This window comes from Paraburkholderia sp. (genome assembly GCF_035948235.1).
Classification (GTDB): domain Bacteria; phylum Pseudomonadota; class Gammaproteobacteria; order Burkholderiales; family Burkholderiaceae; genus Paraburkholderia.
Map to the genome: position 1 here is coordinate 1 of NZ_DASZJJ010000220.1, position 57,040 is coordinate 57,040.

Annotated in this window: 52 protein-coding genes (1 of these 52 cut by a window edge); 24 read left to right on the forward strand and 28 right to left on the reverse strand. The window is 63.5% G+C overall.

From position 1 onward, the window contains the following. From VG320_RS18830 to VG320_RS18860, 7 genes are all read right to left on the reverse strand, one after another. On the reverse strand, positions 1-810 hold an 810-nt coding region (locus VG320_RS18830), incomplete at its 3' end, for a porin (RefSeq protein WP_327201597.1). Positions 811-888: 78 nt separating this feature from the next. Further along, the gene (locus VG320_RS18835; RefSeq protein ID WP_327201598.1) at positions 889-2,184 is read right to left on the reverse strand and encodes an MFS transporter; all 1,296 of its coding nucleotides are present in this window, start codon (positions 2,182-2,184) and stop codon (positions 889-891) included. Between the two features lie 126 nt (positions 2,185-2,310). Beyond that, a complete protein-coding gene (locus VG320_RS18840) occupies positions 2,311-3,162 on the reverse strand; it encodes a fumarylacetoacetate hydrolase family protein (protein WP_327201599.1) in 852 nt (283 codons plus the stop codon). A gap of 101 nt (positions 3,163-3,263) precedes the next feature. Then, entirely contained in the window at positions 3,264-4,889 is a 1,626-nt protein-coding gene (locus VG320_RS18845) for an FAD-dependent monooxygenase (RefSeq protein ID WP_327201600.1), read from the reverse strand. A gap of 45 nt (positions 4,890-4,934) precedes the next feature. Then, positions 4,935-5,318 carry a cupin domain-containing protein gene (locus tag VG320_RS18850; RefSeq protein WP_327201601.1) on the reverse strand — a complete coding sequence of 128 codons (384 nt, stop codon included), beginning with the start codon at positions 5,316-5,318 and terminating at the stop codon, positions 4,935-4,937. A gap of 23 nt (positions 5,319-5,341) precedes the next feature. Beyond that, complete coding sequence (locus VG320_RS18855) at positions 5,342-5,788, reverse strand: nuclear transport factor 2 family protein (RefSeq protein ID WP_327201602.1); 447 nt, start codon at positions 5,786-5,788, stop codon at positions 5,342-5,344. 47 nt (positions 5,789-5,835) lie between these two features. Then, positions 5,836-6,780, reverse strand: a complete 945-nt coding sequence (locus VG320_RS18860) for a 3-carboxyethylcatechol 2,3-dioxygenase (RefSeq protein ID WP_327201603.1) — start codon at positions 6,778-6,780, stop codon at positions 5,836-5,838. A 146-nt stretch (positions 6,781-6,926) separates the two neighbouring features. Here VG320_RS18860 and VG320_RS18865 point away from each other — a divergent pair, with 146 nt between their 5' ends. Then, complete coding sequence (locus tag VG320_RS18865; RefSeq protein WP_327201604.1) at positions 6,927-7,613, forward strand: GntR family transcriptional regulator; 687 nt, start codon at positions 6,927-6,929, stop codon at positions 7,611-7,613. A 47-nt stretch (positions 7,614-7,660) separates the two neighbouring features. Here the strand turns inward: VG320_RS18865 and VG320_RS18870 are convergent, their stop codons facing one another. From VG320_RS18870 to VG320_RS18905, 8 genes are all read right to left on the reverse strand, one after another. After that, a complete protein-coding gene (locus VG320_RS18870) occupies positions 7,661-8,569 on the reverse strand; it encodes a SphA family protein (RefSeq protein ID WP_327201605.1) in 909 nt (302 codons plus the stop codon). Between the two features lie 72 nt (positions 8,570-8,641). Beyond that, positions 8,642-9,028 (reverse strand): nuclear transport factor 2 family protein, encoded by a 387-nt coding sequence (locus VG320_RS18875; protein WP_327201606.1) that lies wholly within the window; start codon positions 9,026-9,028, stop codon positions 8,642-8,644. Positions 9,029-9,043: 15 nt separating this feature from the next. Continuing rightward, positions 9,044-9,907: a fumarylacetoacetate hydrolase family protein gene (locus VG320_RS18880; RefSeq protein ID WP_327201607.1), complete on the reverse strand. Its 864-nt coding sequence runs from the start codon at positions 9,905-9,907 to the stop codon at positions 9,044-9,046. 13 nt (positions 9,908-9,920) lie between these two features. Continuing rightward, entirely contained in the window at positions 9,921-10,493 is a 573-nt protein-coding gene (locus tag VG320_RS18885; protein WP_327201608.1) for a VOC family protein, read from the reverse strand. Positions 10,494-10,532: 39 nt separating this feature from the next. Continuing rightward, a complete protein-coding gene (gene aceF, locus VG320_RS18890) occupies positions 10,533-11,795 on the reverse strand; it encodes a dihydrolipoyllysine-residue acetyltransferase (protein WP_327201609.1) in 1,263 nt (420 codons plus the stop codon). 31 nt (positions 11,796-11,826) lie between these two features. Next, a complete protein-coding gene (mdeB, locus tag VG320_RS18895) occupies positions 11,827-14,499 on the reverse strand; it encodes an alpha-ketoglutarate dehydrogenase (protein WP_327201610.1) in 2,673 nt (890 codons plus the stop codon). Between the two features lie 74 nt (positions 14,500-14,573). Then, a complete protein-coding gene (locus VG320_RS18900) occupies positions 14,574-15,116 on the reverse strand; it encodes a flavin reductase family protein (protein WP_327201611.1) in 543 nt (180 codons plus the stop codon). A 2-nt stretch (positions 15,117-15,118) separates the two neighbouring features. Next, on the reverse strand, positions 15,119-16,372 hold the full coding sequence (locus VG320_RS18905) for an acyl-CoA dehydrogenase family protein (RefSeq protein ID WP_327201612.1): 1,254 nt from the start codon (positions 16,370-16,372) through the stop codon (positions 15,119-15,121). Between the two features lie 350 nt (positions 16,373-16,722). On the opposite strand from VG320_RS18905, the gene VG320_RS18910 reads away from it, so the two are divergent. Further along, positions 16,723-17,460: a helix-turn-helix domain-containing protein gene (locus VG320_RS18910; protein WP_327201613.1), complete on the forward strand. Its 738-nt coding sequence runs from the start codon at positions 16,723-16,725 to the stop codon at positions 17,458-17,460. Positions 17,461-17,492: 32 nt separating this feature from the next. Here the strand turns inward: VG320_RS18910 and VG320_RS18915 are convergent, their stop codons facing one another. From VG320_RS18915 to VG320_RS18925, 3 genes are all read right to left on the reverse strand, one after another. Next, positions 17,493-17,963 carry an Lrp/AsnC family transcriptional regulator gene (locus VG320_RS18915; RefSeq protein ID WP_327201647.1) on the reverse strand — a complete coding sequence of 157 codons (471 nt, stop codon included), beginning with the start codon at positions 17,961-17,963 and terminating at the stop codon, positions 17,493-17,495. Between the two features lie 694 nt (positions 17,964-18,657). Continuing rightward, positions 18,658-19,380 carry a class I SAM-dependent methyltransferase gene (locus tag VG320_RS18920; RefSeq protein ID WP_327201614.1) on the reverse strand — a complete coding sequence of 241 codons (723 nt, stop codon included), beginning with the start codon at positions 19,378-19,380 and terminating at the stop codon, positions 18,658-18,660. A 142-nt stretch (positions 19,381-19,522) separates the two neighbouring features. Then, a complete protein-coding gene (locus tag VG320_RS18925) occupies positions 19,523-20,278 on the reverse strand; it encodes a DeoR/GlpR family DNA-binding transcription regulator (RefSeq protein ID WP_327201615.1) in 756 nt (251 codons plus the stop codon). A 119-nt stretch (positions 20,279-20,397) separates the two neighbouring features. Here VG320_RS18925 and VG320_RS18930 point away from each other — a divergent pair, with 119 nt between their 5' ends. The 3 genes from VG320_RS18930 to VG320_RS18940 all read left to right on the forward strand — a co-directional run bounded on the left by VG320_RS18930 (position 20,398) and on the right by VG320_RS18940 (position 23,342). Continuing rightward, the gene (locus VG320_RS18930) at positions 20,398-20,997 is read left to right on the forward strand and encodes an NUDIX domain-containing protein (protein ID WP_327201616.1); all 600 of its coding nucleotides are present in this window, start codon (positions 20,398-20,400) and stop codon (positions 20,995-20,997) included. Positions 20,998-21,043: 46 nt separating this feature from the next. Further along, a complete protein-coding gene (locus VG320_RS18935; protein ID WP_327201617.1) occupies positions 21,044-21,340 on the forward strand; it encodes a YciI family protein in 297 nt (98 codons plus the stop codon). Positions 21,341-21,560: 220 nt separating this feature from the next. Then, a complete protein-coding gene (locus VG320_RS18940; RefSeq protein ID WP_327201618.1) occupies positions 21,561-23,342 on the forward strand; it encodes a putative bifunctional diguanylate cyclase/phosphodiesterase in 1,782 nt (593 codons plus the stop codon). Positions 23,343-23,397: 55 nt separating this feature from the next. On the opposite strand, the gene VG320_RS18945 is transcribed toward VG320_RS18940, so the two are convergent. Continuing rightward, positions 23,398-24,186: an FRG domain-containing protein gene (locus VG320_RS18945; protein ID WP_327201620.1), complete on the reverse strand. Its 789-nt coding sequence runs from the start codon at positions 24,184-24,186 to the stop codon at positions 23,398-23,400. A gap of 218 nt (positions 24,187-24,404) precedes the next feature. Here VG320_RS18945 and VG320_RS18950 point away from each other — a divergent pair, with 218 nt between their 5' ends. After that, positions 24,405-24,968, forward strand: coding sequence for a phosphotransferase-like protein (locus tag VG320_RS18950; RefSeq protein ID WP_327201621.1), 564 nt, complete (start codon positions 24,405-24,407; stop codon positions 24,966-24,968). A 242-nt stretch (positions 24,969-25,210) separates the two neighbouring features. Then, positions 25,211-26,974 (forward strand): methyl-accepting chemotaxis protein, encoded by a 1,764-nt coding sequence (locus VG320_RS18955; protein WP_327201622.1) that lies wholly within the window; start codon positions 25,211-25,213, stop codon positions 26,972-26,974. A gap of 71 nt (positions 26,975-27,045) precedes the next feature. On the opposite strand, the gene VG320_RS18960 is transcribed toward VG320_RS18955, so the two are convergent. Then, positions 27,046-28,008, reverse strand: a complete 963-nt coding sequence (locus VG320_RS18960; RefSeq protein WP_327201623.1) for a response regulator — start codon at positions 28,006-28,008, stop codon at positions 27,046-27,048. Between the two features lie 399 nt (positions 28,009-28,407). Between VG320_RS18960 and VG320_RS18965 the strand changes: the two genes are divergently transcribed. Then, positions 28,408-28,908, forward strand: coding sequence for an acyl-CoA thioesterase (locus tag VG320_RS18965; RefSeq protein WP_327201648.1), 501 nt, complete (start codon positions 28,408-28,410; stop codon positions 28,906-28,908). A 155-nt stretch (positions 28,909-29,063) separates the two neighbouring features. On the opposite strand, the gene VG320_RS18970 is transcribed toward VG320_RS18965, so the two are convergent. Both VG320_RS18970 and VG320_RS18975 read right to left on the reverse strand, forming a co-directional pair. Next, positions 29,064-30,521, reverse strand: coding sequence for a sensor histidine kinase (locus VG320_RS18970; protein ID WP_327201624.1), 1,458 nt, complete (start codon positions 30,519-30,521; stop codon positions 29,064-29,066). A gap of 388 nt (positions 30,522-30,909) precedes the next feature. Further along, the gene (locus VG320_RS18975; RefSeq protein ID WP_327201625.1) at positions 30,910-31,899 is read right to left on the reverse strand and encodes a GlxA family transcriptional regulator; all 990 of its coding nucleotides are present in this window, start codon (positions 31,897-31,899) and stop codon (positions 30,910-30,912) included. 159 nt (positions 31,900-32,058) lie between these two features. On the opposite strand from VG320_RS18975, the gene VG320_RS18980 reads away from it, so the two are divergent. After that, positions 32,059-32,709, forward strand: coding sequence for an HD domain-containing protein (locus VG320_RS18980; RefSeq protein WP_327201626.1), 651 nt, complete (start codon positions 32,059-32,061; stop codon positions 32,707-32,709). 96 nt (positions 32,710-32,805) lie between these two features. On the opposite strand, the gene VG320_RS18985 is transcribed toward VG320_RS18980, so the two are convergent. Further along, positions 32,806-34,032 carry an MFS transporter gene (locus tag VG320_RS18985; RefSeq protein WP_327201627.1) on the reverse strand — a complete coding sequence of 409 codons (1,227 nt, stop codon included), beginning with the start codon at positions 34,030-34,032 and terminating at the stop codon, positions 32,806-32,808. A gap of 108 nt (positions 34,033-34,140) precedes the next feature. Between VG320_RS18985 and VG320_RS18990 the strand changes: the two genes are divergently transcribed. The 3 genes from VG320_RS18990 (at position 34,141) to VG320_RS19000 (ending at position 38,637) form a co-directional block, all read left to right on the forward strand. Further along, positions 34,141-35,022, forward strand: a complete 882-nt coding sequence (locus VG320_RS18990; protein WP_327201628.1) for a LysR family transcriptional regulator — start codon at positions 34,141-34,143, stop codon at positions 35,020-35,022. A gap of 118 nt (positions 35,023-35,140) precedes the next feature. Then, positions 35,141-36,931, forward strand: a complete 1,791-nt coding sequence (locus VG320_RS18995; RefSeq protein WP_327201629.1) for a diguanylate cyclase — start codon at positions 35,141-35,143, stop codon at positions 36,929-36,931. Between the two features lie 137 nt (positions 36,932-37,068). Beyond that, on the forward strand, positions 37,069-38,637 hold the full coding sequence (locus VG320_RS19000) for an EAL domain-containing protein (RefSeq protein WP_327201630.1): 1,569 nt from the start codon (positions 37,069-37,071) through the stop codon (positions 38,635-38,637). Positions 38,638-38,646: 9 nt separating this feature from the next. Here the strand turns inward: VG320_RS19000 and VG320_RS19005 are convergent, their stop codons facing one another. Both VG320_RS19005 and VG320_RS19010 read right to left on the reverse strand, forming a co-directional pair. Further along, positions 38,647-39,288 (reverse strand): GNAT family N-acetyltransferase, encoded by a 642-nt coding sequence (locus VG320_RS19005; protein ID WP_327201631.1) that lies wholly within the window; start codon positions 39,286-39,288, stop codon positions 38,647-38,649. A gap of 110 nt (positions 39,289-39,398) precedes the next feature. Next, positions 39,399-40,046: a GntR family transcriptional regulator gene (locus VG320_RS19010; RefSeq protein ID WP_327201632.1), complete on the reverse strand. Its 648-nt coding sequence runs from the start codon at positions 40,044-40,046 to the stop codon at positions 39,399-39,401. Between the two features lie 103 nt (positions 40,047-40,149). Between VG320_RS19010 and VG320_RS19015 the strand changes: the two genes are divergently transcribed. The 3 genes from VG320_RS19015 (at position 40,150) to VG320_RS19025 (ending at position 43,345) form a co-directional block, all read left to right on the forward strand. Continuing rightward, complete coding sequence (locus VG320_RS19015) at positions 40,150-40,629, forward strand: OsmC family protein (protein ID WP_327201633.1); 480 nt, start codon at positions 40,150-40,152, stop codon at positions 40,627-40,629. A 302-nt stretch (positions 40,630-40,931) separates the two neighbouring features. Beyond that, complete coding sequence (locus VG320_RS19020) at positions 40,932-41,909, forward strand: ferritin-like domain-containing protein (protein WP_327201634.1); 978 nt, start codon at positions 40,932-40,934, stop codon at positions 41,907-41,909. Between the two features lie 128 nt (positions 41,910-42,037). Next, on the forward strand, positions 42,038-43,345 hold the full coding sequence (locus VG320_RS19025; protein WP_414696073.1) for an Nramp family divalent metal transporter: 1,308 nt from the start codon (positions 42,038-42,040) through the stop codon (positions 43,343-43,345). A gap of 33 nt (positions 43,346-43,378) precedes the next feature. Here VG320_RS19025 and VG320_RS19030 read toward each other — a convergent pair whose 3' ends face one another. Continuing rightward, positions 43,379-44,284, reverse strand: coding sequence for a LysR family transcriptional regulator (locus tag VG320_RS19030; protein ID WP_327201635.1), 906 nt, complete (start codon positions 44,282-44,284; stop codon positions 43,379-43,381). 99 nt (positions 44,285-44,383) lie between these two features. On the opposite strand from VG320_RS19030, the gene VG320_RS19035 reads away from it, so the two are divergent. Then, positions 44,384-45,400: an NAD-dependent epimerase/dehydratase family protein gene (locus VG320_RS19035; protein ID WP_327201636.1), complete on the forward strand. Its 1,017-nt coding sequence runs from the start codon at positions 44,384-44,386 to the stop codon at positions 45,398-45,400. A gap of 129 nt (positions 45,401-45,529) precedes the next feature. Next, entirely contained in the window at positions 45,530-46,726 is a 1,197-nt protein-coding gene (fabV, locus tag VG320_RS19040; protein WP_327201637.1) for an enoyl-ACP reductase FabV, read from the forward strand. A gap of 53 nt (positions 46,727-46,779) precedes the next feature. On the opposite strand, the gene VG320_RS19045 is transcribed toward fabV, so the two are convergent. Then, on the reverse strand, positions 46,780-47,508 hold the full coding sequence (locus VG320_RS19045) for a class I SAM-dependent methyltransferase (RefSeq protein ID WP_327201650.1): 729 nt from the start codon (positions 47,506-47,508) through the stop codon (positions 46,780-46,782). Between the two features lie 36 nt (positions 47,509-47,544). After that, a complete protein-coding gene (locus tag VG320_RS19050; protein ID WP_327201638.1) occupies positions 47,545-49,287 on the reverse strand; it encodes an IlvD/Edd family dehydratase in 1,743 nt (580 codons plus the stop codon). A 272-nt stretch (positions 49,288-49,559) separates the two neighbouring features. Here VG320_RS19050 and VG320_RS19055 point away from each other — a divergent pair, with 272 nt between their 5' ends. The 7 genes from VG320_RS19055 to VG320_RS19085 all read left to right on the forward strand — a co-directional run. After that, complete coding sequence (locus tag VG320_RS19055) at positions 49,560-50,537, forward strand: ABC transporter substrate-binding protein (protein WP_414696074.1); 978 nt, start codon at positions 49,560-49,562, stop codon at positions 50,535-50,537. A 127-nt stretch (positions 50,538-50,664) separates the two neighbouring features. Beyond that, complete coding sequence (locus VG320_RS19060) at positions 50,665-52,185, forward strand: sugar ABC transporter ATP-binding protein (RefSeq protein ID WP_327201639.1); 1,521 nt, start codon at positions 50,665-50,667, stop codon at positions 52,183-52,185. Continuing rightward, on the forward strand, positions 52,182-53,240 hold the full coding sequence (locus tag VG320_RS19065) for an ABC transporter permease (protein WP_327201640.1): 1,059 nt from the start codon (positions 52,182-52,184) through the stop codon (positions 53,238-53,240). Before VG320_RS19060 ends, VG320_RS19065 begins: the two co-directional genes overlap by 4 nt. 46 nt (positions 53,241-53,286) lie before the next feature. Continuing rightward, positions 53,287-54,420 (forward strand): galactofuranose ABC transporter, permease protein YjfF, encoded by a 1,134-nt coding sequence (yjfF, locus tag VG320_RS19070; RefSeq protein ID WP_327201641.1) that lies wholly within the window; start codon positions 53,287-53,289, stop codon positions 54,418-54,420. A gap of 206 nt (positions 54,421-54,626) precedes the next feature. After that, positions 54,627-55,748, forward strand: a complete 1,122-nt coding sequence (locus VG320_RS19075; protein WP_327201642.1) for a sugar ABC transporter substrate-binding protein — start codon at positions 54,627-54,629, stop codon at positions 55,746-55,748. Continuing rightward, positions 55,748-56,755 (forward strand): ABC transporter permease, encoded by a 1,008-nt coding sequence (locus VG320_RS19080; RefSeq protein WP_327201643.1) that lies wholly within the window; start codon positions 55,748-55,750, stop codon positions 56,753-56,755. The genes VG320_RS19075 and VG320_RS19080 overlap by 1 nt, the downstream gene beginning before the upstream one ends. Beyond that, positions 56,755-57,040, forward strand: the 5' portion of a protein-coding gene (locus tag VG320_RS19085) for an ATP-binding cassette domain-containing protein (RefSeq protein ID WP_327201644.1). Its footprint extends 527 nt past the window's final position; only the first 286 of its 813 coding nucleotides appear in the window; its start codon is at positions 56,755-56,757; its stop codon lies off the right edge, out of view. Before VG320_RS19080 ends, VG320_RS19085 begins: the two co-directional genes overlap by 1 nt.

Here is a 57,040-nt window from a genome sequence, read left to right on the forward strand (position 1 = left end):
GTAGCGCACCGCATCGAACACGGCGCTCGCGCGCAACGTGCCCGTAATGTCGTAGCGCCCGCCCACGCCGAGATTGCGCTGCCGTGACACACCCGCCTTCTGGCTCAGCGGACTGCTGCGAAACAGAAAGAACGGCGCGCCCGCGTAATCGTCGCTAACCGCACCTGCTGCGTTGACCGTGCCAGGCGTATCCAGTTGCATGTACGCCACGCTGATTTGCACCGGCCCGTTCGCATAACGCGCGCCCGCACCGAATGCACGATTCACGGCGAACTCCCCCGCCGCGTTGCTGAACGCGTACATCCCCGAGAAACGCACACCGGCCAGAATCGGCGAGGTGTATTTAACGGAATTGTTGTAACGCCAGCTACCCATCAGATTGTCTGCATCGCCCGGCGTGGCGAGCAGGCCGCCAATCGAACTGTTCGGCGAATACGGCAGCAGATAATCCCAGAACGTGTCGTACTGGCGGCCAGCCGTGAGTGTGCCGTAGCGCCCGCTCGACAAGCCGACGAACGCCTGCCGCCCGAACATGCGGCCGCCCTGGCCGAACTTGCCATTGGTGATGTCGAAGCCGTTTTCAAGTTGTGCGAGCGCGTGCGTACCACCGCCAAGATCCTCGTCGACCTTGAAGCCAAGGCGATTGTTCTGGTTCGAACCGCTCAGCAGTTTGACACTATGCGCTCCGCCTTCGTTGCTGGCCCAGGTCACGCCTTCCGAGATCAGCCCATATAAGGTGACGCTGCTTTGCGCCATGGCAGGCGTCGCAATCAGTATCGACATAGTCACGGCCATCTTTTTTATTTTCATCGACGAGTCTCCATAATTTGTAATTTGCACTGCTATTTAATTTAAAAATTTCAATGCACCCTTGATCTTCAAAACACGCTAGCGCTTTCTGACTACCGGCAACGCGAGACTCGCGACAAACGACAGAGCGCACACCGCCATGACATACCAGGCAGGGCCAGCGAGCGAATCCGTTTCGCGTATGAGCAGCGTCGCGACCAGCGGACCAAAACCGCTGAACAGCACGACGGCCAGGTTATAGGCGAGCGCAATACCCGTGTAGCGCACCTGAACAGGAAACTGATCGGCGAGAATGGACGGCCAGGTGCCGCTCGATAACGCGAACACCACAGCCACGATCGCGAACAGCGTCACCAGGCCAGTCGAATGATGGACAAGCGCCTGATAAAACGGCCAGGCCAATACGATCAACAACAGCGCGGAAAGTTGCAGTAGCACACGGCGCGTAATCCTGTCTGCGAGCCAGCCCGACAGCAGCACGGCGGGTACGCTCACACCCAGCAGCACGTTCTGCGCAAGGGCGACTTCGCGCGGCGCATAGTGCAGTTGCTGGATCAGATAGACAGGCATATGGCCGTAGAGAATGCCGGTCACGGCCGCCATGACGGCGATCGTCAGCGCGCCGGCAAACACGGCGCGTGCATGATGACGCAACGTCTCGACGAGAGGCTGGCGCACCACGCCCTGCTGCATCTCCTTGAACTCCGGTGATTCGTCGAGGTTGCGCCGCATCCAGAACGAGGCGACGCCGCACAACCCACCGAACAGGAATGCGATACGCCAGCCATACGTTCCCGCATCGTGCGGCGACAGCGTGTTCTGGATGCAGAAGTTCACGAAGGTCGCGAGCAGCACACCCACATTGATCGCACAGATGATCGCCGCGCCCGCGATTCCCGCACGATGCGGCGCGGCCTCCACGGCATAGGTGATCGCACCGGGCATTTCGCCACCGACGCAGAAGCCTTGCAACATGCGCAGCAGCACCAGCAACGCAGGAGCGAAGATGCCCCAGCGGTCGTAACCGGGCAGCAGCCCGAGCGCGATAGTCGCAAGCGTGACGACGAAGATGGAGACGAGAAACACGGGCCGCCTGCCGTAGCGATCGCCCCAACCGCTCAGCACAATGCCGCCAAGCGGACGGATCACGTAACCGATGGCGAATACCGAAAGCGAGAGCAGTGTGCTCAGAAAAGCGGATTGGGTCGGGAAAAACTGCGCCGCGAGATTGTGCGCAAAGAGGCCGTAGACGATGAAGTCGTAGTACTCGAGCGAGCCGCCCAGGCTCGCGATCAGAATCATTTTCCACTGCGCGAACGACAGGCCCGAACGGGCACGGCTGGCGCTCGCCGGCGCGTGAAGCGACTGTTCCATGGATGTCTCCGTCATGTCTCCCCGTTGTGCCGGGAAGGCGCCGGCTGCGTGGCCGGCGCTTCGTTATGTAGCTTGATGGATGCTGCTAGCTTCGCGATCTGCGAAAGCGGGAAAGCACGGTAGTGCTCAGGCCTCGTCGGCGATCGGATTGCGCAGCGTTCCAATGCGCTCGATTTCGATCTCGCAGATGTCGCCGGGCTTCATCCACACCGGAGGATTGCGCTTCGCGCCCACGCCGCCAGGCGTGCCGGTCACGATCACGTCGCCCGCGCGCAACGGCGCAATAGTCGAGAGATACGCGATCTGGCGAGCGATGCTATGGATCATCATCGAGGTGGTCGCGCGCTGCAATTCGACACCGTTCAGGCGCGTCGTAAGCGTGAGGTCGCTATCGAACGGGATTTCATCCGCAGTGACGAGCCAAGGGCCAAACGCGCCCGTCTGCGCGAAATTCTTGCCCGGCGCCCATTGGCTCGTATGACGCTGCCAGTCGCGCACGCTGCCGTCGTTGTAGCAGGCGTAGCCCGCGATATGCGCGGCGACATCAGCCTGAGCGATGCGGCGGCCCGGCTTGCCGATCACGACGGCGATTTCCGCTTCGTAGTCGAACTGCGTGGATTCAGGCGGGCGCAGCATCGGCTCGCCGTGACCCACCTGCGAATCCGCCACGCGCAGGAAGAACATGGGCTGCTCGGGCACCTCGCGCTGCGTTTCGATGACGTGTTCGTGATAGTTCAGCCCGCAGCACCAGATCTTGCCGGGGTTCGGGATCACCGGCAGAAAGCGGATATCGGCGAGACGATGATCGGGCGTGCGCTTTTCGGCGATGCGGCGCGCGGCGTCCACGCCGTCCTGTTCCAGCAGGTCGCGCAGATCCGCATAGCGGTTTTCCAGCGCCACGCGCAGATCGATCACGCCTTCGCCAACCACGGCGCCGAACGTCGGCTGGCCCGACACTTCATAACTGATGAGTTTCATGAGTTTCCTTCGATTTGAACGGAGCTTCCGGCTCGCGATGGCCGAGTGCGCCCCTGCGGACCGCAGCCGCATTAAAAAAGAGTGAGAAAGCCTGTGTTTTGCTAGATGCTGGCGGGCGCAGGATTTTCGTGTGATTCGGCGCCTGGCACGCTGCGCCCGCCAGCGGCGAGACGTTGGCGCAAACGTGGCATCAGCGTGTCCAGTGCGCCTAGGGCCGTGTCGAGCGAGGCCGTCGGCGCGACCAGCGCGACATAGCGATCCGGACGCACGACGAGCGACAGGCCGCTGCCGGCCAGATCGGCGAAAAAGCCGTCGATGTCGCGCACGGTCTGGCGCTCGTGCATGGCGCGGCGGATTTCAATCGTCCCGTCGGCACTGAACGCCAGCACGGCCCAGTCGTCGCCAAGCAGCCGGTCGAGCGGCATTTCGCCCGGCCCGCCCGCGCTAACCACCTGCACACGCGGTTGCGGCAACGCTCGCCCCGCGAACCGCGCCGCTGAGGCGGGCAGATCGGCGCCGGGCGCCACTACGCAGCCCGCCGTGAAATGCGGTTGCTTGAGGAAGCGCATCTCCACAAGCCAGCGGCGAATCGACGGTACGAGGCGCAGCGCGCTCACGCTCCAGTCGCGCAGCACCGTCCCCAGCGCGTGCGTGCTCATCACCACCTTGCCAATGCGCACCGAAAGCCGCACCATTTCCGCCGCGTGGCCCTTGCGTTCAAGCTCGTAGCTGTCGATCAGCGTGTCGCCGGCTTCCCCCTTCACGTGCGCCGCGATCTTCCACGCCAGGTTCGCCGCATCGCGCACACCGGCATTGAGGCCCTGCCCGGCAAACGGCGGCATCATGTGCGCCGCGTCGCCCGCCAGCAGCACGCGCCCTACGCGAAACGTCGCGGCAATCCGTTGATGCGCGATATAAACGGCCGAGCGGCGTATGTCGCCCGGTTGGATCGTCTGGAACGGGCTGATCAGCTTCGCGATGAACGCGGGCTGGATCACGGCGTCGGGATCGTCGTCGGGCTTGAGCATGAACTCGTAGCGGCACCGCCCTTTCACGCCCGGCACCACCACGCCGGGGCGCACGCCGTCGCAATGAAACTCCGAAAACGGCTCGGGCGTGCCCTGACGGTTGAGCGTGTCGACCACGATCCATTTCTGCACCTGGGTCGAGCCTTCCAGTTTGATGCCGAGTTGCGTGCGCACTCCGCTGCGCCCGCCATCGCAGGCCACGAGCCATTTCGCCGCGATGCGCCGTGCGCCGTCACGGCCCTTGAGCAGCACCTCGACGCCGTCGTCGCGCTGGGTCAGCGTGTCGGCCTCAGTGTCAAAGCACAGCGTGATGTTCGCGTTGGCCCGTGCGGCGTCCAGCAACAGCCTCGCAAGCACCGGCTGATCGAACTGCGATTTGCCTGGATAACCGAGCATCGAGCGGCGCGGCTTGACCTCCGCCAGCAACTGTTCCTTGCGGCCGAAATAGCGTGCGCCCGTGTTCATCAGCATCTCAGGCTTGAGCGCGTCAAGAATGCCGATGTCGTCCATCACGCGCAGCGACTCGTCGGTGATGCTGATCGCACGCGGCTCGTCCGAAATATCGCCGCTGCGCTCGACCAGCAGCACGCGCACATCGCGCTGCGCGAGCAGGTTAGCGATCGTCAGGCCCACCGGCCCCGCGCCTACCACCACCACGTCGGCGGGATCGCCTCTATCGGCTTGTTGCGCCGCGTTCATGTTGTCTCCTTTCTTTTTGCCTGGTTGTGCCAATCAATGCCTGCTTCAAGGCACGAACTGCTGATGTGCGCACAGCGGCAGATAATCGCTGCGCACCGGCGCGAACACATCGACGTTCAGCGCGCGCTCCGTGCCAAGCGGCTCGGCGCAATGCGGCGCGTTGGCGGGGATGTAGAGCACCGAAGGCGCAACCAGATCGAAGACTTCGTCGTCGACCCAGAAGCGCATGCTTCCCGCCAGCACATAGCTAACCTGATCGAATGCGTGCGCGTGCGGCCCCGCCGTCTTGAAGCCCGGTTCGAACCAGTTGACCGTGTGCATCGCCTCCTGCGAACGGATGCCCGTGCGCGCGAAGCCCTCTCGTACGGTTTCAAGCGGCATCTCGTCGAGCCGGAACGCTTTCGCGACGTTGGGTGTTGCGGTTGTCATGGACTTGCTCCTGATAATGGCGCTCAGCGTGCGGCGCGAAACGCGCGGCGAATCTCGCGGCGCGCAATCAGCCACTGGCCATCCTGCTGCACATAGGTGTCGAGATAGTCGCCGACCATCAGCGGCGTGGTGTCGGCGGCAAGGCCGTGAGCAGCGTCTGGCCGCTCTTCGCGATAGACGCTCGCATAGAGCGTCCCGTGCAACTTGCCATCGCGCCATTCGAGCCGGTGATTGGTTTCCACGTGGCGCGAAAGGCGCGGCAGCTTCACTCGCGCCGCGCCCCACGCGCGGATCGCCTCGCGGCCGATCAGGTCAGCGGGCGGCAAGCCGAGCAGCGCGCCCTCCTCCGCATAAAGCTCATGGAGCGTGTCGGCGCCGCCGTGGTCGAGGCGCCAGGCGTGCTCATTCGTGAGCGCCTGAATCGCCAGACGCAGTTCTGGCGTCACAAGGTTCGTATCGATGCGGGACATGGGTTTCTCTATCGTTCGGAGTGGATCGGCACGAATACGGGAGGTGGTCAGGTCCGGAGCACGGCGCCAGCGGTGGCAAAGCCCGTCATCCATTCCTTGACCGGCCAGTACTGGCGATGGAACAGCTCGTAAGGACCGCAGGCGCCCAGCGCCGCGAAGGCCGCCAGCCATGCGCGGATCTCATGCGCGGAGTGGCCGCCGCTCTGCTCGACCCAGTCGTTCTTCCAGCCGTCCATCTCGGCCAGCCGCCCCGAGGCAAGCAGGTCGAGCGCGAGCCGATCGAAATCGGGATTGATTGCGCGATGACTCGCGTCGCCATGCGCGTGCGCGCGGCCTGCGTCGACCACGCGGCGCTGACGCGCCTCGCGCGCCTCCGGGCTCAGGAAGCGACCGCCGCCCAGCAAACGCTCGCGCACTTCGTCCGACGCTTCGGCGAGACGCGGCACCGGGGGATCGTGCGACAGACCACCCGAGCCGATCAGCAGAACACGCCGGTTCCAGCGCGCGATCTCGCGGCCGATGGCTTCGCCAAGCAGCCTCACCCGCTGCATCGGCCCCAGCGGCAATCCGACCGCGTTGATGAACACGGGCACGACCGGCACGCGCGTCAAATCGCCGAACAGGAATTCGAGCGGCTGCGCCACACCGTGATCGACGTAGAGGCGTTCTGACTGAGCCACGTCGATGCCGGCATCGAGCACGGCGGCCGTCAGTTGCCGTGCCGCGGCTCCGTCTACGTTCAGGGCACCGGGCGTCGTACCCCAGTCACCGACCGATTGCGCGGCAGCGCCAATGCAGAACGCCGGCATCATGTCGTAGAAGACGCCATTGAAATGATCGGGCCCAAACACGATCACGAGTTCCGGATCGAAACGCGCGGCGAAATTGCGTAACGACGCGATCGACTGGCGTACTTCGTCGATGACCGCCTTGTCCGGATCCAGCACGCCATAGAGCGGTGAATGGGAAAGGCAGCAAAGGGCAACTGTCACGCGGGTGTCTCCTGATTTGGCCTGCGCCGGAAGCGTTACCGTCTGGAGATGCACGGCACGCTGCGGCTGGATGACCGGATACTATCCAGGATAGAATGCACTCGTCAACAAAGAATATATTATTTCTCAGTGATATAATTTTTCCCATGAATACGAGCGCCCAGGAATCCGCCGCCCAGCCGGCCGTGCTGCAACGCATCCGCCACGCCATCCTCAATGGCGAATGGCCGCCCGAGCATCGCCTTGCACCGGCGGCGCTCGCAACCCGCTTCGACACCAGCACCACCGTGATCCGTGAGGCACTCACACGGCTGACCGGCGAGCATCTGGTCGAGGCGCACACCAATCGCGGCTTCTTCATCCCTCGCCTGAACCTGCGCGAATTCAGCGACCTGACGCAATTGCGCTGCGCGACGGAAACGCTCGCTTTGCGCCTCTCGATCGAGCGTGGCGACCTGCTTTGGGAAGAATCGCTGCTGGCGGCGCATCACCGCATGCTGCGCACGCCACGCCAGTCGGACAGCAGCAAGGTCCAGTTCAATGAGGAATGGCGCGTGGCGCATTGGGCCTTCCACCAGGCGCTGCTGGCGGGATGCGGCTGCGATTCGATGCTGCGCATCGCGGCGATGCTCGCTCAATCGACCGATCTGTACCGTCGCTGGGCCGCTGCGGCGGTGATTGACGCGAAGCGCGACGTCGAGTGCGAGCACCGCGAATTGCTCGAAGCCGCGCTCGCACGCGACGCCGGGCGCGCCACCGAGCTGCTGCGCCATCATCTGGAAGAAACCGCGCGAATCGTCACCGCGAGTGGACTCGCGCTAGAGGGGAACTGAACCTCAATCAGCGTGAGTTCGGGGAACAGACCTGATCAAGTCCGCAATCAGATCGGGAATGCGAACTCGACCCACAGGCGATCGCCTTCGGGGCGGTTACGGACGGCGAACTCGTGCTGATATTTGAAGACGATGGCACTTCCAGGGCCGAAGTCGTAGCGCAGTTGCGGGCCGATTCCGAAGGCCTGGCCGCGCAAACCGTCGCCGGCAGCCGGCTGCCCGTTGACTGTATCGTCGGTAAACTGCTTCAGGACGTAGCCCTGCACGCCGACCTGCAATTGCTTCGTAACCGAATATCCAATCAGATAGTCGAGACTGGCGACATCGCCTGAATGGTAGTGGGTTGCGTGGTTCGGCGAATGAAACTCCGCCTGCGCCGTTGCCGATATCTCCCACTCTGGAGCGGGAAACCATGTCACATCGACATTCGGCTGGAACGCATAATAATTCACGCCGATATTGGCCACGCGATTGACTGCATATGCGCCCGTAGGGAGACTGACGTCCGGTGACGCGAACGCAAAGAACGTATGCGATGCATTCGAATAACCCAGAATAAACGGCTGGGCGATGATGTCGCCAAGCGCTGTGCGCGTGCCGGACGCTCCCGGTACGTCGAGATGAAGATGGGCGAACGGCACGACAAGACCGCTCGACAGCGTAAATGGCCCGAAGCTCCGGCCCCACGTGTGGACAACGCGTGGCGCATCCACCAGCACTTCGCTGTGAAAACCGGGAACCGAACTGTGACCGTCCGGACCGGCGAACTTGTTGGAGAAATAGTATTCGGTGTAGTTGTAGAACTGCGTCGCGCCCGGCGGGGGCATGACGCCATCGAGCACGGTGTTGACACCTATCGGGTAAGTGGTCAGGCCATTTTCCGTCGCGCTCGCGGTTTGAATCGCCATCACGCAAAGCATCCCCGCGAATAACGCTGTTCTCAATTGCTTCATCATCTCGTCTCCAGACCTGTTTATCGTTGTACTAACTAATACGATGCGGGATCGTTTCGATCCCGCCGTGCTGCTTTACAGATTGGTCGCCTGGAAGCTCACCTGCCGCCACGAACCGGCGTGGTTGCGCCAAACCTGTGTGGTCATGATGTGCATGTCCACGCGCAGTCCCGTTGCCGTCATCTCGATCGACTGGCGCAACGGCCCTGTTGCAATCGCCACACTGTCATAGACGCGCACATCGAGCCGTTCGCGCTGCGCCGCAAGAAAGCGGATCTGGCCACGCACCATGTCGATATAGGCTGACTTGCTGTCGGCAGTGCCGTTGGCATGAACGTGGACGACGTCGTCGGAGACGAGACGCTCCAGCGTGTCGAGATTCGCCTCGACCAGCGCACGGCATCGAGCCGCTTCCAGTGCCACGATCTCGGCACGAATCTGCTGCTCTTTTTCAATATTCATTTGCCTGGCTCTCCTTCATACAGATTCGGCCTGCACCACATTTTCAATCGCCCCGATACCGTCGATCTCCACTTTCACCCTGTCACCGGCACGCAACCAGCGCGGCGGTTTCATGCCGATTCCCACCCCGCCTGGCGTTCCTGTGAGGATCACGTCGCCCGGCTCCAGCGTCATCGCCTTCGACAAATGCTCCACCTGCGCGTAGCAATCGAAGATCAGTTGCGAGGTGCTGGAATCCTGGCGCGATTCACCATTCACGAAGCAGCGGATGCCGAGCGCGTGCGGATCGGCAATCGCGTCGGCCGTCACGATCCACGGCCCGAACGGCGCATGGGTATCGAAGGACTTGCCGATCGTGAACTGCGAGGTATTGAGTTGCCAGTCGCGTACGCTGACGTCGTTTGCCGCGCAATAGCCGAAGATCACCTCATGCGCGCGTTCGCGCGGCACGTGGCGGCAGCGCCGTCCGATCACGAAGGCGAGTTCCGCTTCGTAATCCAGTTGTGTGGACACGCGCGGCAGTTCGATGGGGGCGAACGGCCCCGCCGCCGACGTTGGCATCTTCGCGAACCACAGTTGCGCGGTCGGGCGCGCCATGCCGGACTCTTCGACGTGATCGGCATAGTTGAGGCCAATACCCAGGATCTTGCCCGGCCGCGGAACCGGCGCGAGCAACGTAACAGCGTGAAAATCGATGTCCGCGGGCTGGGTAGCATCGAGCGCCGCCATGCGCTCGCGCCAGAACGGCCATGCCTCGATCAGCGCGATCGTGTCGCGCGGCGCATCGGGCAGGTGACGGCCGATATCGATAACGCCGCCGTCTACCGCCAGGCCGGCAGCCGGCGCATGGTCGCCGGTGCGAAATGTGACGAGTTTCATTTGTGCTCCTCGCTCACATGACTGTCGATTTGCCGGTGGCAGCCGTGCCCACCGCGCTCAGCTCTGCATCGCTCGCGCCTGCCTGCCACATCCGGAAGAGTTCGTCCGGATCGAATTCCACCCCGAGATTGTTGTTCGCGAACGCATCCGAATGAAAATAAGCCGCCGGGTCATCGCCGTTATCGGCCTGCAGTTCGACATCGTTGCCTTCGGGGTCGCGATAGTAGAGCGATGTGGTAGGCCCGTGATTGATGCACCAGAACGGCCGGATATCGAGCGGCTTCAGGCGCGCGTAGGTCGACAGCAGATCGCCGATGCTGTCGTAGCTGTAGGCGACGTGATGCACACCAGCCGTCTCAGCCACCTTCGCCGGTATATCGGGCATGTTGAAGAACGCGAGCCGGTGATGCTCGTCGTCGTACGTGATAAAGGTCAGCACGTCGTCTTCGAATACGAGGTGCGCCTGGAAGAGTTTTATATACCAGGCAACGGTTTCTGCACGGCGCGCGCAACGATAGACCAGGTGTGCCATGCGTGCGGGTACGATGCGCGCGGCGCTGTGTGCCGGGTTCGTCTGTGTGTTCATGTCTGTCTCCTGTTTTTACTGTGCTTCGATAAAGCCGCTTCAGAGCAGGACGCGGCGGAAGTCGGCCATGAGCGTGGTGAGATACGCGAGGAAGCGCCCGGCTTCAGCGCCGTCCACCGCCCGATGATCCCAGGACAGCGACATGGGCAAGATCAGGCGCGGGTCGAATGCATTGCCGTTCCACACCGGCTGCGTTTTCGCACGGCCAACGCCGAGGATCGCCACTTCGGGCGCATTGATGATCGGCGTAAAGTGCGAACCGCCAATGCCGCCCAGCGAGGAGATCGACATCGATCCGCCCTGCATCTGCGCGGGCGCAAGCTTGCCTTCGCGGGCGAGAGCCGCAAGCTCCGACATTTCGCCTGCGATTTCGGCAATGCCTTTGCGATCCGCGTCGCGAATGACCGGCACAACGAGTCCGTTTGGTGTGTCGGCGGCAAACCCAATGTGGAAGTAGTGCTTCTGCACGACTTCCTGGCCGTCCAGACTGACGTTGAATTGCGGGAATCGCCGCAACGCCGCCACGCAGGCTTTCACGATAAACGCGAGCATCGTGACCTTCGCGGCGCCATGTTTCGCCTCGCGATTTAACTCCGCGCGCAAGGCTTCGAGCGCAGTCACATCGGCTTCGTCGAAATTGGTGACGTGCGGAATCATCACCCAGTTCCGATGCAGATTCGCGCCGGATATCTTGCGGACACGCGAAAGCGGGCGACGCTCCACTGTGCCGAACTTCGCGAAGTCCACCTTCGGCCAGGGCAGGATGTCGAACGGTGCGCCGCGCGCGTCGGCAGACGGGGCAGCCATGGCTGGCTGCGACAGCGTCGCCTTCACGTGAGCAAGCACGTCCTCCCGCAGCACGCGCGCATTGCGCCCGCTGCCCGTCACCCTGGCCAGATCGACGCCGAGTTCGCGCGCGAGCTTGCGCACCGACGGTCCTGCTGCCACGTCGCCAGCGGGCGCACGAAAAGCTGGCGTCTGCGGGGCGATAACGGGCGCGGGCGGCGGCGTAACCGACGCCGCTGCCTCTGCAATCACGGGCGTTGGGGAATCAGCATCTGCGACCGGTGCATCAAACTCCACGTGCGCGATCAGCGAGCCGATGGACACCCGATCGCCGGGTTTAAGCAGCACCTCGCGGATGGTGCCCGCAAAGGCGCTCGGCACGTCCATGGTCGCCTTGTCCGATTCCAGCGTCACCAGCGGCTGCTCCAGCGACACCACGTCTCCTGCGCGAATCAGTACCTCGATCACCGGAATGTCCCGGTAATCGCCGATATCCGGAACTCTCAGTTCCTGCATGTCCAGTCCTTTTTCATGGTGCGATGGGGCGTCACTGATTCCACGGCGCGACGGAGTCCATATCGATGTCATAGCGCGCGAGGGCTTCGGCATGTTTTGCGGGATCGACAGCGGCCAACGCCGCCAGCGCGACATGGTGGCGGTCGACCTCGAAATAGCGCCGCAGCGCCGCGCGCGTGTCGCTGCGCCCGAAGCCGTCGGTGCCCAGCGCCGTGTACGGTGCCTGCACATAGGACGAAATCAGTTGCGCGTAGGCCCGCACGTAATCGCTCGCGGCGATAACCGGCGTGCTACCCGCCAGACAACGCTCCACGTGGCTTTCACGCGGCGCCGCGCTGGCGAAGAGCCGCTCGCGCTCGGCTTCGCGCGCTTCGCGTGCCAGTTCGGAGAAGCTCGTCACACTCCAGATCTCCGATGCGATGCCCCAGTCGTTCGCCAGCAGTTCCGCCGCCGCAATCACTTCGCGCAGGATCGCGCCGGAGCCGAGCAGGCGCACGACGGGCTGCCCCTCGCCACGCGAGCCGTAGCGACGCATGCCGCGGATGATGTCGGCGTGTTCGTGCGGCTCCACACCCTCGTGGACGTAGTTTTCGTTCGTGACCGTCAGGTAGTAGAACTCATCGTGCTGTTGCTCCAGCATGCGCCGCGCGCCGTAATCGACGATCACCGCCATCTCGGCCGCGAATGCCGGGTCGTAGGCGCGGCAGTTAGGCACCGTCGCCGCCATCACGTGGCTCGTGCCGTCCTGGTGCTGCAGGCCTTCGCCCGAAAGCGTCGTGCGCCCCGCCGTCGCGCCAATCAGGAAACCCCGCGCGCGCTGGTCCGCCGCCGCCCAGATCAGGTCGCCCACGCGCTGGAAGCCGAACATCGAGTAGTAGATGTAGAACGGCAGCATCGCCACGCCGTTCACGCTGTACGAAGTCGCCGCCGCGGTCCACGAGGAGATCGCTCCGGCTTCCGTGATGCCCTCTTCGAGCAACTGACCGTCCCTCGATTCCTTGTAGTAGAGCATCGAGCCTGCGTCTTCCGGCTCATACAGCTGCCCCAGCGGCGAATAGATGCCGACCTGGCGAAACAGGCTCGCCATGCCGAAGGTGCGCGCCTCGTCAGCCACGATCGGGACGATACGCGGGCCCAGATCGCGGTCCTTGAGCAGGTTGGTGAAGACGCGCACGAGGGCGGTGGTCGTCGAGTTCTCGCGTGCATCCGGCGTCAGCGCGAATTGGGCGTAGCTTGCGAGCGCGGGTACCGCCACAGGATCGGCGTAGGTGGCGCGGCGCGGCATGTAGCCGCCCAGCGCATCGCGGCGTTCGCGCAGATAGCGCAGTTCCGCACTGTCTTCGGCCGGACGGTAGAAGGTCATGTCCGCGACCTGCCCGTCGTCGAGCGGCAGCGCGAAGCGGTCGCGAAAGGCCTTGAGCGCCTCGACATCGAGCTTCTTCTGCTGATGCGAGGTGTTGCGCGACTCGCCCGCCTGCCCCATGCCGTAGCCTTTCTTGGTCTTGGCGAGAATGACCGTCGGACGGTCCTTGTGCGCGGCGGCAGCGGCAAATGCCGCATGGAGCTTGCGCAAGTCATGACCGCCGCGCCGCAGCCCGTCGATCTCCTCCGGCGTCATGTGGGAGACCAGCGCCTGCAGCTCCGGATCGAGGTCGAAGAAGTGCGCGCGGTTATACGCGCCATCGTTCGCGCCGAGGGTCTGGTATTGACCGTCCACCGTTGCCGCAAAACGGCGCAACAGAACGTGATGACGGTCGCGCGCGAACAGCGCGTCCCAGTCCGAACCCCACACCACCTTGATGACATTCCAGCCTGCCCCGCTGAACAGCGACTCCAGTTCCTGAATGATCTGGCCGTTACCGCGCACCGGACCGTCGAGACGCTGCAGATTGCAGTTGATGACGAAGGTGAGATTGTCGAGCTTCTCGCGCGCAGCCAGCGAGAGCGCCGCGATCGATTCCGGCTCATCCATTTCGCCGTCGCCGAACACGCCCCAGACGCGCCGCTGCGACGTGGCTGCAAGGCCGCGATGCTCCAGATAGCGGAGAAACCGCGCCTGATAGACGGCGCTAATCGGCCCGAGACCCATCGAACCGGTCGGGAACTGCCAGAATTCCGGCATCAACCACGGATGCGGATACGAACACAGACCGCCGCCGTCCACCTCCTGGCGGTAGCGTTCGAGTTGCCCCGCATCGAGACGGCCTTCGAGATACGCTCGGGCATACACGCCCGGTGCGGAGTGAGGCTGGAAATAGACCAGATCGCCCTTGCCCGCGTCGCTGTCGGCGCGAAAGAAGTGGTTGAACCCCACCTCGAAGATTTCGGCTGCCGAAGCGTAACTCGCGATATGACCGCCGAGTTCGCCGTAAGCCTTGTTCGCCTTCGCGACCATCGCCAGCGCATTCCAGCGGATGATCGAGGTAATGCGCTCCTCCATGGCAAGATTGCCGGGATACGCGGGCTGGTTTTCGACGGCAATGGTGTTCTGATACAGCGAGTACGGATGCGCCGCGGGCGAGACGCCCAGATGGCTCGCATGCTCGGCCAGCCGCTGCAGCAGAAACGTCACGCGGTCCACGCCACTCGCGCGCGCCACCCCTTCCAGCGCGTCAAGCCATTCGGCGGTTTCCTGCTGGTCGGGATCGCCTTGCGCATCGTGCGCCAGTGCGTCATTCAGCAAATGATGCGTTTCAGACTTCATGTTGGGTCGCCTGTCCTTTCAATGAGGGGCAAGATGCTGCGCGTAATTGAGGTGTGATGAAGTGCGGCGCACGATCACCATCCCTCCACGCACCCGCCTGCCGTGAGCATCGGCGTGTGGGCGTGCATCTGCTGATATTTGCCGCTGTAGAACACCAGCGGCCTGCGCTGGGTGCCGTAACGGATGTATTCGAGTTCGCCGATATACAGCAGGTGGTCTCCGGCCGGATGGACGTCGACCGTTCGGGCGACGAGCTGCACAAGACTGCCTTCGAGTAGCGGCATGCCTTCGTGCTCGCAGAACGGCAGTGCGAGATCGGCCTGCGCACGCCCGCCAAAATGCGCGCTCAAGGCCCGCTGATCTTCGGCAAGAAAGTTGATGCCGTAGCGCACACCCTCGCGAACCCACTGGTTAAAGCGCGAACTCTCGCGCACCGAGATCAGCACGAGCGGCGGCTCGAGTGAGACCGACATGAAGGCATTCGCCGTCATGCCCGCCGGCTCGCCGTCGAGCCGGTAAGTCACCACGGTGACGCCGGTCGCAAACATGCCCATGGTCGCGCGAAGCAGTTTCGTATCGAGGGCAGAACGCGCAGGAGACTGGCTGACTGCGTCCATGATCAGATCAACGGCGTGATGTTGTTCTCGACGCCCAGCAACGCCTTGCCATACAGCTCAAGACCAATCGCCGGCAAGCCCACTGCATGTCGCGCTGCGGTATTCGAATCGCGCCACCAGCGCTGCAGCGGGCTGGTTTCCGCAAAGCCGCCCGCGCCGTGTGCCCACAGCAGCGTATTGATCGCCTCGGTGATGTAAGTCGTCACCATGCCCGTGTCGGCGCGCACGCGGGCACGTGCCACGTTGTCGAGCTGCTCGTCGCGTCGCGCCGCGGCATCGACTTCGTCGGCGGCACGAAAGGCACGCAGCTGGGCGTTGTCGATTTTGATCGCGGCTTCGGCAATCTGTGTCTGGAAGACCGTCGAATCCGTCTGCTTCTCGTAGGACGTGTAGGTGATCGCGCGCTGTGGCGCTTTCTCGATCACATACTTGAGCGCCGCGCGGCCAAGGCCAAGTTGCGGACCGGTGAGAATCAAGGCTGCGAATGGGACAAAAGCGGCACGGTACGCGGCCTCGTCCTTGAATTCGCTCGGATAGCGACGATCGATCGCTTCCATCATGTCGAGCAGACGATGGTCCGGCACGAACACCTCATTGCCGACGATGCAATTGCTGCCCGACGCTCGCATGCCGGCGGTAAACCAGGTATCTTCGATCGACAGCTCCGACATCGGCACGAGTGCGAGATATTGCTTCTTGAACGCCCCGTTTGTGTCGTGCTCGATAACACCGATCGAAGCCCAGTCCGCATGCAGCGAGCCCGACGAGAAGTACCACTTCCCCGAAACAATCAGTCCCCCTTCCACACGGCGAGATTGCGATGACGGCGTGAATACGCCCGCGACGCGCGCCGCCGGATTCGCGCCCCACACCTCGTCCTGTGCCTGCTGCGGATAGAGCGACGTGATCCAGGCACACACGTTGGTCAGCGCCACGACCCACGCCGTGCCGCCACATGCCTCGCCTAGCGCAGCGGACACTTCCAGATGCGAACGCAGCGTGCCCTCATAACCGCCATAGCGCTTCGGAACCATCAGCCGGAACAGACCCGCCTCGGCGATCGCCTGGATGCACTCCTCACTCGCGCGACGGTTACGCTCTGCCTCCACGGCGTGCTTCAGCAGAAGCGGCTGAAGCTCGACGGCGCGCCGGACCAGCTCCTGAATGGAGGGATTGCTCTGCACCGGTTGCTGGATCGGCCATTCAGAGACAACGGCTTCATCGCGAATCACTTCGCTGGCTTTCATCATGTTCATGTTAGTCATCCTAAACACATGGCTTGCCCGGACAGGCAGCAAGGGAAACGTCAGGGAAACCTGTTATCGCTGCGGCACAGGTCTCTCATGCGGATTCAAACCTACCTTCGATATCAACAATGACGTTTTTGTCATTCCTTGATTGGATAAAAATATAGAATCGCCGGGAAAGCCATTCAAGCGTTTTCTATTTCCTCAAGGGTTTTCTATACCCTTCCTGTGTCACTCTGACAAAATGTCATATCCGACGAATAAGTTGGAAAACAAACTCATCGACGCTGTTTTATCGACTTACAATGACACTGTTGTCATCGTTACAAAAGAACCTATACTTGCGCTACAACGGATGCATGGCACGAGGAGACGCGCAGGAAATGGACCATCGCTCGAAAGTAGCGGAGAAAAAGCGGTTGATGATGCGCACCAAGCTCATCGATGCCGCCACGCGCGTGTTTGCCGATAGCGCGGGACTCCACCCCGTTATCGACGACGTCATTCGCGAAGCCAGGGTTTCGCGAGGTACGTTCTATAACTATTTCGATTCGCTGGAGCAGGTGCTCGCCGCCATCGGCCAGGAATTCAGCAACCAGATGATCACCGACATCCTGCCGGTCTACGACATCCTGAGCGAACCCTGGCAACGCGCCTCGGTGGGCTTTCGCGTGTTTCTCGTGCGTGCCCTGCTAGACCGCAAATGGGCCGGCTTCATGGCGCTGCCTGACGCGTGGCCTCACCACACCCTGCTCGCCAGCTACATGGCGGCCGACCTCGAAAACGGCAAACGGGCAGGCCAGTTCCGCTTCGACGATGTCGACGCGACCGTCGATTTCCTCATGGGCGCCACCGCTCGCGCCATCCAGTCGATCAGACAGGGGCTGGAGGACGCCAACGCCTACATGAATGCCTATACGCGCATGGCGCTCGCCAGTCTGGGATGCGAGCGCAAGCTCTGCGACGAAGGCGTCCGGTTTTCGCTGGCCTATCTGCAGGACTGGGCGTCCGGACGCCTGAGCGCAGTCAAACCCATCTGGGCGCTCAACCTGAATTCAAAGGAAGGCCAGCTATTTCTCGGCTATACCGCGCGCTAAAGGTACGCGGTGATTCAATGGCCATTGGCCGCCTACGTTGCACTCAAAGGGATCGCCGTCGAGTAAAGCACCTGCTTCAAGGCAAAACTGGAGCGTATGCTCTTCACGTTGGGAATACGCGTCAGTTCGTCAACGATCAGCCGTTCGAGGGCCTGCGTGTCGCGCACCAGCACGCGCAAGAGGTAGTCGGCATCCCCTGTCATCAGATAGCACTCCATCACGCCGGGTATGGATGCGACCGCCCGCTCGAATTCGTCCAGTCCTTCGCGTCGCTGGTTTTCCAGTGAAATATGGATGAACACGTTGACGTTCAACCCAAACTTTTCTGGCGCGAGCAGCGTCACACGTTGCCGGATCAATCCCGCCCGTTCCATTGCCCGCACGCGCGCAAGGCATGGAGACGGAGAAAGATTCACGCGGTCTGCCAGTTCGACGTTCGTCAGGCGCGCATCCTGCTGAAGTTCGTTGAGGATGCGAATATCAATTGCGTCAAGTTGCACCATTGCGTGTCCCGAGGCTCGAATCCTGCTGGAAAGCAATGTCGCTAGAACTGCGGCATTGCCGGTTTGACGGCTGGCAGTGTAGCGCGTCGATACGAGCCGTTCCACATCTCACCTTCTGACTTCACAGCGACCATGGGATGGTGGCCTCCCTACGCGCGATCGATTGGACACATCGATGATAGGGTCGTCGTTCAAGCAGATGGTGCCGATTTGCGCCCCAGTTGGGTGACTTCACAGCACAAACTGATGATGGATCTGGCTTGCGGAAGTGATTCGTGCCGTTCACATTCCGTGAGCCGGTTCAGATATGCCGCGCGGGTTGCGCTTGAGCCGCCCCAAACCGCCCCGCCCGCGCTCAGCAGCAAGACGCCCGCGCCGAACAACTCGACCCGCTTGTGATGAGCGCGCATGAAACGCACGATGATCCGCTTCGTCTGCGTCAGAGGGAAATATCTCGCCGTACGGAAATCAAGGGCGGCACATTGGGTGCCGAACGGACCACCGCCAAAGTCCACGTAAGCGCGCCGGATCAGCGTTGATGGTCCACGCCGTGCCCTGACACAGCGCCGCTGCATACGCCTGCGAGCGCGGCGGAAGGAGGTCGGCGGCAATGCCGCGATAGTGAAAGCGCATGAGGCTGGATCATGCGTTCTGGATCGGCGCGATAAAGTCAGGCGTGGAACCCGATCGCCGATCAAGACTCGTGCGAATCGAAGCGGTGTAACGGTGCGCGCGCAACAAAAAGCGCCACGACCCCTTCCTGCTCGACGCAGACCTCGGCGAAATGCAGACTGAGTGCGGCACGTAACGCTTCCAGCGTGTCGTGCCGGTTGTCGAAGACGCCCTTGCGGTTGTAGGTACGTTGCAGTGCGCGTCCGAACCAGTTATGGCCCGCACTGTCGCCCAGCACCGTCGCACCGAACAGCACGCCATCCGCCGCAAGATGGCCCTTCAGGTGTGCGAACACACGGGCCTTCTCGTTCATCGCGCCAGGCAGGCAGTGCAGCAGATAGAACAGCGCGATCGAGTCGAAGCGGCGCCCCTCGAGCATCGTCAACGGCTGCATGACGTCGCCGGCCAGTTGAGTGACCAGCGGGGCGACCGGCGGATGACCGAGTCGGCGCGCCGCCGCCGCGAGGCTGTGCTCGTTGAGATCAAGCAAGGTCACCTGATGATGTTCGGCGCGCAAATCCGCATGGGACGGATAGAAGCCCGACCCAACCCCTACCTCCAGATGATGTTCGCCAACATGGCGGCAATAAAACGGTAGCAAGACCTTCCTGGTGCCGCACCGCCAGGCCAATCGGTTGGATATTCCCAGTACCCATGCATCGTAGAGCTTCAGGACAAAGGAGGAGTACACCGCACTGCCGGGCCGCGTGTCAAAGTGCCGGACGGAATCGACAGTCGGCTCCATCTTCTCGCTCCATTTTTACAGCTCGATTGAGGCCCTGACAGCAAGGCTAGCGGAAAAAACGTACTCCGAAATGACAGACTCCCAGCACGAACGGACAAATCAAAAGAGGTCGATTGCGAACATCGGGTAGCTGGCGAGCCAATCAGGCTTTCACCACCGTCAATCCCGCCGCTTCAATCGGGCGTGTCAATTTCGTGGACGCGCCCGCATCCACCACCAGCGTCTGCGCGAGATCCAGCCCGCCGATGCAAAACGGCGAAGCCGTGTTGAGCTTGGACGCGCACGCCAGCACCACGGTTTCGGCCGCACGCGCCGCAAGCGCGCGCTTTACATAGGCTTCCTCATAATCGCCTGTGCTGAGGCCCGCTTTTGCATGCACGCCGGTCACGCCCATGAAGTAGACGTCGGCGTGAATATGCGACATGGCCTCGACTGCTGCGGCGCCCACACTCACCACCGAATGCTTGTAGAGACGCCCGCCGATCAGCACGACTTCGACGCTGGGATGCGCGGCCAGCGCCACGGCGATGCTCGGGCTATGCGTAACGATCGTGGCGGCGAGATCGGGCGCGAGAGCGCGCACCAGCATCGCGCTGGTCGTGCCGCCATCGACGATCACCACCTGCCCCGGCTCGATCATCGCCGCTGCCTTGCTGGCGACACGCTGTTTGGCGGCCACGTCCATGTCCTCGCGTGCGGCAAGCGGCGCGACGGCGGCCGACGCGGGCAGCGCGCCGCCATGCACGCGCTGCAGACGCCCTTGCGCCGCCAACTCACGCAAATCGCGCCGGACCGTATCCTCCGACACGCCGAACGCCGCGCTCAGATCGCCGGCCAGTACCTGACCGTCACGTTCGAGGGCGTCGAGAATCGCTTTTTTTCTCTGGCTTGTGAGCATGATTAAACCGTTTGCACGAATTTTCTTGAAACTGCACGAATCTGCACGTTATCATGAGCCAGTCAATCTGTCGACAATCCAGCACCTTTCGACCCCTCACGTCTCGCCCGGAACCATCCATGACCACCACCCAAGACCGCGTTCGCATCGTCGATACCACCGTTCTCTCGGACAACTGGTATGTCCTGCGCAAAGTCACCTTCGATTACCTGCGCCGCGACGGCAGTTGGCAACGGCAAAGCCGCGAAACCTACGACCGCGGCAATGGCGCGACCATTCTTCTGCACAATCCGGCCACCGGCAATGTCGTGCTCACGCGCCAGTTCCGCATGCCCGCGTTCGTCAACGGCCACGACGGCATGCTGATCGAAGCGGCCGCCGGGCTGCTCGATCAGGCCTCGCCGGAAGAGCGCATCCGCGCCGAAGTCGAGGAAGAGACCGGCTACCGCGTGCGCAATCTGCGCAAGGTGTTCGAGGCCTTCATGAGTCCGGGTTCGGTAACGGAGAAGCTCTATTTTTATCTGGGCGAGTACGACGCTTCTACACGCATCGGCCGTGGCGGCGGCATCGCGGAGGAAGGCGAGGATCTCGAAGTGATCGAAATGCCCTTGAGCGAGGCACTGGCCGCGATCGAGCGCGGCGAGATCGTCGATGGCAAGACCATCATGCTGTTGCAGCATGCGGCGTTGCAGTCGCTGGCCGCCGGCGCGGCCGCGTGAACGCGCGCCGATACGATCGACACCCTCTTTTGACTATGGAATTCGCATGTATATCGTTTCGCTGACCTATACCGCCTCGCTCGAACGCATCGACGACGCCCTGCCCGCGCACCGCGATTATCTCGACGCGCAGTTCGCCAGCGGCCATTTCGTCGCCGCGGGGCCGAGGGTGCCGCGCGACGGCGGCGTCATCATCGCGTCGAATATGGAGCGCACGCGCCTCGATGCGATCCTCGCGGGCGATCCGTTCGCGCAGCAAGGACTCGCCAGTTACGCCGTCACGGAGTTCAAGGCCACGCGCCTTGCGCCCGACCTCAATCTGCCGCGTCCCGAAGCGTGTTAAGGCCCGCAGGAACGACGTCGCGGCGCGTTACGTAACACGAATGCGGCCGACCTGGCGCGCGTTACGTAACCGTCCTTTCCTGAGGTCGACCAGCGAGTCCGTTGCGCGCGCATCGGATATGGCATGGCTCCTGCTTCGTCGCTGCGTATAACGACAAGGCGACACGCGCCGTTACGCCCGGCGGCGCGCGGGTTCGCCATGCCACGCGCACAGGACTTCGATGAACACGCCCAGCGTCTATGAATCGGCCTTTCTTGCCGCGCCGTTCGGTGCCTTTCTGTGCCGCCCCGACGGGGTTTTCGCGCGCGTCAACAGCGCCTATGAGCAGTTGACGGGCTACCGCGAGCAGGACCTGATCGACCAGCGCAAATTCCTCGCGCTGCACGACCCTGCCGAACTGGTGCGGCGCGTCGGGCCGCTGCCGCCCACCAGCGCAGAAGCGCTCGCGCAGTTTCGCGGCGAGTGGTCCTATGTGCGCCGCAACGGTACGCGCGTGCCGGTGTCGCTTGCCATGGCGCCGCTCACGGGCGCGCTGGAAGCGCGCTATGCGGGCCACTACATCGGCATTGCCGTCGACACCACGCGGCACGCGCACGCCGAGGCGCGGCTCTGGTACGTCTCCCATCACGACAGCGCGACACGCCTGCCCAATCGCGAGCTGTTCCTCGAACGGCTCGATCTCTCGCTCGCGCGCAGCCGCCGCAGCGGCGAGCCGCTCACCGTGCTGGTGATCGAAATCGACGATCTGCAGAAGACGCGCGAAGCGCTCGGCCCCGAGGGTGCGGATCTCGCGCTCGAATACGCGGGCGCGCGGCTGCGGCGGCTTGCGCATGCGCAATGCGGCGACGTGCCGATGGGTTTCATCGGCGGCGACCAGTTCGTGCTGGCGTTACCGGGGCGCGGCGACGACGCCACGGAAGTCGCCGAGGCGCTCATCGAAGCCTTCGCGCAAGGCGATGAATCCGCCCAGACGCAAACTCAAACGCAGAAGCAAGCGCAAACTCAAACGCATCCTGATACGCACGCGCACGGCAAACCCGGTGCAAAAGTGAGTCTGAATATCGGCACCGCGCGTCATCCCGCCGACGGCGACGACGCCGCCACGCTTGTGCGCCGCGCGGGCGTGGCCGTATCAGAAGCGCGCCGCGCCGGACGCGGTCAGGTGTGCCGCTTCGCGCGTGCGCAGGAACAACGCGCCACCCGGCAACTGGAGCTGGAAAACGCGCTGCGCCATGCCATCGACGCGCGCGAGCTGTTTCTGCTTTATCAGCCGCGCGTCTCCTTGCAGAGTGGCGCGATCATCCAGTCCGAAGCCTTGCTGCGCTGGCGTCATCCCGTGCATGGGCTGGTGAGCCCCGGCGAGTTCATCCCGATTGCGGAAGAAGCCTCGCTGATCGATACCATCGGTGCGTGGGTCATGGCGACCGCCTGCCGCGAAACCGGGCAATTGCAGCGCCTCGCGCGCACGCTGCCGAAGGTGGCGGTCAACGTCTCGCCGCAGCAATTCATCAATCCGCAGTTCGCCGCGCAGGTCGAGGCGGCGCTTGAGCGAGCCGCGCTCGCGCCCGATCAGCTCGAAATCGAAATCACCGAGAGCATGCTCTTCTGCGATACGGGCCGCACCGTGCGCACGCTGCACGCGCTGCGCGCGCTCGGTATCGAGGTGGCGGTGGACGATTTCGGCACGGGCTATTCGAATCTGGCGTGGCTCGCGAGCCTGCCGCTAAGCCGCATCAAGATCGACCGTTCCTTCGTGACGAAGATGGCGACGGACCCGCGCAGCGAAGCGCTGGTGGGCGCGATCATTTCGATGGCTCATGCGCTGGAGCTGAAGGTGACAGCCGAGGGCATCGAGACCGCCGAGCAGGCCGAACGCCTGCGCGGACTGGGCTGCGACGAAGCGCAAGGGTTCTGGTTTTCCAGGCCGGTGACGTTGCAGACCTTGCGCACTTTGGTCGCGCCAGTGCCGTTTCTGCTCACGGGCGGGACCTGCGAGGCTTGAGCGGAAGGCAAAGCCCGGCGCAATGACTCGTTCGATTGCAAGCGCAATACGCCTCTCACTGCGCTTGCATCATCCCCGACCAGACGATTTCCAGTTCCACGGCAATCGAACGCGCAAGGCCGTCCAGCCCCGGAAACAGCGACGCATTGGTAATGTTCATGCGATACAGCCATTTCATCGCATCCACGCGGATACTCGCGGGCAGCACGATCTGATGCAGCAGTTCCTCGTTGGTGTCGTAGCCGTCCAGGATCGCCTGAAGGGGTTTGTCGATCACGCCCGGCACCACGAAGGTACCCGATTGCGCCACCAGTCGGTCGTCCATTTCGGACGGCTCGCCCGACCAGAGAATTTCGTTCGTATTGCAGAAGAAGTAATGCTCGAATTGACCTGGCGCGCGCGGGTCGATCACGTCGCGCGTGAGTGTGGGATCGGCTTTGGGGCGCGCGCGATTATTCCATAGCGCGGGCGTGTTGAGCGCATAGACGGCGGCGTCGCTGGTCGCGCGTTCGAGCGCGAAAAACGCCGCCACGAAGGGACTTTTGGTGAAATCGAGCAAACGCGTGGGCGCGCCATGGTGCTGCATCAGCGCGAGGCAGCGCAAGTCGTCGGCCAGGATGTCGGGATGGGCGAGAAAGTTGTGCGCCTTGCGGCGGAACACGCGAATCGCCCGCTCCTCGCGCGCGCGCCACTGGCTGTGATCGTCCACGTAGTCGCGCATATAGCGCGAGAGCGAACTTTCCAGCCGCCATAGGGCATTCTGCTGCCCGCGAAACGCCCAGCCGTCGAGCTGAGTCGTCAGCTCCATGAACTGGTTCCAGTCGGTGAGTCGGGTGGTCTGCATGCGTATGTCTCCTGGCGGTGCGCACGTCGATCAGGCGCCGATCGACCGTGTACGCCGCGCTTACCTCAGACAAACTATCACACCGACGGTTACATCGTGAAGTCCGCGCCGTGCCCGCGCGGGACAACGGCGGCACTATACTGAAACCGCGCTGAAACCGCGCTGAAACGCGCTGAGACCGCGTTGAAATGACACTCACCCTGCCCGAAGAGGCCCTTATGCCAACCAGCACCCCTCAGGGCCGACCGGAGCAGAACGGTCAGCAAGAACATAGCGGCCAGATAATCGTTCTAAGCGGCCCGCCCGGCAGCGGCAAGACGTCGGTCGCTAAAGCCCTGACTCCCTTGCTGCCCCAGCCGGTTGCCTGTATCGAAGGCGACCGTTTCTGGCCGTTCATCGTCAAACCCGACGCGCGCGAGCGCCATCAAAACTTTCGTACGATCATCCGCTCGATGACGGCAGCCTGCATTCCGTTTGCGCGCTCGGACTTTCACGTCGTGCTGGACTTCTCGATTCCGCCCGCGATGCTCGACACGCTGCGCGCCATCGTCAAGGAAATCCCGCTGCATTACGTGCTGCTGCGCCCGAGCGTCGAAACCTGCGCGCTGCGCGCCTGCGGTCGCGATGCGGGCAAGATCGGCGATTACGAAACGCTACGCGGCTTCTACACGCTATTCGCCGGTGAAGGCGCAGGCGAAGCGCTCAGTGACGAGACAGCGCCGCCCGAAGCCATCGCCGCGGAAATCGTCAGTGGATTGAATACTGGGCGCTTCAGGCGTTAACCATCCGTTGCGCACGCAACGATCATGGCAGGGCTCACGCCTATTCATCTGACGAATCATTCACTCCTGCATCAACCCATTTGCAATAAAGCACGACAAAAGCGTATCAATCTCACCCGGACACCTTCAGTTCCCCCTGGTGCGCGCCGTTAAACATGGCGGGAAAGGCGGCGACGTACCGCCTTGCGCCATCAAACGTGGCTTGCCGCGCGCGGCAGCCAGGCTCGGAGGAAACGAAGAACGTGAAGCGACTGTCGTTGAATCAAAAGGCGTGGAGCATCGTCGCGCTGCTGTGGATCGCCCTCGTGGTGCTGGTTGTGGTCAATGCCGTCATGACGCGCGCGGGCATGCTCGACGATCGCAAGGGCAATCTCGCGCAGGAAACGCAAACCGCGCTCGGCGTGGTCGGGTTTTATCAGAAGGAAGCTTCGCAAGGTCATCTTTCTAGCGACGAGGCAAAGCGTCAAGCCATCGCCGCGCTGCGCGGCCTGCGTTACGGCGCGGACCAGAGCGGCTATTTCGGCATTTACGACAGTTCCGCCACCGCGCTGCTGGTGCCGCCCAAGCCCGAACTCGAAGGCAAGAGCCAGGCAGGCATGGTCGATTCGAACGGCACGCATATCGCGCTGGAGATCGTGAAGAGTTCGTCGCCAGGCGGCAATCATGTCAGCACCTATGTGTGGCCGAAGCCCGGCCATAGCAGCCCGGTCGAGAAGATCAGTTACGCCGATGTCGTGCCCGACTGGGACTGGCATCTGTTCACCGGCGTCTATCTGGACGATATCGACGACGCCTTCTATAGCGCCTTGATCCGCAATCTCGCACTGGTTGCGCTGATTGGCGTGGCGCTCACGCTGGGCATGTTCTGGCTGATCCGTAGCATCCGCACGAGCCTGGGTGGCGAGCCCGACTATGCCGCCGATATCTGCGAGCGCATCGCGTCTGGCGATCTCACGGCGCAGGTGCGCGTCGCGCCCGGCGACGATCGCAGCCTGCTGCATGCGATGAGCAGGATGCAACGCCAGCTTGTGGACACGGTGCAGCGCATTCAGACGTCGGCGGAATCGATCACGACGGGCGCGCATCAGATCGCGGCGGGCAATCGCGATCTGTCCTCGCGCACCGAGGAACAAGCCGCCTCGCTGGAAGAAACCGCCGCGAGCATGGAGCAGTTCACGGCCGCCGTGAAGCACAACACCGACAACGCGCGTCAGGGCAATACGCTGGCCGTCAACGCATCCGATGTGGCTGCGCGGGGCGGCGAAGTCGTGCGCCGCGTGGTGACGACGATGCATGGCATCGCCGAGACTTCGGAGCGCGTGGAGCAGATCATCGGCGTGATCGACGGCATCGCTTTCCAGACCAATATTCTCGCGCTCAATGCCGCTGTGGAAGCGGCGCGCGCGGGCGAGCAAGGCCGCGGCTTCGCGGTGGTGGCAGGCGAAGTGCGCACGCTCGCGCAGCGCAGCGCGAGCGCCGCCAAGGAGATCAAGGACCTGATCGGGCAGTCGGTGGAGCAGGTGGCGCAAGGCTCGAAGCTCGTCGATGAAGCCGGCGCGACCATCGACGAAGTGGTGCAGTCCGCGCGCCGCGTGGCCGATCTGATGGGCGAGATCGCCGCGGCATCGGAGGAGCAGCACACCGGCATCGAGCAGGTCAATCGCGCGGTCGCGCAGATGGATGAAGTGACTCAGCAGAATGCCGCACTGGTGGAAGAGGCGTCGGCCGCAGCGCAGTCGATGGCCACGCAGTCGGGCAGCCTGCGCGATGCGGCGGCGGCGTTCAGGATCGGCGCGCAGCCGGTCGCGCTCACCCCGCCTGTGCAGGCCGCGGCGCGCGCAGTTCACCCGGTTAAGCCGGTAGCCGCCAGGCAGGAGAAACGCGCGACACCGGCACGCAAACCCGCGCTCAAGTCCACACTCAAGTCCACGCCGAAGGCACCCACGCAAGCTCCGTCAGCGGTGCTCGCAACGGCGGGCAGCGATCAGGATTGGGAAACGTTCTGATGTTCCGATGAGCCGATGAGCCAATGAAAAAGGGCACCCGCAGGTGCCCTTTTTTACGCTTCAGATTAACCTTAGCCGTTTCGTTGCGAACGCAACCACTGCGCATAGGTTACGAGATCCGGCGCCAGCTCTACGCCTTCGATGCGCGTCCAGCTCGTGTAGATATCCTGCGAGCCCGGCACCTGCTGCGGCACCGCGAACTCCACGCGCGCCATGCCCGGGCGGTACGCCTCGTTAGGCCAGAACACCGGCATGATGCGACGCCCTTCCATCTCGTCGCGCAAGGCGGCGGGACCGCCCTCGTCGGTGACCACGTCGCATTGCGCATCCCAGTCGTGCGCGTCCCAGGCGAGGAACACACCTGCCTGCCCTTGCGCGTCGAAGGTCAGCACTGCATTTTGTTCGGGCCGCCAATAATATTCGACGATGCGCTCGCGCTGCGCGAGCGTCTGCAGCACCTCGTTCGTGCGCCGGTCTGCGTAGACCGCGCCCACCCCATGCACGCCGATATGGCCATGCTGCGCGCAGAACTTCTGCTGCGCGTTGGAAAGCGCCTGCGCCAGCTTGCGTGTCATCGCCGGGTCCGACTTCTTGACGTAGAAGTGGATCAGCCCGGCGTTGAAGGCGTCCACCGCGTGGGATTCGTCGGCGGTGCCGGTGAGCAGGATGCGCGTGCAGTTGGCGTCCTTCACGGAGGCGAGGAACTCCAGCCCGTCCTGCCCGGGCATGTCGTAGTCCACCACGATAGCGGCCACGTCCTCGAAGCGTGCGGCGTTGGCCAGCGCGTCGTGGCCGAGCGCATTGCCGCCTTTCTTTTCGAACTCCGACCACGCCGCGCCCGACATCGGGCTATGGCGTGCGCCGCGCTCGCTCGCGGCTTCGATGAACGCACGCGCGTCGTCCTGCGAGGTGAAGAAATGATGTGTGGGCGCCTGCGGGAAAAGACCGCGCAGTGCGTGGAGAAAGTCCGCACTGTCGTCGAGAAAGACCACGGATACGGGGTAGAAAACCGGCTGCCTGACGATCGAACTCATGTATATGCCTCGTTGCTAGCGACTACCTGCAAAACGATTGTCCCAGATGACCCGCCTGGCGGGTTCAAGCAAGGGTTCACACAAACCGCATCGCAACGCCATCGCTGCCAGATTATGCGGCCTCATGCCAGGCTCGGCAACCGTTGCGGCATGGCTGTTGTATGGGGCGACACGTTCGGCGGGCGTCGCGCAGTCGGGTAAAACCCATACGAATTTCAGGGAAATCCACGCGAAATCTATGCGTAATAAATGCGAAATCGTTTGCGAGCACGCGCCGTGCCGCTGTGTGGTGAGCGCGGTATTGGCGCCCAGTTAACGCGCCGAGAATTGGGGGCATGTCTTCACCTTCCGAAGGCATGCGCGGCCCCGCCAGCGGCCATTTCATCTGGAGTTCATTCAATGAACGCTCGTGAATCCATCCCCGCAGTTCTCTCCCGTGGCGCCAACGGTTTTTCCGACGAAATCATGGATGCCACGCCCCTCAAAACCTTCCACCACGTCATCGACATTTATCTCAAGGACTCGAATGCCTTCATGAACACCTACTTCGCCCGCTATTTCGAATGGCAGGGCATTGTTCGCGAGCGCTGGTTCCACGAATGCATCCATAACAATCTGCTCGCGGCCGGTGGCATCTTTGTCACGAAACGCGCGCACCAGGAATATGTGCAAGAGACGTTTCCGTTCCAGCGCGTCGATTGCTACCTGAACACCTTCCAGGTGCGCCAATGCTCCGCTTATCTCGTGTTCCGCTTCTGCGTCGATGGGCGTCCCGTTTCGCTCGGCTACCAGCAGATCCTGTTTGCTGGCACCGACAAGCGGATTCGCCGTTTCCCGCCGGGCATCATCGAGCGCGTCAAGGAATACGAAATCGTGCTGCCCGCTTCCGTGGCCCTCTAAGGCCGCGAACGTCCACGTCGATCAAGACGCGAATCAAGACACCAACCCGGGACGAAAGCCAGCACCTCATGCAACGCAGATGACTCGCCATTCCGGCTGCTGATAGCGATTAACCGAGGGCCGTGGCCCAGGCAAGCGCCGCACGGCGTGCTACTTCAACCCGCATAGTCCTGCCCCGCCGTCCATCGGCGGGGCTTTCCCGGCCCGTCGTGCAACGCGCGATCGGCAGCGGAACCGGGCTCCGGCAGATACAGCGTGAAGGTCGTGGCGACGTCCGGCACCGACTCGCATGCAATCGCGCCACCCAGCGCGTCGGCCACGCGGCGGCAGAACGCGAGGCCCATGCCCGAGCCCTTGCCATGCGATTTGGTCGAATAGAACGGCTCGAAGATGCGCGGCAGCACTTCCGGTGCGATGCCCGGCCCCGTATCGGTAAAGCGCAGCACGCAATAGCCGCCTTCGCTGGCCGTGTCGATTTCCACCCGGCCTCCGCCGCCTGCGTGAATCGCATAGAGCGCGTTCTTGAGCAGGTTGAACAGCACGAAGACGACCAGCGAATCCGAGCCCGAAAAGCATAATTGCGGATCGACCGGCTGCACGCGCACGAGTTCGCGTTCGCCCGCGCGAAACGGGAATCGCTCCAGCGCTGCGTTCACACAGGAACGGATCGGATAGGCCTCGAAACTGCGCCGGTCGAGCCGGTCGAGCGTGAACGACGCCAGCGACATCTCGACCACGGTGCTGGTGCTGTCAACCTGACGGCGAATCGAGGTGGCGAGCGACGACAATCGCTCCGACTGCCCCGGATACAGACCGTCCACGCAAAGCTGATGCTGGACCGCAAGCTGGTAGCCGCGCATGAGTTCGGGCAGCACGTTGCCGATTTCTTCGGCGTGCATGCCGATGGCGGCCAGCGGCGTGGCGACTTCGTGCGCGACGGTCGCCGCGATCAGATACGGGCGCATCAAGCCATAGCGCACGATGGTGACGGCGAGTATCCCCAGACTGACGGCGATAAACACGGCGCCCACAGGATAGAACGCGACGCCGTAATTCACCGCGTAATCGCTCGCGGCAACGCCATAGATTGCGAGACTCAACATGCACAGATCGAGTAGACGGCGGCGGTCGCGCGCCTGGGTCTGGCCGCGCGCGACAAACAGCAGCCAGCCGCTACGCAGCGCGAGCAGCACGGTCTGCGCGACATGCACGGGATGCAGCAACCCGGCATGCGGATATTTGCCGAAGAAGAACGTGCCGTAGCCGTTCACCACCTCGTCGCTGGCAATCAGCAGCATGGCGAGCACTACGCTCACGCCATAGGACGCCAATAAAAAAGGCCGTTCGCTGCGCCGCGCGGAGACCTCGATATTGAAGTGGTAATAGGTCGTGGGCAGAAACAGGATGAACAGATAGCCGAACTTGACGAGCGCATCGGCCAGTTCGGGGTCACCGGTCTGGAACAGGAAAGCCCAGGTGCCCTGCCAGACGAAGGTGGTCGCGCACATCAATGCGAACGGCACCGAAAGGCGCGACACGCCTTCCGTCAGGAGTACGTACACGCCAAATCCCAGGAACAAGGCGGATACGAACGCGGGCAAGATCGAATACATAGTTTGTCGCGTGGATTCTTGTTTTCACGGCCCGGCGCGTGGCGTCGGCGCGTCGGCACTCCCTGCTGGTCTGCGGCGCCTGTGCGCCAGATCGTCCCCTGCGCAACCTTCAGGCCCGCGCGGCCATGGGGCCGCAGGCGGCGAGGTCATCGCGCATGCCCCAAATCAGGGCGTCCCCGTGCGGCCTGCGCTCAGTTTCGTCGTTCTTTCGTGATTCTTTTGCCGCGCCTGGCCGCTGGACTGCGCATGCCGTCTGCATCGCCTGCGCGGACGGTCAATCCATGGCCGCGATTATCGCCGGGATCGGCGTCGCCCGTTCGAAAAATTGCCCTCCGTTCGCGCTTTCATGCGCGTCGAATCAAACGCGCGAAGCAAACCGCATACCGCTCTAGACCGACGCCTGATTCGCGCCGCCAAAGCGCCGCCGATACTCTGCTGGCGTGACACCGACATGCTTGATAAATGCACGCCGCAAGGTATCGGCGTTTGCAAACCCGCAGCGCGCGGCCACGCGTTTGGGCGCTTCGGCTTCGGCCTCCAGGATCGCCCGCGCCGCGTCCACGCGCACGGCCTCCACCCACGCGGCGGGCGTGAGCCCCACCTCGGACTGGAACAGGCGCGCGAAATGGCGTGCACTCAAACCCACGCGCTTAGCCAGCTCGGGGACGCGGTGCGCGAGCGCCGGATTGGCGGCCACCCAGCGCTGCACCTCCTGCAGCGCCGAGCGCCCCGCCGGTCGCGTCTCGCCCTTGCGGCTAAATTGCAACTGCCCCCCGGGACGCTTGAAGAACATGACGAGCTGGCTGGCCACCTGCATGGCGATTTCGCGGCCCAGATCCTCCTCCACGAGCGCCAGCGCCAGATCGAGCCCCGCCGTCACGCCCGCCGCCGTGCGCAGTTTGCCGTCGCGCACATAGAGCGAATCAGCCTCGATCGACACCGTAGGGCAGGCCAGCGCCAACGCCTCCACGGACGCCCAGTGCGTGGTCAGCCTGCGCCGCTCCAGCAAGCCACTGGCGGCCAGCGCAAACGCGCCGGTGCACACCGAACCGAAGCGCCGCGCGCGCGTCGCCGTGGCGCGCAGCCAGTCGAGCACGCGCGGCGCCAGTTGCGCGGTGGCGGCATCGGGCGCGCCTGCCACCAGTAGCGTATCGATGCGCTCCTGGACGCGCTCAGACGGCTGTTTGCCGGCCACTTCGTCGGGCAGCAGCCGCACGCCGGACGAACTACGGATCGGGCCTGGGCGGCAAGCGACCACGCGCAGATCGTAGACGGTGCGCCCGGCTTCGATATTGGCTTGCGCGAAGACATCGAGCGGACCGCTCACGTCGAGTAGCTGAACGCCCGGCAGCGCGAGGATGGCGATGATTTTCGGCATGGGGTCAGATCTCTGAAACGGTTGAGCGAGGAGGTGAAACACGCGTTGAGGCACGCGTCCGGATCACGCGCGAAATGTCTGAATTAGACGTACTCAGTCAATATTGGACAATGCTAGCACAGGCCAGAATAGATCCCATCAACCCGACGGAGTCACCCCATGAGCCTCGATCTTTCCGGTACCGGCCTGCCCCGTATCCCCGACAGCCAGCTCGCACGCGAAATCACCGAATTCGTGCGCGATACCGAATCGCCACTGCTGTTCCATCATTCGAGCCGCGTCTTTTACTTTGGCGCGATGGCCGGTCAACATCGCGGCCTGAAGTTCGATCCCGAACTGCTCTACGCGGGCGCGATGTTCCATGACGTCGGACTGATGCATTCGCACAGCAGCGAACACGAGCGCTTCGAAGTGGACGGCGCGAACGCCGCGCGCGATTTCCTGCGCGCACGCGGCATCGCGCAGCACGATCTCGATCTGGTCTGGACCGCGATCGCGCTTCACACCACGCCTGGGATTCCTCAGCATATGCATCCTGTCATCGCGCTGGTGACGGCAGGTGTGGAGATGGACGTGCTGGGCCTGACCTATCACGAATACAGCGACGCCGAACGCGAGGCCGTGGTGCACGCACATCCGCGCACGGAGCATTTCAAGGAGGACATCATTCAGGCGTTTTACGATGGCATCCACCATAAGCCCGCGACGACCTTCGGCAACGTCAAGGCCGATGTGCTCGCCGACAAAGACCCGCATTTTCATGCAGGCAATTTTTGCAGCGTAATTCGCCACTCGCCGTGGCGCGGTTAAGCGTCGCGATTGCTCGCTGTTGCGCGGGCAATAAAAAAGCGCGCCGGCTTTTATCCGGCGCGCTTTCGCTTGTGTGCTGCTGGTTTGCTGGGGTCTTTAGCTTGCCAGCTTCACCGCCGCGCGTGCCTGCCTGCGCGCAATCACGATCGCAAGCGCCCCGCACGCCGCCAGCATCGCGAATGAAAAGCCCGCCACGGAAGGCCATTGGCCGTTCTGCCAGAACCAGCCGCCCCAGGAACCCAGCACGCTGGAGACGAGATAATACGCAAGCAGATAGAGCGAAGTCGCATGCCCTTTCGCACCATCGGCAAGCTGCCCGACCCAGCCGCTCGCGACCGAATGCGTGGTGAAGAAGCCCACCGTCAGCACGACGATGCCGATCACCACGGGCACCAGCGCATGCGAGAGCGTGAGCGCAAGTCCCAGCGCCGCCACCAGCACGCCGCCGAGCAGAACCGGCCCGCGTCCGCAGCGATCCGCGAGCGCGCCTGCCGTGGTAGCTGCCGCGATACCGAACAGATAGGCGCAGAAAATCAGGCCCGTTTGCGTCGAACTCAGATCGAACGGCGGCAGCAGCAGGCGAAAGCCCGCGTAGTTGTAGATCGTCACGAAAAAGCCCATCGCCAGGCAACCGGTCGCGAACACCGCGGGCAAGGTCGGCGCAGCCAGATGCTTGCGCCACAGCGCAATGTGATGCGCGGGATTGAGGCTCGCGCGGCGCACGAAATTACGTGAGGCGGGCAGCAACACGAAGAACGCCACGGCGGCGGCGATGTCGATCACGCCGATCATAAGCATGGCCGTGCGCCACGACAGATGCTCGCTGAGCCAGCTCATGCCCACACGCCCCACCATGCCGCCGAACGCAGTGCCGCCCACGTAAAGGCCCATCGCCAGGCCCAGCCCGGCGGCCGACATTTCCTCGGCGAGATAGGCCATCGCCACGGCGGGCACGCCGCCCAGCGCGAAGCCTTCGAGCGCGCGCGCCACCAGAATGCCGTGCCAGCCGGGTTCGAGTGCGGCCACCACGTTGAAGAGCGCCGCCAGCGTCATCGACACGAAGATCAGGCCACGCCGCCCGACGCGCTCCGAAAGCGCACCTGCGCAGAGAATCGATACGGCGAGAAAACCGGTGGACAGCGATAGCGCCAACGAGCTTTGCGCCGCGCCGATATGAAATTGTTCGGCGAAAACGGGCAGCAAAGGTTGCACGCAATACAGCAGGGAAAACGTCGCGAAACCGGCCAGAAACAGCGCGATGCTGATGCGCCGGTAAGCGGCGGAGCCGGGATTGACGCCCACAGAAGTAGATAGCGAACTCATGACAGCGATGCCTCACAGACATTCCAAAAGACGAGGCAAATTGTCCCGCCGCATCGTTATACTGTCCAATATATGGAACAGGCTAACGCGATATCTTTTAGCACTGGCATGGAACTCCGACATCTTCGCTATTTCGTTGCCGTGGCGGCCGAACGCAACTTCACGCGCGCCGCAGAAAAACTCGGCATCGGCCAGCCGCCGCTCAGCCAGCAGATCAAGAGCCTGGAGCGGGAACTGGGCGTCGAGCTGTTCGTGCGCACGCCGCAAGGCGCCGACCTCACGCGCGCGGGCGAGGCATTTCTGGTCGAAGCGCGCCGCGTGCTAGACGACGCCGGACGCGCCGCCCAGGTCGCGCAGCGCGCGGCGCGGGGCGAGTCGGGGCAGATCCGCATCGGCTTCACGGGGTCGGCCGCGTTCAATCCGCTCGTGCCCAACCTGATCCAGCGCTACAAGCAGCGCTTTCCCGCCGTCGATCTGACGCTCGACGAGGCCAACACGCCACTGCTGCTTCAAGGTCTTGCGGAGGATCGACTTGACGCCGTGTTTTTCCGGCCGGGCCGCGACAGCGCGAGCACGCTGCCCGGCGTCGCCCTGCATCACTTCCCCGACGAGCCGATGAAGATCGCGCTGCCCTCGACGCATCCACTGGCTGCGCGCCGCCGCCTGCCGCTGGCGGCGCTGGAGCGCGAGCCGTTTGTGCTGGTGGCCGGCCCGGCGGGCGCGACGCTGCATGACGAGATCGTGCGCGCCTGCGCCGAGGCGGGCTTCAGCCCGCGCCTGGCGCAACCCGCTCCGCAGGTGTCCTCGGTGGTGAATCTGGTGGCGGCGGGGCTCGGCGTGTCGATCGTGCCTGCGGCCATCGCTCAGGTCCAGGTCAAAGGCGTGCGCTATCTCGACGTCACGGGCGTACGCATGCGCGCGCGCCTCGCGCTGGGTTGGCGCGACAAAGACACGGCGGCGACGGTGCGGGAGTTCGTCGCGCTGGCGTAGCGCAAACGGAAGCGCCCACAGCAGGCCCAACAGCGCGCTCGCATCAGGGCGCAATGCTATTCTTGCGCCGATACCCGGACGCCGCGCCGCGGCACAACTTCAAGGGGTTGGCGACACCATGCAGCGCAGCGTGAAGGGCAAAGCGGGCCACCCGCGCTCCGACCGTTTTTCCACCATCGTGATGCAGCGGCCACGTCTTGTGGTCACGCTCTGCTTTGTCGTCGCAATGCTGCTGTTGTGCCTCGTCGGCCTGCGCCAGTTGTACAACCTGACGCGCAACGACCTGCTGGGCCGCCAGCGCGATCTCGAAGTGCGCGCTGTGGGCGTGGACGCGCTGATCGAGGCCGAGCGCCGCCGTCTGATGTTTCTGCGCAACTTCGCCGAGCATCAGCTAAACGCCTACGAACAGCCCTCGCCCGCCGAACAATCTGCCGTGATGAAAGCGCTGGCTGCCGCCACACAGCCGGCATGGCGGATCGCCGGCGCACTGGACGGCCCGAGCGTGTACGGCACCAATGCCACGAGCCTGGCCGGTCTGGAAGGCTTCCAGCGCGACGCCGCCACCCTGCCCGCCGATATCGCGCTCGCGCGCGCGATCAGCCCGCTTGTGCAGATCAGCCAGCACGCCGACGCCGTGCAAAGCACGGTCGCCTTTATTTCTTCGAATGGCCTGTTCGTCATTGCTCCGGAGAATCGGGACCGCACGGTGACCGACCTGCTGCGCCGCTTCAGCACCATGAATTACTATCGCGGCCAGTTGCCCGCGCGCAATCCCACGCGCGACGTGCTCTGGACGCCCGTGTATACCGGCCTGCAGAAGGGCGAATCGATTTCGACGCTTAGCGCGCCCATTTATGTGGGCGACCGTTTTCGCGGCGCGGTGGTGATGGATCTGACGCAATCGCGCTTGCTTTCGTTACAGCTCGCCTCGAGCAATACCGATGACGACGATGAGGATGCCATTGAATTCGGGCTCCTTAACAGTAACGGCAACGTGGTGTATTTCCGCAATGGCGCGCTCACCGAACAGCGCCCGCCTGGCTTCAGTCCCGACCTGTTGCGGATCGCGCAGACCTCAGTCGATCGCTGGATGAAGGAAGGCGCCGGCTATGTCGAACATCGCGGCGCCTATCTGCTCTATCAGCGCGTCGGCCAGACACACTGGATGCTGATGGCGCCCACCGACAATGCGGAACTCACGCTCGCCGCCGCGCGACGCGTGTTCAGCAGCCCGGTGATTGCGGCGTGGTTCGTGCTGATCCTGCTGCTGGTCGGCACGCTGCGCATCGTGACGAATATTTTCGGCCATTATGTGGAAGCGAGCGAGCGGCTCGAAGCGCTCGCGCGCAGCGATCCGCTTACGGGTCTTGCAAACCGGCGGCGTTTCGAAGAAGCCTTCACGGAAGCGCTCGATCGCTCGGACCGTGCGCGAACGGCTGAAAGCGTCGGGACGCGCGAGGGCGAGCCAGCCACATCGGCGCGCATGGCCGTGCTGATGCTCGACATCGACTTCTTCAAGCGCGTAAACGACCGCTATGGTCACGCAGCAGGCGACCGCGTGCTGACGATCTTCGCGCATGTTCTGCAGGCGAATTTGCGCAGCGTGGATCTGCCCGCGCGCGTGGGCGGCGAGGAATTCGCCGCGCTCCTGCCCGACGCCGATCTCGCGACGGCCGCTGCGGTGGCGGAGCGCGTGCGCGTGGCCGTCGAGGCGCATGCGCACGACAGCGGTACGCCTGCGGGCAGCGCCGATGCCATCGCGTTCACGGTGTCGATCGGCGTGGCGGCCAGTCCCGAAGATGGCGGCGCCCATTACGAAGCGCTCATGCAGGTCGCCGACCGGCGGCTCTACATCGCGAAGGAAAGCGGGCGCAATCGCGTCGTGCGCGCCGATCAGCAAGTCCATTGAAACCGCTGGCAACAGCTGGCCGCTCGTTTCATGCGTAGCGGATGACGCAACGATGCAGGCTGAGCACCCCTGGATCGACGGTGCGCGAAAGACGTTAACATCGGCGTGCCCTTCTTTTGCGCACGCGCTCACCCGGCATGAAAAGCAGATTGTCCGCGCTGGCCACGTTCTGCCTCGTCGCGCTCGGCGTGGGCGCAGCGCTCACGGCGGTCGTCTGGGTCGCGGATACGGTAGTCGAGCAACATCAGCGCGCGCTGATCGACGAATATTCGCGCCGCGCGCTCGTGCGCGCCGAACTCGTGACCGCTGAAGCCGAAGCGGCGCTGCGCTCGCTCGCGCCCGAACAAGGTACGCCCTGCACGCCCGATCATCTGCAGATCATGCGGCGCGTCGAGGAGCAATACCGCTATATCCGCAACGTGGCGTGGACCGACGGCGAGAGGATTCGATGCTCCACACTGCGTGGCCTGGCCGGCACTGACCTGCCGCCCGCGCAATGGTCTTATAGCGACGGCTTCAGCGCGTGGTCCACGGAGGTCGGCAAGCGCGGCAACGAAACGCGCATGCTCAATATCCGCTATGGCAACCATATCGTCGTGGTCGATCCGCGTTTTTATCTCGACATCGTGCCGCTTGACGACACCATCGAGCTGGCGCTGCTGGAGTCGCTCGAAGGCGCGATCGTCACGCGCTGGCCGCGCGCGGACGTGGCGCTGATGCGCGCCGCGCTGTTCCGCGAGCATTCCTCATCATTTTTCGAGCGGCGCTATTACGTAGTCGATCGTTCGCAGCGTTATCCGCTTGCCGTAGTCGCCTATGAACCAGCGGACCGCGTGCGCCCCGACGTGGCCGCCCAGGTCAGGTTTTTACTCGTGCCCGCGCTGCTGGCGAGCGCTCTCGGCACCTGGCTCGTGCTGCGCTGGCGCCGCAAGCTGCGCACGCCACGTCACGCGCTGCTCGAAGGCATACGCCAGCGCCAGTTCACCGCCTGGTTCCAGCCCCTCGTCGATCTGCACACGGGCCGCTGCGTCGGCGCGGAGGCGCTGGTGCGCTGGACGCTCGCCGATGGCACCATCGTCGCACCCGACACTTTCATCCCCATGGCGGAGTCGCTCGGCCTGATCCAGCCGATCACCGACCTCGTGATCCAGTCCGTGTTTGCGGGCGCGGGCACGTTGCTCACGCAGCGTCGCGACCTGCATATCTCGATCAACGTTACTCGCGACGATCTGGTGTCCTCGCGCTTCCTGCATACGCTCAAGGCATGCTTCGCGAGTCTCGACGTACGCGCGGAGCAGATCTGGTTCGAATGCATCGAGCGAGCGTTTATCGACGCGCAACGTTTGGGGCCGGTTTTGCAAGGCTATCGCGACGCGGGCCACAAGGTTTTCATCGACGATTTCGGCACCGGTTATTCGAGCCTCGCGTATCTGCATGCGTTGCCCGTAGACGGCATCAAGATCGACAAGTCCTTCGTCAACGCGCTGACTTCCGGTTCCGAGGTCAACGCGATCGTGCCGCACATCATCTGCATCGCGCACGAACTGAAGCTGGCGATGGTCGCGGAAGGCGTAGAAAGCGAAGAGCAGGCCGCGTATCTGCGCGAGCATGACGTGCAGTTCGCGCAGGGCTGGCTTTACGCGAAGGCCATGCCGGCTGCGGATTTCATCCGCTGGGTCGAGGAAAACGCCGTAAAAACCGCGTAAAAACGCGCTCTAGCGTCTTGCGCCGCTTGCGTGCGCGCAGGCATATACGCTCGCATGCGCGGGCTGCATGCGTCCGAAAGAGCCGCTACCGGCCGCCTTGCTCAGGATCGCGCTGTCGTAGCCGCGTCCCGCGAAGCGCACCACATCGACCAGACTGAAGCCCTGCGCCCGATAGAACGCCACCAGATGTGCCGCGGGGAATGGGGTATCGAGCGCGACCTGCGTGCAGCCGCGCGCGGCGCTCCACTGACTCGCAAAGGCAAGCAGCGCTCGACCAATGCCACGACTCTGCCACGCCGGTTCGACGCCGAACTGATGCAACGAGACCACGCCGCGCTGTCGATATTGCTCGCAAGGCGATGCCGCGTCGCGGCCTTCGAGCGTCATGGTGCCAACGATGCGGCCGTTGCAGACCGCCACGAAACAGTCGCCCGCCAGCGCACGCGCACGGGTGACATCGGGCGCCTGATCCACACACGCGCAATGCAGTCCCAGTGAAGCGAGCCGCGCAAACGCTCGGTGCAGCAGTTGCGTGAGGAATTCCCACGAATCGCGCTGCGGATCGAAGCGTCGCAACACCAGGCGGCCAATGCCCGGCTGATTGCAGATGATCCGGTCGTGCTGGCATTGCGGTGCGCGCTGCGTCGACATGGCTTCTCCTCTCGTTTCCATGCAGCCAAGTCTAGATTTGCGCGCGGAGGGTCACAAGCAAAAATGTCGTAAAGAAAGGCGTATCAGGTGTGAATGACGTGAAGCGGCACTTACGCCGATTGATCCACGACCACGGCCAACGCAATACGTCTTGCCGATTCGATATGCGCTACCGTGAGCGAGCGCGCAAGCCGTGCATTGCGCGCAAGACCGGCTTCGAGAATGCCTTCGTGCTCGTGCTGGAATGCGGGGGTATCGGCAAGCAAAGTGTGTTGCAGGCGTTCGTAACGCTCTACCTGGTGACGCAGTTCGCGTATCGTCGCGATCATGCGCGCGTTGCCGCATGCGCCGTACAGCAGTTCATGGAACTCTCGATTCAGCTCGCCCTGCTTCCTGCGCGTTTGCGCTTCGCCCAGCAGCCGATGCACGAGTGCTGCGCGCGCGAGCGTTTCGTCGTCGACACGCTTGACAGCGCGGAATATGGCATCGCCTTCAAGCAGCACACGCAAATCGTAGATTTCTGCGATGTCCTGCGCGTCGAGCATGCGCACCACCGCGCCGCGATTGCGGTAGATCTCCACCAGCCCTTCGCGCTCCAGACGCTGGATCGCCTCGCGCAAGGGAATGCGGCTCACCTCGAAACGCTCGGCCAGGTCGCGCTCCACCAGCCGCTCGCCCGCCGCAAGCTCGCCTTCGACGATCATGTCCCGCAACGCCGCCGCCACGGCCTGTGCCGTCGAATCGATTCTGGTTTCCATGCCCCGTGCCCGCATCCCACGATTGTCCGAATAGAATAATGGTATACCATTTTGATAATCGAAGCCATAATGACCGGACCTTCGACAGCATGGAGAACTTGAGATGGCGCATACGGAACACAACTACACGGTCACGGTGCGATGGACCGGCAATCGCGGCACGGGCACCTCGGGTTATCGCGACTATGGACGCGACCACCTCATCGAATCGGCCGGCAAGCCCGCTATCCCCGGGTCGGCGGACCCCGCCTTTCGTGGCGACGCGGCGCGCTGGAATCCCGAAGATCTGCTCGTGGCCTCCGCCAGCGCCTGTCACAAACTCTGGTATCTGCATCTGTGCGCCGACGCGGGCGTCGCCGTGCTCGCCTATGAGGACAACGCGCAAGGCACGATGCTCGACAACGCCGAAGCGGGCCGGTTCAAGGAGATCGTGCTGCGTCCGCGTGTGACGATCCGCGCGGGGGACAACCGCAGTCTTGCGGAGCATCTGCATCACGCTGCGCATGAGCAATGCTATATCGCCAACTCGGTCAACTTTCCGATTCGCTGCGAGCCGCTCGTTGAAGTCGCGAGCGAAGCGTAAAGCATTCCCCTGATCAACACATGCCGGTACCGGTCGTTCGTAGGAGCTATGACCACGAACGGCCGGTATCTGTTGTTCGAACAATATTCCCGACAACGTGCATCCGCCCAGCCGCCCCGTCCGTAGGTGGTATTGAGGGCTCGCCTCTTCTCATCTTTTTAGCCAGCTTGTGGGTGAGGGTCGGTCAACCTTCGTCCCTGCGATTCGTGCCGTCGCGTCGTTAAGGGCTTGCTATTGCCTTTGCGCGCACGTCGCCAGCGCTCGCGTTATTCCCAGCAGCGATATCTATGAGGAGCAAGGCCATGTCCGATTCCAAATCTGATTCAGCACAGCTAATCAATATGTTTGACCGCCGTGTCGAACGGCGATTGCAACGCAGGCAATTCTTTCGTAATGCGGGTGGTCTAGGACTTGGTCTGGTCGGCGGCACGCTGATCGGCGCCTGCGGCGGTGGATCGGGTCAGAGCGCATCGGCGCAAAGCGCGCCGACCGACCCGGAAATCCTTAACTTCGCGTTGAATCTGGAGTATCTGGAAGCGCAGTTCTATACGTACGCCACCACGGGTTCCGGCCTTGCATCCAGCATGACAGGCGGGGCAGGCACGATGGGCACGATCATCCCCGGTCAGCAGGTGCCGTTTCAGGACTCCGTGGTGCAGGCGTACGCGAATGAGATCGCCAATGACGAACGTGAGCACGTCGCGTTCCTGCGCAGCGCATTGGGCTCGGCGGCGGTGGCCATGCCGTCGATCGACATCGGCGGCACGAATCCGAACGGCGCGTTCTCGAACGCGGCACGCGCGGCTGGGCTGGTGGGTGCAGGTGTTGCGTTCAACCCGTATGCGAGCGACAACAACTTCCTGCTCGGCGCGTTTATCTTCGAAGACGTTGGCGTGACGGCCTATAAGGGCGCTTCGCCGCTGATCACCAACAAGACCTTCCTGGAAGCCGCCGCCGGCATTCTGGCAGCCGAGGCTTATCACGCCGGGCTCGTGCGCACGGTGCTGTATTCGAAAGGTATCGATATGACGAGCCTCATCACGGCGGCCAACGCAATCTCCGCCGCACGCGACGCCCTCGACAACAACGGCCACGACGATCAGGGCATCACCGGCTCGTCTTCCGGCACATCGAACATCGTGCCTCTCGACAGCAATGGCCTCGCGTTCAGCCGCAATTACAGCAACGTCCTCAATATCGTCTATCTGACGAGCGGCGTAACGACCAAAGGCGGCTTCTTCCCGAACGGCGTCAACGGCGTGCTCAACATGAGCGCGTAAAGCGCGCATTGCATGCCGCGCACGCATTGTGCCCTGCCGGCAACGGGCGTTCGCGATTGCCATCGCGATCCCGTTGACCGGTCTGCATCGGTCTCAGGTTGAACGTTCGACGACGGACAGGAAAAGCCATGAACGAAGCGATCAGTCAAGCCGCGCCACAGACGCTCACAGAGCAGACCTGTTTTGACATGCGCGAAACGCTGGCCGGACGGCGACGCGGCTTGCGTGCGATGCTGCCATTCGCGGGCCCGGCGGTGGTGGCGTCGATCGCCTATATGGACCCCGGCAACTTCGCCACCAATATTCAGGCGGGCGCCGGATACGGCTATGCCTTGCTATGGGTAGTGGCGGTGGCGAACGTCGTCGCCATGCTGTTCCAGTCGTTGTCCGCAAAGCTTGGGCTCGTGACTGGTCGCAATCTCGCGCAGTTGTGCCGTGCCGCCTTGCCGCGCCGCTATGTGCTCGTCATGTGGGGCATCAGCGAAATCGCGGCAATGGCAACCGATCTTGCGGAATTCGTCGGCGGCGCGATTGGCGTGTCCTTGCTCACGCATCTGCCGATCATGCCCAGTATGTTGATCACCGCAGCCATCACCTATGCGCTGCTGCAATTCGAGAAGCGCGGATTTCGTCCACTCGAACTGGCGATTGCGGCGCTTATCGGCGTAATTGGGTTGTCGTATCTGGCTGAATTGCTGATCGCTCCGGTTAGCTGGCATGCGGTGGTGATGCATACGCTCACGCCGTCCATCCCGGACGCCAATGCGCTGACGATATCGGTAGGGATTGTCGGGGCCACGGTGATGCCGCATGTGCTGTTTCTGCATTCGGGCCTCACGCAAAATCGCATGAGGCCGCGCGATGAAATCGAACGCGGCAAGCTGTTGCGCTTTTCGAATATTGAAGTGGCGCTTGCGTTGGGCGCGGCCGGTCTTATCAACATGGCGATGGTCATCATGGCGTCGAGTGCGTTTCATACGGGAAATGCAGGCATCGCCAGCATAGAAACGGCATGGCGCACGCTGACGCCCTTGCTGGGCGCGGCAGCAGCAGGGTTGTTTCTCGCGGCGCTGATCGCGTCGGGCGTGTCGAGTTCAGTGGTCGGAACGATGGCCGGGCAGATGATCATGCAGGGCTTTGTCGGCTTTCACATTCCAGTCTGGGCCAGACGGCTGATTACGATGGTGCCGGCGTTTGGAGTAGTAGCATTGGGCGTCGATGTGAATCGCGCGCTGGTACTGAGCCAGGTAGTGCTAAGCATTGCGCTGCCGGTTCCGATGATCGCGCTGGTGTGGTTCACCTCAAACCGCACGCTGATGGGGCGTTATCGGAATAGCTGTCTGACGATTATCGTTGCGGTCATCGGGACGGTCACAATACTGGCGCTGAATTTGATGCTGCTTTTGCAGATTGCGGGCTTGCGCTTTTTGATTTGAGGTTTCGTGCGCGAGCCATCCATTGATGGATGACTAATCGACGCCATTAGCGCCTTCGATATACGCTTCAAGACCGTCAGCGAGAGCGGCAAACGTCGCCGCGCAACGCGCGCTACTGCGCAGATCCTCGTGCATCGCGATCCAGGTTGTCAGCTTGACGGCGCATGCGCGCGGCAAAACGCGCTGCAAACGCGCATCGCGGCGCGCGATCCCAGATTGACATATGCCAATACCACAGCCCGCCCGAATCATCGCCAGTTGCGCGACGTCGCTGTCGCTGCGCAGCGCAAAGGTGTCGCGTTTCCAGTACGGCAGTTTGCTCGACGCCGCGCGCACGAACGGCGTGATCGTGTCATAGCCAATCAGCGTGTGCTGCGCGAGATCGGCGAGCGTTCGAGGCGTGCCGAATTCGGCCAGGTAGTCGTCGCGCGCATGCAGGCCGACTTCGATGTCACCAATGCGGCGCGCGATCAGCATGTCCTGCTGCGGCGACGTCATCCGCACGGCGATGTCCACTTCGCGTTGCAGCAGGTCCTGCACGCGGTTGCTCGGCAACAGTTCCACCACGATCTGCGGATGCGCGCGGCGCAACGCGGCCAGGATTGGCGGCAGCACTTCCACGCTCACCACTTCGCTAGCGGAAACGCGTACCACGCCACGCATGGCGTTGCCCCGACCCGAGGCCGCGCGCTCCAATGCCGCCGCTGTGTTGCGCATGGACTCGGCATAGCCGCGCAGCATGCGCGCCGCTTCGGTCGGCAGGAACCCTGCCGGCGAGCGGGTGAAAAGTGGCTGGCCGAAGACCGCTTCGAGCGCCGCTATGTGCCGCCCCGCCGTGGGCTGCGTGATGCCGAGCGTACGCGCCGCGCCCGAGAGCGAGCCTTCCGTGAGAACAGCGAGGAAGGTCCGGTAGAGTTCCCAGTTGAGATTCGAGTCCATGCATAAATGTATAGCGGCTAGGCGATTCCAGGTAATTTTTTATGAACCGCAAGACGCGCAGAATGCAGCCATCGACACTTCTTTCAAGCGAGACCCAACATGGCGGCAAATCTCGACGAAACGGCGCGCACGGCGCTCGTGCTGGGCGTGAGCGGCGGTATCGGCGGCGAAGTGGCGCGGCAGTTGAGCGGCGCAGGCTGGCGCGTGCGGGCGCTGCAGCGCAGCGTGAGCGGCAACGTCAGCGCGGGCCGCCCGGACGGGATCGAATCCGTGCAAGGCGACGTCATGGACCGCGACGCTGTGATGCGTGCCGCGCAGGGTTGCCAGGTCATCGTCCATGCCGTGAACCCGCCGGGCTATCGCCGCTGGGCCGATCTGGTGCTGCCGATGATCGACAACACGCTCGCCGCCGCGCAGGCGGCGCGCGCCACCGTGGTCCTGCCGGGCACGGTCTACAACTACGGGCCTGAAGTGCTGCCGCTCGTCGCCGAGGACGCGCCGCAGCAGCCGCGCACCCGCAAGGGCGCGATCCGCGTGGAGATGGAACGGCGCATCCAGGCCGCCACGGAGCGCGACGTGCGCGCCATCGTGGTACGCGCGGGCGACTTCTTCGGGCCGCGCGTGGGCAATAGCTGGCTTGCGCAGGGCTTCCTCAAGCCCGGCCAGCCGCTGCGCACCGTGCGCGAGCCCGGCACGCCCGGCGCGGGGCATAGCTGGGGTTACGTGCCGGACGTGGCGCGCACCATGCTCGAACTGATCGAGCGGCGTGCCACGCTGGCGCCCTTCGCGCGCTTTCACATGGCGGGCCACTGGGACGCCGACGGCACGCAGATAGCCGCCGCGATCTGCCGCGTGGCCGCGCGGCACGGCCTCACGGTCCGGCGCGGCGGGTTCCCGTGGCCGCTGATCTACGTGGCGGCGCTTTTCGCCACCACGCCGCGCGAAATGCTGGAGATGCGCTACCTGTGGCGCGAGACGCTCGAACTGGACAACGCGCGCCTCGTCGCGACACTCGGCCGCGAGCCGCATACACCGCTGGACGCGGCGGTGGAAGCCACGCTGGCGGGGCTTGGCTGCCTGCCGGCGACGCAAAACCAGGCCGTTGCCGCGCATTGAAACGGCCGCCTGGCGGCATCGACCCGGCCCCAAAAACCCTCGTTAAATTCGTCATTCATGGCCGTCGACGCAGGCTCGCGCTAAAATGCGCCCCGTTCCTGCATGCAATGCGACTTACGGAGAAGTCTGATGATTATCGAACCGCGCGTCCGCGGCTTCATTTGCGTGACGGCCCATCCGGCAGGATGTGAAGCCAACGTCGCTCAGCAAATCGAATACGTTACCCAACACGGTCCCATCGCCAACGGCCCGAAGCGCGTGCTCGTGCTCGGCTCCTCGACGGGCTATGGTCTCGCCGCCCGCATCTCGGCGGCCTTCGGCTCGGATGCGGCCACGCTTGGCGTGTGCTTCGAGCGCGCCGGCACCGACACCCGCCCGGCCACGGCCGGCTGGTACAACACCGCAGCCTTCGAAAAATTCGCGACCCAGAAGGGTCTCTACGCGAAGACCATCAACGGCGACGCGTTCTCGAACGCCGTCAAGCAGGAAACCATCGAGACGATCAAGCGCGATCTCGGCCAGGTCGACCTCGTGGTCTACAGCCTCGCCGCACCGCGCCGCACGCATCCGGTCACGGGCGAAGTGTTCAACTCGACGCTCAAGCCGGTGGGCAAGACGCTGCGCATGCGCGGCATTGACACCGACAAGGAAATCGTCAAGGAAACCGTGCTGGAAGCCGCCAGCCAGGCCGAAATCGACGGCACCGTGGCGGTGATGGGCGGTGAAGACTGGCAGATGTGGATCGACGCGCTGGCGGCCGCCGGTGTGCTGGCCGATGGCGCCAAGACCACGGCCTTCACGTACCTGGGCGCCGAAGTCACCCACGACATCTACTGGAACGGCTCGATTGGCCAGGCCAAGAAGGATCTGGACCAGAAGGTGCTGGACATCCGCGCGAAGCTCGCGGCCACGGGCGGCGACGCGCGCGTCGCGGTGCTCAAGGCGGTGGTGACGCAGGCCAGCTCGGCGATTCCGATCATGCCGCTGTATCTGTCGCTGCTGTTCCGCGCGATGAAGGCCAACGGCACGCACGAAGGCTGCATCGAGCAGGTCTACGGTCTCTACAAGGACTCGCTCTACAGCGCCACGCCGATCCTCGACGACGAAGGCCGCGCGCGCGCCGACTACAAGGAACTCGATCCCGCCATCCAGGCGCAGGTCAAGGCCTGGTGGGATGAAGTCGCGGACGACAACATCTACGCGATGACCGATTTCGCGGGCTACAAGGCGGAATTCCTGCGCCTGTTCGGCTTCGGCATCGAAGGCGTGGACTACACCGCCGACGTCAATCCGAACGTCGCGATTCCGGGCATCATCGAGAAGTAATCGCGCTTTAATCGCGTGTCAATCGCGCGTTCATTGCGAAGGCGCGCAACGAATCAACGTTGCGCGCCTATCAGTAGCATCATGGGCCGCTCGCATTCCTCCGCGAGATCGGGCATCGCGTCAAGCTGCGCCTGCGTCGGTCCCCATTCGATCAATCGTTCCAGCGTAAAGCCGCTGTCGATCAGCGTGTTCACCAGCGTGCCGATCGTACGGTGCTGCTTCACCACGCCTTCGGCCAGCCAGTTCGTCACGCGCGGCCCTTCCTTCTGGTAACTGTCGAGCGGCCAGCTCTTGTGGCCTGCTTCGTCTACGAGAAAGCCTGGCGCACGCGGCGCCATGTAGATCGGATGTTCGATCGAAAACACCAGCTTGCCGCCCGGCGCGAGCGCGCGATGGATCGTGCGCAGCAGCGTCGCCAGTTGTTCGACATAGTGAAACGCGAGCGAGCTATAGATGACGTCGAACGCGGCTTCCGGTAGGGATAGCGATTCCAGATCGGCGCGACGCCAGCTTACCAACGCATTCGGCGACATCGCGCGCGCACGCTCCAGCATGCGTTCCGACACGTCGATGCCTTCGACCGCCGCCGCGCCCTGCTCAACCGCCCAGCGGCAGAACCAGCCATAACCGCAGCCCAGATCGAGCACGCGCAAGCCGCGCGGATCGGGTAGCAGCGCGCGCAGCGCTGGCCATTCGGGCGCGCCGTCCAGGCCGTGAATCGAGCGGTTCAGGCGGCTATAGCCTTCGAAGAAAGCGGGATCGTCGTAGATGTTCTGGGTCATGCGCGAAAGTGTCTCACGCATGACCGCAGCGCGCGTTCAATGCGAATGCTTCGGCACCTCCGCGCCTCTGCAGCCCACCAGAAAATCGAAATCGCAGCCCTCGTCGGCTTGCAGCACATGGTCGACGTAGAGCTTGCGATAACCGCTGCCATCCGCGGCCAGCGGTTGCTGCTGCGTGCGCCACGCCTCCAGGCGCGCGCCGATTTCCTCATCGTCGATATCCACGCGCAAGCTGCCCTGCTCGCAATCCAGCTCGATCCAGTCGCCGTCGCGCACGATCGCCAGCGGCCCGCCCGCGCGCGCTTCGGGCGCGACGTGCAGTACCACCGTGCCATACGCCGTGCCGCTCATGCGCGCGTCCGACACGCGCACCATGTCGGTCACGCCCTGCGCGAGCAGCTTGGGCGGCAGCCCCATGTTGCCGACCTCGGCCATGCCAGGATAGCCTTTCGGGCCGCAGTTCTTCATCACGAGCACCGAATCCGCCCCCACGTCCAGATCCGGATCGCCAATGCGCGCCTTGTAGTCGTCGAAATTCTCGAACACCACGGCGCGGCCGCGATGCTTGAGCAGCTTCTGCGTGGCCGCGGAAGGTTTGAGCACCGCGCCGTTGGGCGCAAGATTGCCGCGCAGCACGCACAGACCGCCGTCCTGCACGAGCGGATTGTCGAGCGGGCGGATTACTTCGTCGTTGTAGTTGGGCGCCTCGCGCACGTTGTCCCAGAGCGTGCGGCCGTTCGCGGTGAGCGCGTCGGGATGCGGCAGCAGGTTCGCTTCGCCCAGCCGCCGCAGCACAGCGGGCAAGCCTCCCGCGTAGTAAAACTCTTCCATCAAAAAGCGGCCCGACGGTTGCAGATCGACCAGCGTGGGCGTGCCGCGCCCGATGCGGGTCCAGTCGTCCAGTTCCAGCGGCACGCCAATGCGGCCCGCTATCGCTTTCAAATGAATCGCCGCATTGGTGGAGCCGCCAATCGCCGCGTTGGCACGAATCGCGTTCTCGAAGGCTTCGCGCGTGAGCAGCTTCGACAAGCGCAAATCCTCCAGCGCCATCTCGACGATTCGCATTCCTGACATTTGCGCCAGCACGTAACGCCGCGCATCCACAGCGGGAATCGCTGCGTTATGAGGCAGCGTCACGCCTAGCGCTTCGGCCATGCAGGCCATCGTGGAGGCCGTGCCCATCGTATTGCACGTTCCCGCCGATCTCGACATGCCCGCTTCCGCCGACATGAAATCGTGAATCGAAATCTTGCCCGCCTTCACCTGCTCGCTGAGTTGCCACACGACCGTGCCCGAGCCGATGTCGCGGCCTTCGTGCTTGCCGTTGAGCATCGGGCCGCCGCTCACCACGATTGCGGGCACGTCGCAACTGGCCGCGCCCATCAGCAGCGCGGGCGTGGTCTTGTCGCAGCCCACCAGCAGCACCACGGCATCGACGGGATTGCCGCGAATCGACTCTTCCACGTCCATCGAGGCGAGATTGCGCGTGAACATCGCCGTGGGCCGCAGATTGGATTCGCCGTTGGAAAACACCGGGAATTCCACCGGAAAGCCGCCCGCCTCGTACACGCCGCGCTTCACGTGTTCCGCGAGCTTGCGAAAGTGCGCGTTGCAGGGCGTGAGTTCCGACCACGTATTGCAGATGCCGATGATCGGCTTGCCCGCGAACTCGTGATCGGGGATGCCTTGATTCTTCATCCAGCTTCGGTACATGAAGCCGTTCTTGTCCGTGGTGCCGAACCATTGGGCCGATCGGAGCTTGGGCTTACGGGTGTTCATGGCTTTGCCCACTTTGTGAGAAAGACCCATAAATAGCATGACTATATAGGTCGGAAAGATCGGGAAAACGCTAATAAAAACGGCTCACCGTGTTGCATATAGTTTGCCTATTCAGAAACTACGCAGACAAGTAGTTCGAAAAGGCAAGGCAACGACCCAAGGGCAACCGAGGGTTTGGGATGGCGCGATTCTCTCGTGATTCTGTCCGGCCGTGGTGGACGCGGGTGATGCGCCGTGAATTAAAAAACTACAGAGCGACATCGGAGACACGCATGAAACTGGCAACTCGCATGGTGAGCGGGTTCGTCGCGGCGGCGGCGGCCTTTTCAGTCCTTTCCCTGGCATCGGGCGTAGCCCATGCCGAAGACAAGCAGATTACGCTGGGTTTTGCCCAGGTGGGCGCGGAAAGCGCCTGGCGCACCGCCAATACCGTTTCGGTCAAGGCCGCCGCGAAGGACGCCGGCATCAATCTCAAGTTCTCGGACGCCCAGCAGAAGCAGGAAAACCAGATCAAGGCGATCCGCTCGTATATCGCGCAGAAAGTCGATGTGATCGCGTTCTCGCCCGTGGTCGAATCGGGCTGGGAGCCGGTGCTGCAGGAAGCGAAGCGCGCGAAAATCCCCGTGATCCTCACGGACCGCAACATCGACGTGAAGGATCAATCGCTCTACGTCACGATGATCGGCTCGGACTTCATGGAAGAAGGCCGTCGCGCGGGCAAGTGGCTTGAAGATCACTACAAGAACAATCCCGGCCCGATCAATATCGTCGAATTGCAAGGCACGGTCGGCTCCGCGCCGGCCAACGACCGCCACGCGGGCCTGATCGAGATCATCAAGAACGATCCGAAGTTCAAGATCATCGCGTCGCAAAGCGGCGACTTCACGCTCGCGGGCGGCAAGCAGGTGATGGAGGCGTTCGCCAAGACCTACGGCAACAAGATCAACGTGGTGTATGCGCATAACGACGACATGGCGCTCGGCGCGATCCAGGCTATGGAAGAAGCCGGCATGAAGCCGGGCAAGGATCAGGCCGTGGTCTCGTTCGACGCCACCAAGGGCGGCTTCGAGGCGATGATCGCCGGCAAGATGAACGTCGACGTGGAATGCAGCCCGCTGCTCGGGCCGCAGTTGATGAGCGCCGTGAAGGATGTGGTGGCGGGCAAGCAGTTGCCCAAGCGCATCGTGACCAACGAAACCGTGTTCCCGATGGATGTTGCAGCGCAAACGCTGCCGTCGCGCAAGTATTGAGTGGCAGGTGGGGGTTGCAGTACATCCGCAGTAAGTGGCGCGTGTCACGGGCACTACGACGTGACACGCGCCATGATGTTTTCTCAAGCCAATTAGTTAGCACTTCGTTCTTTTCCGGTGCCTGCCCATGAGCGCAACGCCGCTACTCGAAACCGTTGGCCTGTCGCGAACCTTCCCCGGCGTGCGTGCGCTCGACCGGGTCGATTTTCGTCTGTTCCCCGGCGAGATTCACACGCTGATGGGTCAGAACGGCGCGGGCAAATCCACCCTCATCAATGTGCTGACCGGTGTGCATGAACCGGAAGCCGGCGAAATCCGTCTGGCCGGTCAGGCGGTGCGTTTTTCGACGCCACAGGAAGCTGAAGCTGCGGGCATTCAGACGCTCTATCAGGAGGTCAATCTCTGCCCCAATCTTTCGGTGGCCGAGAATATCTTCGCGGGCCGCCAGCCGCGCCGGCGCGGTCTGATCGACTGGAAAACGATCCACCGGCGCGCGGCGGAAGCTCTGGCACAGCTCAATCTCTCGCTCGATGTCACGCAGTCGCTCGACACTTACCCCATTGCGATGCAGCAAATGGTGGCGATCGCGCGCGCCGTGTCGGTCGATGCGCGCATCCTGATTCTCGACGAGCCGACTTCGAGCCTCGACGAAGGCGAAGTCGCGCGTCTTTTCGACGTGCTGCGCAAGCTCAAGGCATCCGGCATTGCCATTCTCTTCGTCACGCATTTTCTGGAGCAGACCTACGCGATCTCGGACCGCATCACGGTGATGCGCAACGGCGAGCGCGAAGGCGAATATCCCGCCGCAGATTTGCCGGTGCAAACGCTGGTCGCAAAGATGGTAGGACTCCAGAATGCAGGCGAACGGCTGACCCAGGCCGAAGCGCCGCGCGACGCCGACTCCCCCGCCAACACGCAGGCGCCCTACCTCGCCGCGCAAGGCGTAGCGCGGCGCGGCGTGCTCAATCCGCTCGATCTGGAAGTGCAGCCTGGCCAGATTCTGGGCCTCGCGGGCCTGCTGGGGTCCGGGCGCACGGAAACGGCGCGTCTGCTGTTCGGCGCGGACAAGGCCGACGCGGGCGCACTGCGTATCGACGGCAAGACGGTCAAGCTGTCCTCGCCGCGCGACGCGGTCAAGCATGGCATGGCCTATTGCCCCGAAGACCGCAAGAAAGAAGGCATCGTCGCCGATCTGTCGATCCGCGAAAACATCGTGCTCGCGCTGCAGGCACAGCGAGGTTGGTGGCGCATGATCAGCCGCGCGCGCCAGCGCGAACTCGCCAATCGATACATCGAGCAGCTAGGCATCAAGGCACGCGACGCGGAGCAGCCCATCGGCCTGCTGTCGGGCGGCAACCAGCAGAAAGTGCTGCTCGCAAGGTGGCTGGCGACCGAACCGCGCCTTTTGATACTCGACGAACCCACGCGCGGCATCGACGTCGCCGCCAAGTTCGAGATCATGGACCGCGTGCGCGCACTCTGTGCGAAGGGGCTGGGCATCCTGTTCATCTCGTCCGAAATCAGCGAGGTGGTGCGCGTGAGCGATCGCATTGCCGTGTTGCGCGACCGGCGCAAGGTGGCCGAACTGGCGGGCGCGTCGCGCTCGGAACACGAGGTCTACAACCTCATCGCAGGAGAGCGCCGATGAATACCCGTCCGACCTCGGGCCTGCCTTCAGGTCTGCCGAACTGGCTTGCGCTGCTGCTCCGGCATCCGCTCGTGTGGCCCGTCGTCACGCTGGTGGCGCTGTTTGCCGTGGACGTCGCGCATCGTGCGAATTTCCTCTCGATCACGCTGCTTGGCGGCCATCTGTTCGGCGCGCCCGTCGATATCCTCATGCGCGCCGCGCCGCTCGTGGTGGTTTCGCTCGGCATGACGCTCGTGATCGCCACGCGCGGCATCGATATTTCCGTGGGTGCGGTGGTCGCCATCGCGGGTGCCGCCGCCGCAACTGTGCTCGCCGACGATCCCTCGCGCGTGGGCGTGGCGTTTGGCGCGGCGCTGGCGGTCGGGCTGCTCGCGGGCATGTGGAACGGCCTGCTGGTCGCCTTCATCGGCATGCAGCCGATCATCGCCACGCTCATTCTCATGGTGGCCGGACGCGGCGTTGCGCAATTGCTCACGGGTGGGCAGATCATCCCGATTGGCGCAAAAGGCTATCTGTACGCGGGCGGCGGCTATCTCGCGCTGGTGCCCTGCGCCGTGTGGATCGCCATCGCCGTGACCGTGCTGACCGTGCTGATCGTCAACCGCACGGCGCTCGGGCTCTTTATCCGCTCGATCGGCGTGAATCCGGTGGCCGCGCGCCTGGCCGGGCTGTCGTCGCAAGCGGTGGTGTTCGGCGCGTATGCGTTCTGCGGCCTCATGGCGTCGATCGCGGGCATCCTCATCAGTTCCAACGTGCGCAGCGCGGACGGCAACAACGCGGGCCTGCTGCTCGAACTCGATGCGATTCTCGCCGTCACGCTGGGCGGCACTTCGCTTTCGGGCGGCCGCTTTAGTCTCGCGGGCACCGTGCTGGGCGCGCTCATCATCCAGACGCTCACCTACACGACCTATTCGATCGGCGTGCCGCCCGAAGCGACGCTCGTGGTCAAGGCCGTTGTCGTGCTGGTCGTGAGCGTGATCCAGTCGCCCGCCGCGCGCGCGTTCCTGGCCGCGCAACTGCGCCGCCTCGCGACGAGCCGCCGGGCGCGCGCGTGATCGCGATGAACGCGCTTTATTCAAGGACTTTTCCGGAACCTGCCGCATGAACCGTCCATCTCCTGCCACCGCTTCTGCGCCCGCCGCCTGGCGACGCGGCGTCGCCCGCTTTGTCGATCCACGCGTGCTGCCGATCGTCGTTACCGTGCTGTTGTTCGCCGCCTTGTTCGGCTTTGGCTCGGTCATGTATACGGGCTTTTTCTCGCTGCAGGTATTGTTTGGACTACTAGTCGATAACGCCTTTCTGCTGATCGTCGCTATCGGCATGACGTTTGTGATCATCTCGGGCGGCATCGATCTGTCGGTGGGGGCAGTGGTCGCGCTCACCACGATCCTTTGCGCCGTGGGCACCGAAAAGCTGCACTGGTCCGTGGCCGTGGTCGTGCCGCTGGTGCTGATACTGGGCACGCTCTATGGTGCGGCGATGGGCGCGCTGATTCACTTCTTCCGCTTGCAGCCCTTCATCATCACGCTCGCGGGCATGTTCCTCGCGCGCGGCGCCTGCTTTCTCATCACCACCGAATCTATCCAGATCAACGACGCCGGTTTTCACGCGCTCTCCGAATTCAATATCCCGGTGGTCAGCGGTTCGCTCACGACCGGCTCGCTCACCGCGCTGGCGATGCTGGCCGCCGGCATCGTGATCGCGCATTTCACGCGCTTCGGTCGCAACGTCTATGCGATCGGCGGCAACGAGCGCTCCGCGCTGCTGATGGGTCTGCCGGTCGCGCGAACCAAGATCGGCGTCTATGCGCTCTCCGGTTTTTGTTCCTCGCTGGGCGGCGTGGTGTTCACGCTGTATGTGCTCTCCGGTTACGGGCTACAGGCGCAGGGCATGGAACTCGACGCCATCGCCGCCACCGTGATCGGCGGCACGCTGCTCACGGGCGGCGTGGGTTACGTGATCGGCTCGGTGTTTGGCGTGGGCATTCTCGGCACGATCCAGACGCTCATTACCTTCGACGGCACGCTCAGCTCCTGGTGGACGCGCATCGTGATCGGCGCCCTGCTCTGCGCGTTCTGCCTGCTGCAGCGCGCCACGGAACGTCACGCGGCGCGCCGTAAATCCACCGGCAGCGGCAAGGGCGCGCCCCGTGCGAAGCGTGCGGCCCAGCAGGCGGAAACGCCGCTCGATCCGATGCAGCAGGCCCGGCTGGCTTCGCCGCCGCGCGAGGCGTGAACAATAGTCCGACTAGTTAGGGGTATACATGGATTAGGAGCCGCAACAGCCCTGCACTAAGATTTTTGCGGTACCGAACGGCACGTTACTCAGTTACTCGCGCTGCCGTGTTTCCGATCTACGCACTCCCGGTGCCGCCCTGCATCTGCACGCAATCGACAAACGTCGAGCACATCGACCCACGACAACGAGAATCGGAGGAAGACATGGCGCAGCAACGGGATGACGACAAGGACACGAACGAAACGGGCAACACGGGCCTGAACGCCACGCGGCGCGGTTTGATGCAGGGCGCCGGTCTGGGCGCGGCGCTCTCACTGATGGGCGCGCTCGGAGGCGGTGCGGGAGGTTTGATTTCCTCGGCCCAGGCGGCCGAAATGGCGTTCCCGTCGCACAAGAAGTGGAAGATCGTGTTCGTCAACCACGTCACCACGAACCCGTTCTTCGTGCCGACCCAGTACGGCATCCAGGATGCCTGTTCGATGCTCGGCATGGACTATCAGTGGACCGGCTCGGCCACGTCGGATGCGGGCGAAATGGTGCGCGCGGTCAATTCGGCGATTGCCGCCAAGGCCGATGCCATCGCCGTGCCGATCGTCGACCCCAGCGCCTTCGACAAGCCGATCCAGGCGGCCCTCGACGCGGGCATTCCGGTGTTCGCCTATAACGCCGACGCGCCGCGCGGCAAGAGCAATCCGCGCCTCGCCTACATCGGCCAGGACCTGTACCTCTCCGGCTACCAGATGGGCGAGCGCATCGCGAGCCTGATCGACAGCGGCATGGTGGCGCTGTTCATCGCCACGCCTGGCCAGTTGAACATCCAGCCGCGTCTGGACGGCGCAAGCGACGCCATCAAGAAGTCCGGCAAAAAGATCGACATCCAGACCGTGGCCACGGGCGCGACCGTCAACGAGGAACTCTCGAAGATCAAGTCGTTCTATCTGGGCCACCAGGATCTCAAGGGCATGTTCGCCGTCGATGCGGGCAGCACCCAGGGCGTTGCGCAGGTGATGAAGGAATCGAACCTGCCGTCCAAGGGCGTGCACGGCGGCGGCTTCGATCTGCTGCCCACCACCATCCAGCTCATTCACGAAGGCTTCCTCGATTTCACCATCGACCAGCAGCCCTATGTGCAGGGCTTCTATACGGTGATGGAGGCGTTCGTGTTCCTCGCCTCGGGCGGCCTGGTGGGGCCGGCCAACATCAACACGGGTCTGAAGTTCGTGACGAAGTCGACGGTCGAGCCGTATCTGAACACCTCGACGCGTTATGAAGGCAAGACCACCAAGCCGCAAATCGTGCCGATGAGCGGCGCAATCAAGTCGTGATGGACACAGTGAACGAACCCGGCAAGGTCCAAGCCCGCGCGCCCCGGCGCGCGGGTGTGTCGTGGACTTCCCACTGGGCGGCCGAACTGCGCATCCTGCTGGTGGCCGTGCTGCTGGCCGCGTACTTCGAGTTCGCCAATCACGATTTTCTGCTCACCGACGCGAGCCTCGTCAATCTCTCGCAGTTCATCGCGCCAGTGGCGATCATCGCGTTCGGCGAAATCATGCTGATGATCGGCGGCGATATCGACCTTTCGGCGGGTATGGTGTTCGCGTTCGCGCCGTTCATGATGGTGTTCGCCAACGACGCGGGCGCGCCGATGTGGCTCGCCGTGGTCGCGGGCCTCGTGGCGGCGGCGATCATCGGCTTCGTGAATGGCGCCGTGACCGTCTGGCTGCGTCTGCCCTCCTTCGTCACCACGCTCGGTACGCTGTTTCTGATCAACGGCATCACGCTGACCGTCTCGCGCGGCACGCCCGCGGCCACGCCCGGTTCTCCGGCGTTTTCGGCCTTCATGGGCGCGTGGGGCTATAGCGAGATTCTCTGGACCATCGCCATCGCCGTCATCATGCACACGCTGTTGCGCCACACGCGCTGGGGTCTGCATACCCAGGCGGCGGGCGCGAACCCGCTGGGCGCGAGCGAAGCGGGCATTCATGTGAACCGGCTGCGCCTCGGCAACTTCGTGCTGGCCGCCGTGCTCGCGGGTCTGACCGGCATTCTGGAAGGCTTTCGCATCACCTCGATCGACCCGCAGGCGGGCGGCAACCAGATCATGTTTCTCGCGGTGGCTGCAGCCGTGATCGGCGGCACGCCGCTCACCGGCGGCTCGGGCACGATCGTGGGCGGGCTGATCGGCGCGGCGGTGCTGGGCATCCTCAACGACGGCTTCACGCTCATCGGCATCAACGCCTTCACGTTCAATATCATCCTGGGCGCCGCGATTCTCGCCGCGATGATCTTCAACATCCACGTCGGCCGTATTCGCCGCAAGGGAGGCCGCTGATGGACGAATCGCAGGCTTTCTCCCCTCCCGCCAGCGCGGGTCCCGAAGCCTCGCTCGCGCTGCGCGGCGACAAGCTCGTCAAGCGCTTTGGCGCCGTCACGGCGCTCGACGGCGTGTCGCTCACGCTCGGCCAGGGGGAAATTCTCGGCATTCTGGGCGATAACGGCGCCGGTAAATCCACGCTCGTGAAGATCCTCACGGGCTTTCATCAGCAGACCGACGGCACACTTTATATCGACGGCCAGCAAACGCTGCTGCGCTCCGTCGATCACGCCCGCTCGCTCG

Bases quoted from the DNA above. Each gene is read 5' to 3' on its own strand.
- VG320_RS18835 (WP_327201598.1), bottom strand. From the start codon at position 2,184: ATGGAACAGTCGCTTCACGCGCCGGCGAGCGCCAGCCGTGCCCGTTCG.
- VG320_RS18840 (WP_327201599.1), bottom strand. From the start codon at position 3,162: ATGAAACTCATCAGTTATGAAGTGTCGGGCCAGCCGACGTTCGGCGCC.
- VG320_RS18845 (WP_327201600.1), bottom strand. From the start codon at position 4,889: ATGAACGCGGCGCAACAAGCCGATAGAGGCGATCCCGCCGACGTGGTG.
- VG320_RS18850 (WP_327201601.1), bottom strand. From the start codon at position 5,318: ATGACAACCGCAACACCCAACGTCGCGAAAGCGTTCCGGCTCGACGAG.
- VG320_RS18855 (WP_327201602.1), bottom strand. From the start codon at position 5,788: ATGTCCCGCATCGATACGAACCTTGTGACGCCAGAACTGCGTCTGGCG.
- VG320_RS18865 (WP_327201604.1), top strand. From the start codon at position 6,927: ATGAATACGAGCGCCCAGGAATCCGCCGCCCAGCCGGCCGTGCTGCAA.
- VG320_RS18870 (WP_327201605.1), bottom strand. From the start codon at position 8,569: ATGATGAAGCAATTGAGAACAGCGTTATTCGCGGGGATGCTTTGCGTG.
- VG320_RS18875 (WP_327201606.1), bottom strand. From the start codon at position 9,028: ATGAATATTGAAAAAGAGCAGCAGATTCGTGCCGAGATCGTGGCACTG.
- VG320_RS18880 (WP_327201607.1), bottom strand. From the start codon at position 9,907: ATGAAACTCGTCACATTTCGCACCGGCGACCATGCGCCGGCTGCCGGC.
- VG320_RS18885 (WP_327201608.1), bottom strand. From the start codon at position 10,493: ATGAACACACAGACGAACCCGGCACACAGCGCCGCGCGCATCGTACCC.
- aceF (WP_327201609.1), bottom strand. From the start codon at position 11,795: ATGCAGGAACTGAGAGTTCCGGATATCGGCGATTACCGGGACATTCCG.
- mdeB (WP_327201610.1), bottom strand. From the start codon at position 14,499: ATGAAGTCTGAAACGCATCATTTGCTGAATGACGCACTGGCGCACGAT.
- VG320_RS18900 (WP_327201611.1), bottom strand. From the start codon at position 15,116: ATGGACGCAGTCAGCCAGTCTCCTGCGCGTTCTGCCCTCGATACGAAA.
- VG320_RS18905 (WP_327201612.1), bottom strand. From the start codon at position 16,372: ATGAACATGATGAAAGCCAGCGAAGTGATTCGCGATGAAGCCGTTGTC.
- VG320_RS18910 (WP_327201613.1), top strand. From the start codon at position 16,723: ATGGCACGAGGAGACGCGCAGGAAATGGACCATCGCTCGAAAGTAGCG.
- VG320_RS18915 (WP_327201647.1), bottom strand. From the start codon at position 17,963: ATGGTGCAACTTGACGCAATTGATATTCGCATCCTCAACGAACTTCAG.
- VG320_RS18920 (WP_327201614.1), bottom strand. From the start codon at position 19,380: ATGGAGCCGACTGTCGATTCCGTCCGGCACTTTGACACGCGGCCCGGC.
- VG320_RS18925 (WP_327201615.1), bottom strand. From the start codon at position 20,278: ATGCTCACAAGCCAGAGAAAAAAAGCGATTCTCGACGCCCTCGAACGT.
- VG320_RS18930 (WP_327201616.1), top strand. From the start codon at position 20,398: ATGACCACCACCCAAGACCGCGTTCGCATCGTCGATACCACCGTTCTC.
- VG320_RS18935 (WP_327201617.1), top strand. From the start codon at position 21,044: ATGTATATCGTTTCGCTGACCTATACCGCCTCGCTCGAACGCATCGAC.
- VG320_RS18940 (WP_327201618.1), top strand. From the start codon at position 21,561: ATGAACACGCCCAGCGTCTATGAATCGGCCTTTCTTGCCGCGCCGTTC.
- VG320_RS18945 (WP_327201620.1), bottom strand. From the start codon at position 24,186: ATGCAGACCACCCGACTCACCGACTGGAACCAGTTCATGGAGCTGACG.
- VG320_RS18950 (WP_327201621.1), top strand. From the start codon at position 24,405: ATGCCAACCAGCACCCCTCAGGGCCGACCGGAGCAGAACGGTCAGCAA.
- VG320_RS18960 (WP_327201623.1), bottom strand. From the start codon at position 28,008: ATGAGTTCGATCGTCAGGCAGCCGGTTTTCTACCCCGTATCCGTGGTC.
- VG320_RS18965 (WP_327201648.1), top strand. From the start codon at position 28,408: ATGAACGCTCGTGAATCCATCCCCGCAGTTCTCTCCCGTGGCGCCAAC.
- VG320_RS18970 (WP_327201624.1), bottom strand. From the start codon at position 30,521: ATGTATTCGATCTTGCCCGCGTTCGTATCCGCCTTGTTCCTGGGATTT.
- VG320_RS18975 (WP_327201625.1), bottom strand. From the start codon at position 31,899: ATGCCGAAAATCATCGCCATCCTCGCGCTGCCGGGCGTTCAGCTACTC.
- VG320_RS18980 (WP_327201626.1), top strand. From the start codon at position 32,059: ATGAGCCTCGATCTTTCCGGTACCGGCCTGCCCCGTATCCCCGACAGC.
- VG320_RS18985 (WP_327201627.1), bottom strand. From the start codon at position 34,032: ATGAGTTCGCTATCTACTTCTGTGGGCGTCAATCCCGGCTCCGCCGCT.
- VG320_RS18990 (WP_327201628.1), top strand. From the start codon at position 34,141: ATGGAACTCCGACATCTTCGCTATTTCGTTGCCGTGGCGGCCGAACGC.
- VG320_RS18995 (WP_327201629.1), top strand. From the start codon at position 35,141: ATGCAGCGCAGCGTGAAGGGCAAAGCGGGCCACCCGCGCTCCGACCGT.
- VG320_RS19000 (WP_327201630.1), top strand. From the start codon at position 37,069: ATGAAAAGCAGATTGTCCGCGCTGGCCACGTTCTGCCTCGTCGCGCTC.
- VG320_RS19005 (WP_327201631.1), bottom strand. From the start codon at position 39,288: ATGTCGACGCAGCGCGCACCGCAATGCCAGCACGACCGGATCATCTGC.
- VG320_RS19010 (WP_327201632.1), bottom strand. From the start codon at position 40,046: ATGGAAACCAGAATCGATTCGACGGCACAGGCCGTGGCGGCGGCGTTG.
- VG320_RS19015 (WP_327201633.1), top strand. From the start codon at position 40,150: ATGGCGCATACGGAACACAACTACACGGTCACGGTGCGATGGACCGGC.
- VG320_RS19020 (WP_327201634.1), top strand. From the start codon at position 40,932: ATGTCCGATTCCAAATCTGATTCAGCACAGCTAATCAATATGTTTGAC.
- VG320_RS19025 (WP_414696073.1), top strand. From the start codon at position 42,038: ATGAACGAAGCGATCAGTCAAGCCGCGCCACAGACGCTCACAGAGCAG.
- VG320_RS19030 (WP_327201635.1), bottom strand. From the start codon at position 44,284: ATGGACTCGAATCTCAACTGGGAACTCTACCGGACCTTCCTCGCTGTT.
- VG320_RS19035 (WP_327201636.1), top strand. From the start codon at position 44,384: ATGGCGGCAAATCTCGACGAAACGGCGCGCACGGCGCTCGTGCTGGGC.
- fabV (WP_327201637.1), top strand. From the start codon at position 45,530: ATGATTATCGAACCGCGCGTCCGCGGCTTCATTTGCGTGACGGCCCAT.
- VG320_RS19045 (WP_327201650.1), bottom strand. From the start codon at position 47,508: ATGACCCAGAACATCTACGACGATCCCGCTTTCTTCGAAGGCTATAGC.
- VG320_RS19050 (WP_327201638.1), bottom strand. From the start codon at position 49,287: ATGAACACCCGTAAGCCCAAGCTCCGATCGGCCCAATGGTTCGGCACC.
- VG320_RS19055 (WP_414696074.1), top strand. From the start codon at position 49,560: ATGAAACTGGCAACTCGCATGGTGAGCGGGTTCGTCGCGGCGGCGGCG.
- VG320_RS19060 (WP_327201639.1), top strand. From the start codon at position 50,665: ATGAGCGCAACGCCGCTACTCGAAACCGTTGGCCTGTCGCGAACCTTC.
- VG320_RS19065 (WP_327201640.1), top strand. From the start codon at position 52,182: ATGAATACCCGTCCGACCTCGGGCCTGCCTTCAGGTCTGCCGAACTGG.
- yjfF (WP_327201641.1), top strand. From the start codon at position 53,287: ATGAACCGTCCATCTCCTGCCACCGCTTCTGCGCCCGCCGCCTGGCGA.
- VG320_RS19075 (WP_327201642.1), top strand. From the start codon at position 54,627: ATGGCGCAGCAACGGGATGACGACAAGGACACGAACGAAACGGGCAAC.
- VG320_RS19080 (WP_327201643.1), top strand. From the start codon at position 55,748: ATGGACACAGTGAACGAACCCGGCAAGGTCCAAGCCCGCGCGCCCCGG.